Here is a 55,302-nt window from a genome sequence, read left to right as displayed (position 1 = left end):
CATCGCCAACGACGGCGCCGCCGCCTACAGCTTCGCGGCGCCGAACGTGAAGCAGATCTTTCCGACCGTCGACACCTTCATGAACATGGTGACGAACGGCTACGCGCCGGTGCGAAAGCCTCAATCCTATTCCTTCGGCAAGGTCGAGCAGACCGGGCCTGGTTCGATCGTCCAGCAGGTGCTGATCGTCGGGCCCGACGGCAAGGACTATGAGGCGGTCTATACGCTGCAGCAGCAATCCGACGGCAGTTTCAAGATCACCGGCTGCAGCCTGCGCGCCTCGACCTCGGTCAGTGCCTGAGGCGTCACAGCGCCGGAATATCGCCCCGCGCCCAGCCTTCTGAAATCTCCGCAGCCCGCGCCTCAAATGCCTGAGCCTCGATGGCCGCCCGGATGTCCTGCATCAGCTTCTGATAGTAGGACAGGTTGTTCCAGGTCAGCAGCATGGCGCCGAGCGATTCCTGCGATCGCACCAGATGATGCAGATAGGCGCGTGAATAGTCGCGTGCGGCCGGGCAATCGCTTTCCTCGTCGAGCGGCCTCGGATCGTCGGCATGGCGGGCGTTTCTGAGATTGACTTTGCCTCGGCGCGTATAGGCCAGGCCGTGGCGGCCGGCGCGGGTCGGCATCACGCAGTCGAACATGTCGATGCCGCGCGCCACCGATTTCAATATATCGTCGGGCGTGCCGACGCCCATCAGGTAGCGCGGTCTGTCGGCCGGCAGTTCCGGGCAGGTGATGTCGAGCATCTCCAGCATCACCGATTGCGGCTCGCCGACCGCCAGCCCACCGACGGCATAGCCTTTAAGCTCCATCGCCTTCAGCGCCTGCGCCGAACGCACACGCAAGGCCGCGCTGTCGCCGCCCTGGACGATGCCGAACATCGCCTTACCCGGCTGGTCGCCGAACGCCACCTTGCAGCGCTCAGCCCAGCGCAGCGACAATTCCATCGCCCGCTCGATCTCCGTGGGCTTGGCCGGAAGCGCGGTGCATTCGTCGAGCTGCATCTGGATGTCGGAATCGAGCAGCCCCTGGATCTCGATCGACCGCTCCGGCGACATTTCGTAAGCCGCGCCGTCGATATGCGAGCGGAAGGTGACGCCCTTTTCGGTGAGCTTCCTCAGCTTCGACAGCGACATCACCTGGAAGCCGCCGCTGTCGGTCAGGACCGGGAATGGCCAGCGCGCGAATTCATGCAGGCCACCAAGCTTCGCGACGCGCTCGGCGCCCGGCCGCAGCATCAAATGATAGGTGTTGCCGAGGATGATGTCGGCGCCGACGCCACGCACCTGGTCCATATACATGGCCTTGACGGTGCCGCCGGTGCCGACCGGCATGAAGGCCGGCGTGCGGATCTCGCCGCGCGGCATCGAGACAAGGCCGCGCCGCGCCTTGCCGTCGGTGGCGAGCAGCTTGAAGGAGAAAATTTCAGCCATCGAATTCCTTGTCGTGCACCGGCGCGCCGGGCGCCTGCTCGTCGAGCGACTGCCGGTAGCGGATGCAGCCGCGCATGAATTTCGGCCAGGGCGGCACCGCGATCGCCGGCTCGGTCTTTTCCGGCAGCAGGTCCCAGAGATCCGGGTGATGCCAGCACAGATCGTGGCCGGTCGCATCGCGGTGCGCGCGGATACCGGCGCGCAGCTTCTTCACTTCCGCGATCAGGGTATCGCGGTCCATGCCGTCGAGATCATCGTCCATCGCTCGTCTCCGCTCGGAAAAGCAGGCTGGCGTCCCCATAGGAGTAGAACCTGTAGCGGCTCTCGACGGCATGCGCATAGGCCGAACGCATCGTCTCCAGACCGCTGAAGGCCGAGACCAGCATGAACAACGTCGAGCGCGGCAGATGGAAATTGGTCATCAGCATATCGGCTGTTCGAAAACGATAGCCGGGCGTGATGAAGATATCGGTCGGCCCGGACCAGGGCTCGATGCCGCCGTCTTCGCGCGCCGCGCTCTCAAGCAGGCGCAGCGATGTGGTGCCGACGGCGATGATCCGCCCTCCCCGCGCCTTGGCCGCGTTGAGCGCCTCCGCCGTGTCCGGGCTCACCGAGCCGGTCTCGGCATGCATCTTGTGATCGGCCGTGTCGTCGGCCTTCACCGGCAGGAAGGTGCCGGCGCCGACATGCAGCGTGACGAAACGGCGCTCGATCCCCTTGGCGTCGAGCGCGGCAAAGAGCTCCGGCGTGAAATGCAGGCCGGCGGTGGGTGCAGCGACCGCACCCTCTTCCTTGGCATAGATTGTCTGGTAGTCTGCGCGGTCGCGATCGTCGTCATCACGCTTCGAGGCGATATAGGGCGGCAGCGGGATATGGCCGACAGCATGCAGCGCTTCGTCGAGAAATGGCCCGGAGAGATCGAAGCCGAGCAGCGCCTCGCCCGCTTCGCCTTTCTCGATCACCGTGGCGTCAAGCTGGCCGAGGAAACAGGAATTGCCGTCATGGCCGAAATGGATGCGGTCGCCGGCGGCAATGCGCTTGCCCGGCCGCATGAAGGCCCGCCAGCGGTCGGGCGCCACGCGCATATGCAGTGTCGCGTCGACCTGCGCCACGGCTTCGCCACGCCTGCGAAGGCCCTTCAGCTGTGCCGGGATGACCTTGGTATCGTTGAAAACCAGCACGTCGCCTTCGCGAAGCAGCGACGGCAATTCGCTGACGGTGCGGTCCTGCGGCGTTTCGCCCGGTTTGACGACCAATAGCCTGGCGCTGTCGCGCGGCTCCGCCGGGCGAAGCGCTATGCGCTCTTCCGGCAGGTCGAAGTCGAACAGGTCGACGCGCATCAGTAGAGCCGGATGAGCAGCGCCCCGGCAAGCAGCAGCACGGCGCCGGCGACGCGGCCAAGCGAGATTTCGCGCACCGCCACGCCAAGGAATCCGGCGCGATCGATCAGCATGCCGGCAATCAGCTGGCCGGCGACCAGGAAGGCCATCAGCGCCGCCGCGCCGATACGCGGTGTGAGGATCGTCGACAGCGTCACGTAGAAGCCGCCGAGCATGCCGCCCGCGATGAACAGCCAGGGCGCCGGCGCCTTCCAGTCGAGCGAAATGCCCTGCAGCTTCACCACCGAGATGGAGATGATGCCGAGGACGATGGCGCCGGACAGGAAGGAGAACGCTGCGGCCGCCACGGGAAGGCCGAGGCCCTTCGCCAATTGCGAATTGATCGGCGCCTGGATGGCGATGAAGGCGCCGGACAGGATGCCGAGCAGGGACCAGACTGCGCCCATCATCGTTTGCCTTTACTTGACGTCTGCCGCGACTTTCAGCGACACGATCTTGTCGGGGTCCTGCACCGGCTCGCCGCGCTTGATCTTGTCGACGTTCTCCATGCCTTCGACGACCTGGCCCCACACCGTGTACTGGCGGTTGAGGAAGGCAGCCTCGTCGAAGCAGATGAAGAACTGCGAGTTCGCCGAGTTCGGGTTCTGGGAGCGCGCCATCGAGCAGGCGCCACGGCCGTGATTGGCGTTGGAGAACTCGGCCTTCAGGTCCGGCTTGTCGGAGCCACCCATACCCGCGCGCGACGGCGCGAAGGTCGGCTTCGAGGAATTGCCAAACTTGACGTCGCCGGTCTGCGCCATGAAGCCGTCGATAACGCGGTGGAACACCACGCCGTCATAGGCGCCTTCACGCGCCAGCTCCTTGATGCGGGCGACGTGACCCGGCGCAAGCTCGGGATACATCTCGATGACGACCTGGCCCTTGGTCGTTTCCATGATGAGCGCGTTCTCGCGGTCCTTGATCTCAGCCATGTCAGAAAATCCTTTGAGAATTGAGGGAGTTATTTGCCGTCGGCCGCGATGCGAACCTTGATCATGCGGTCCGGGTCGGCGACCGTGCCGTTGTCGGCCTCGTCGCCTTTCTTGATCTTGTCGACCAGATCCATGCCGCTGACCACCTTGCCGACGATGGTGTACTGGCCATCGAGGTTCGGCGCCGGCGCGAACATGATGAAGAACTGCGAGTTGGCCGAGTTCGGATCCTGCGAACGAGCCATGCCGATCGCGCCGCGCGTGAATTTCTCGGTCTGCGAGAACTCGGCAGGCAGGTCGGGCAGATCGGAACCGCCGGTGCCGACGGCTTGCGGGTTGAAACCCTTCTTCATGTTGCCGAATTTGACGTCGCCGGTCTGCGCCATGAAGCCGTCGATGACGCGGTGGAAGGCGACATTGTCATAGGCGCCGTCACGCACCAGCTTCTTGATCTGCGCGACATGCTTGGGCGCCAGATCGGGGCGCAGCGCGATGGTCACGTCGCCGTCCTTCAGCGTCACGATCATGGTGTTTTCGTTGTCGGCGGCGACGACCGGCCCGGATGCCGAGAAAAGGGATGCCGCGAAAAGGCCGACAAGCACGACAAGGAACGAAGCGAGCTTCTTCAGCTGCATGGGGATCTCCGGGAAAGCCTATTTGGTGAACTTGGCGGTGAGCGCGCCGGCAACGGCCTGCGGCACGAATGGGCGGATGTCGCCGCCCATGGATGCAATCTGGCGCACAAGTGTGGCGGTAATGGTGCGCACCGAAGGGCTCGCCGGCAGAAAAACCGTCTGCAATTCCGGCGCCATCGTCTCGTTCATGCCCGCCATCTGCATTTCGTAATCGAGATCGGTGCCGTCACGCAGGCCCCGGATCATGATCGAGGCGCCGTGCTTGCGGGCGGCGTCGATGACCAGCCCGTCGAAGGAAACGACCCTGATGCGACCGCTGTCGCGGCCGAACTCCGCCTTGGTGGCTGCTTCGATCAGCTCCACGCGTTCCTCGAAGGAAAACAGTGGCTTCTTGCCCGGATGAATGCCGATGGCCGCGTAGACGGTGTCGGCCACCGCCAGCGACGCCTTGAGCACGTCGAGGTGGCCGTTGGTCAGCGGGTCGAAGGAGCCGGCGTAAAGGGCGGTGCGTTCGGTCATGGCAGGCTTCTAGCGAGCCTCTCAAACAAAGGCAAATCCCATCGATTGCCTAGAGCAATTCCAGGAAAGTGTGAGCGGTTAAGTTCGGCGTCTTCGCCGTAACCTTCCATTCGGAATTGCGCCAAAACAAAGAGATAGAGCGGTTCGCCGTTTCCTATGAACCGGCGAACCGCTCTAGCCGTGAACCTTTTTGCGCCGATGAACGACAGATGAATGCGACAATCACGAATGCTTCACGCAGCGTTCACTAGGTTGCCGCTTCAAGGGATGAAACCAAATCCCCATCTTACCGTTGTAAGTGCAGGAGAACACGCAAATGCTGATCTACATGCTTGCCACTGCAATGACCGTCGTCATGCTGATCGCGACTGCGTTCGGGTTGCACCAGGAAGCAGCGCGAGTGCGCGTCAAGGCCAACACCAAGCGGCTCGATGGTTTCGCCCGGCGCAACGTCTACCGTCGCTACTAGTCCCACCATGATGGCACCGGCCAAAAGGCCGGTGACGCTTACAGACCTATTCGCTCTCGCCCGTACTATCGGTGCCCGCCTCGCCAGACGGCGTTTCTTCGACTTCCTCGTCAGCCTGCGGCTCCGAAATCCGCTCTACCGAGACAACCTTCTCGCCTTCGGCCGTGTTGAAGATCGTCACACCCTTGGTGGCGCGGCTGGCGAAACGTATGCCGTTGACCGGCACGCGAATGACGGTACCGCCGTCCGAAACCAGCATGATCTGATCGTCATTGCCGATCGGGAAGGTCGCGACCAGCCGGCCGATCTCGGCGACTTTCGACACGTCGGTCGCGCGGATGCCCTTGCCGCCGCGGCCGGTCAGGCGGAAGTCATAGGACGACGAGCGCTTGCCGTAGCCATACTCCGTCACTGTCAGCACAAGCTGTTCATGCGCCTTGAGGAACTCGTAGCGTTCGTCGGACAGCTCCGCTTCCTCGCCAATCTCCTCATTGGTCAGCGCGATCTCTTCCTCCTCGCCCGCCGCGCCGGAGGCTAGGCGGCGTTCCGCCGCCGCGCGTTTCAGATAAGCGGCGCGCTCGGCGGGTGACGCATCGACATTCTCAATCACCGACATGGAGATGATGCGATCCGTCTCGGCCATGGTTATGCCGCGCACGCCGACGGAATTGCGGCTCTGGAAGACGCGCACGTCGGACACCCGGAAACGGATGCACTGGCCGGAATTTGCCGTCAGCAGCACGTCGTCATTGTCGGTGCAGGTCTCGACGCCGAGGATCTCGTCGCCTTCTTCCTCCAGCTTCATGGCGATCTTGCCGTTGCGGTTGACCTGGACGAAGTCGGACAGCTTGTTGCGGCGCACGGTACCGCGCGTGGTGGCGAACATCACGTCGAGCTCGCCCCAGCTGGTTTCGTCCTCCGGCAGCGGCATGATCGTGGTGATGCGCTCGCCCTGTTCGAGCGGCAGCATATTGATCAGCGCCTTGCCGCGCGATTGCGGGTTGCCGATCGGCAACCGCCAGACCTTTTCCTTGTAGACGATGCCGCGCGAGGAGAAGAACAGCACCGGCGTATGCGTGTTGGCGACGAACAGCCGGGTGACGAAATCCTCTTCCTTGGTCGACATGCCCGAGCGGCCCTTGCCGCCGCGGCGCTGCGCCCGGTAGAGCGACAGCGGCACGCGCTTGATGTAGCCGGTGTGGCTGACGGTGACGACCATGTCCTCGCGCTGGATCAGGTCCTCGTCTTCCATGTCCGAACCGCCGTCGCTCAGCTCGGTACGGCGCGGCGTGCCGAACTCGTCGCGGACCGCGATCAACTCGTCCTTGACGATCTGCTGAATGCGAGCACGCGACGACAAAATATCAAGGAAATCAATGATTTCAGCGCCAATCTGGTTCAACTCGTCGGCGATCTCGTCGCGGCCAAGCGCGGTCAGGCGCTGCAGGCGGAGTTCAAGGATGGCGCGCGCCTGTTCCTCGGAGAGGTTGTAGGTGCCGTCCTCATTGATGCGGTGCCGCGGGTCGTCGATCAGCTGGATCAGCGGGGCGACATCGTGCGACGGCCAACGCCGTTCCATCAACTGCTCGCGCGCCGTCTGCGGGTCGGGCGCTGTGCGGATGAGCTTGATCACCTCGTCGATATTGGCGACGGCGATCGCCAGACCGACCAACACATGCGCTCGGTCACGAGCCTTGCGCAGCAGGTACTTCGTGCGGCGGCTGACGACCTCCTCGCGGAAACCGGCAAAGGCCTTCAGCATGTCGATCAGCGTCATCACTTCCGGCTTGCCGCCGTTGAGCGCCACCATATTGGCGCCGAACGACGTTTGCAGCGGCGTGAAGCGATAGAGCTGGTTGAGCACGACGTCGGCCACGGCATCGCGCTTCAACTCGATGACGACGCGGTAGCCCTGGCGGTCGCTCTCGTCGCGGATGTCGGAAATGCCCTCGATGCGCTTGTCGCGCACCAGCTCGGCCATCTTCTCGATCATCGAGGCCTTGTTCACCTGGTAGGGAATCTCGCTGACGATGATGGATTCGCGGTCATTGCCGCGCTGCTCGATCTCGACGCGACCACGCATGACGATCGAGCCGCGGCCCGTCGAATAGGCGTTGTAGATGCCGGAACGGCCAAGCACGATGCCGCCGGTCGGGAAGTCCGGGCCGGGCACGATCTCCATCAGCGCGGTCAGGTCGATCGCCGGATTGTCGATGATGGCGATGGCGCCGTTGCAGACTTCGGTGAGGTTGTGCGGCGGGATGTTGGTCGCCATGCCGACGGCGATGCCGCCGGAGCCGTTGACCAGAAGGTTCGGGAAACGGGCCGGCAGCACCTTGGGCTCACTGCCCGAGGCGTCGTAAGTATCCTGGAAATCGACGGTTTCCTTGTCGATGTCCTCCAGGAGCTCATGCGCGACCTTGGTCAGCCTGGATTCGGTGTAGCGCATCGCCGCCGGCGGATCGCCGTCGATCGAGCCGAAATTGCCCTGACCGTCGATCAGCGGCACGCGCAGCGACCAGTCCTGCGCCATGCGCACCAAGGCATCATAGATCGAGGCGTCGCCATGCGGATGGTATTTACCCATCACGTCGGCGACCGGGCGCGCTGACTTCACATATTTGCGGTTCCAGTGGTAGCCGCTCTCATGCGAGGCATAGAGGATGCGGCGATGCACGGGCTTCAGGCCGTCGCGCACATCGGGCAGCGCGCGGCTGACGATCACGCTCATGGCGTAATCGAGATAGGAGCGCTGCATCTCCTCGATGATCGAAATCGGCTCGATGCCGGTGGGGCCGCCGTCGCTGCCGCGCGGTGTCTTCTGGTCGGTCAAATCAGGTCACAATCCAGTCGGGAATCACTGCACGCTTATATAGGAAGCCTTGCCGAAACTCCAATGTTCGCCGGACTTTTCCAGAGACAATTTTGACGGTAATTTCAAATGGATACCGCTGATTGCGACGATATGGCCACAGTCGTTTTCCGCTCCGGCCGACCTCAGCGCTGCCCGGTTCGTCTGGCGCGATAGGCGCCGGGCGTTTTTCCCATCTCGCGCCGGAACCGGCGGTTGAAGGTCGACAGGTCGTTGAAGCCGGCATCGAAGGCGATCGTCGAGATCGCCGTGTTAGAGCTGCGCAGCCGCACCGCGGCGCGGTGGAGCCTGGTCCTCAGCAGGAATTGATAGGGCGTCATGCCGGCAACGTGCCGGAAGGTGCGCAGGAAATGAAACGGGCTGGTCGCCGTGCCGTCGGCGAGCTCTGCCAGCGACAATGATCGATCGGCATTGAGCTCGACCAGGCGCACCGCCTCTGCGACGCGTTTCTGGTCGCGGCGGCTGGGTGCCGGCGCGTCCCTGGAAGAGCCGGTCGCAGCCGCGATCACAGCGCCGGCAATGCGCAGGCCGAGTTCCTCGAACGCGTCGCCGTCGCCTGTTTCCCGTGCCGCCTCGGCCTCGGCCAGCAAGGGCGCCAGCGCCGGCAAGGGCGGCAGGCGCGGATCGGCAAAGCCGAGCCGCTTCGCGCCCGGCAATTCGGCCGCCACGCGCTCCAGATAGGTCGGTGAAAAATGGAAGGAGAGACAACGGTCACCTGCGCCGTGCTCATGGCCGCATTCGTAGCAGGCGCCGGGATTACCGAGCAGAATGGCGCCCGGCGCAAGCACCGCCGTACCTTGGCGCGTGCGATAGCGGAACGTGCCGCGGGTCACCGCTGCGACGCAAAAGCTGCGATGCTCTTCTTCGAACGGCTTGTCGCCGGCGGCTGCGGTGCAGATCACGTCGGACACTTGCCAGCCCGTTCCCGCAGCAAGGTTTTTCTCAGTCGTCGCCATCACAGAAAAATAGCAATTTTTCCCAAGCGCAGAACCCCGCCATGCCCCTATTGCTTGCCATCTCCTGACAAACGAGGCAGCAACAATGACCGATCCCTTTGCCGAGGCCCTGCACAGCGACGGTCCCAATCCGGACCTCGCCGAAAAACTGAAGCTCTATGGCCGCTTTATCGGCGCCTGGACATTCGACGCAACCCGCATCCTCGAGGATGGAACCACGCTCACGGGGCGCGGCGAGGTGCATTTCGGCTGGGTTCTCGAAGGCAAGGCCGTGCAGGATGTCTGGATCCTACCCGCGCGCGACGCGGGCCCCTCGCCTTCGCTCGGACCGTGGACATTCTACGGCACGACATTGCGCGTCTACGATCCCGGAACGGACGCCTGGCACATCTTCTGGAGCGATCCGCGCAACCAGTACTACAGCCGGCAGCTCGGCCGAGCCGAGGGCGACACGATCGTCCAGATCGGCGCCGACGGCACCGGCGCGTCGGTACGCTGGAGCTTTTCGCGCATCACCGGGAATTCGTTCCGCTGGCTCGGCGAGCGTTCGCATGACGGCGGCGCGACCTGGCGCATGGAGGTGGAGTTCCTGGCGCGGCGGATGGGTAAAAGTTGATGACCACCGATTATCGTGGCGAGATGAAACGAGAGCCGCAGCGTTCCTTCGCGCCCCCCTCTACCCTGCCGGGCATATCCCCACCAGTGGGGAGATTGGCGGCTTTGGCGACAGCGCCCTTCCTGCAATGCCGGCGATTAGCGAAAGCAGTGGCGACATCTGATCTGCCCCTCGCGGGGGAGATGGCCGGCAGGCCAGAGGGGGGCGCTGTCCCGCCAGCTTGCACGAGGTTCGCGAAACCATCTTCCGCAGCCTGTTCCCACCGCCCGGGCTTTGCTCTACCAATTGCGAAGCCTGGGCTTCGGCCAGCGGGAGGGGACCAGCGATGCCGAGCTTCGACAGCCTGTTCAACGCCTTCGTCACCATCCTGGTGACCATCGACCCTCCAGGGTTGGCGCCGCTCTTTCTCGCCGTGACGCGTGGCATGAACCGCGAGGAGCGTCAGCAGGTCTCGGTGCGCGCGTCGGTGATCGGCTTCCTGGTGATGGCGCTTTTTGCGGTTGCCGGCGCCTCGATCCTGTCGGTGTTCGGCATCACGCTGCCGGCCTTCCGCGTCGCCGGCGGCTTCCTTTTGTTCTTCATCGCTTTCGAAATGGTGTTCGAGCGCCGCCAGGACCGCAAGGAGAAGATCGGTGACGTCGCCATCACCAAGGACATGATCCACAACATCGCCGCCTTCCCGCTGGCGATCCCGCTGATCGCCGGCCCCGGCGCGATTTCGGCGACGGTGCTGCTGTCGGGTTCCTTCCAGGGATTTGCCGCTCAAGCCGCCCTGGTCGGCATCATCTTTCTTTGCCTCGCCATCACCTATCTGGTGTTCGTGCTGTCGGAACGCATCGACCGCATCCTCGGCCAGACCGGCCGCTCGATCCTGACGCGATTGCTCGGCGTGATCCTGGCGGCGCTGGCGGTGCAGTTCGTTGCGGACGGCGTCCGGGCGCTGATGGCCGCTTGAGCAACACCCTACTGCCCTACTGCCCTACTGCCCTACTGCCCTACTTGGCCGCCGTATCGACCACTTCAAAGTCATGCGTGACCGTCGCCGTCTTGGCCATCATCGCTGTGGCCGAGCAGTATTTTTCGATCGATAGGTCGATCGCCCGTTTCACCTTGTCGCGTGACAGCGCACGCCCTTTGACGATGAAATGCATGTGAATGCGGGTGAAGACGCGCGGCTCAGTCTCTGCCCGGTCGGCGTCAAGCTCGACCACGCAATCCTCGACCGCCTCGCGGCCTTTCTCGAGGATGTGGACGACGTCATAGGCCGAGCATCCGCCGGTGCCGATCAGCACCAGCTCCATCGGGCTCGGCCCCGGCGTCCGGCCTTCCGGCCCATGCGCCGTGCCCAGCACCACCTTGTGGCCGCTGCCGGATTCGCCGACAAAGGTGCGTTCCTCAACCCATTTGACGCGTGCCTTCACGTTGATCTTCCTTACGAGGTTTCTGCCGCCTTACTGGCCGAACACAACGGCGTGCATGATCCGGCCGGGCAGCAGCGTGAAGATGCCGGCGCCGACCAGCGCGAACAAATAGAGCTTGATCATGGCGCCGCGATGCGCGGCCACCTTGTGGGTGTGCGCATACCACACAGCCAGCGGCACGGTGAGCAGCACCAGGATCGATAGCAGGTGGATCGGGCTGAAGGGGCCGATCAGCCGGATCTGCTGGATCCAGAAGCTCGATACGGCAATGACCAGCATCAGCGCCACCCAGGCGTAGCCAAGCACGCGGTGACGCGTCGTGCCCTTCGGCAGCGCCAGCTGGAGGCCGCCGACCGCAAGCGCCGCAAAGGCGGCGAATGCATGCCACGGAATGGGAGGCGGCGCCGACACCAGCGGTCCGAGCGACATCGCCCCTTCCCTCAAACGGCCATGTCGAGGCGCTTAGAACGGTATCTCGTCGTCGAGTTCGCGCGACGAACCGCCGCCACCCTTGGAACCGCCACCGCCGCCACGGCTGAAACCTTCATTCGGACCGGACTGGCCGAAATCCGAGCCACGGCTGCTGCCGCCGCCGGAATAGTTGCCGACCTGGCCGCCTTCGCCCTGGCCGCGCGCATCGAGCATCTGCAGCTCGCCGCGGAATTTCTGCAGCACGACTTCGGTCGTGTATTTGTCGGCGCCGGTCTGGTCCTGCCATTTGCGCGTCTGCAGCTGGCCCTCGACATAAACCTTCATGCCCTTCTTCAGATACTGCTCGGCCACCTTGGCGAGCTGGTCATTGAAGATGACGACATTGTGCCACTCGGTCTTTTCCTTGCGCTCACCCGAATTCTTGTCGCGCCAGCTTTCCGATGTGGCGATGCGGATGTTGACGACCGGATCGCCGGAATTCAGGCGGCGGATTTCAGGGTCCGCCCCGAGATTGCCGACCAGAATGACCTTGTTGACGCTACCCGCCATCTTACTTCTCCGCGCTCATCCGAAACAAATTTTAAGTCGCTCACCTTACAGCCTATGGGTCGTCCATGCCCGAAAAGGCTGGCTTTTCCCACAAGGTTTTTGTTCTCTTTTCGTTCTAGTCGTGATCGCCACCTCTGTCAAGGAATGTCAGCAAGAGGTAGTGTCCAGCGTGGGAAACAAAAGGGGAGCAAGCAGATGAATATCGTTGCGCACGAGGATCAGCCGCGAGAGTTGTGGCGGGCCGGGGTGGAAACCCGCATGCAAATTGCCGCCGCCAACGGCGCGGCCGAGCTTTGCATATTCGAACAGTGGGTCGAACCGGCAACCGGGGCGCCGACGCATTCGCATCCGGTGGAGGAAGTGCTGATGGTGATTGCCGGCGAAGCCGAAATGTGGATCGAAGACAAGCGAGCAGTACTGACTGCCGCGCAGTCGCTGATCATCCCGGCGCATTGCAGGCATGGCTTTCGCAACATTGGCTCAGGCGTGCTTCACATCCATGCCGTGCTCGCATCGCCGATCTTCGAGGCAAGCTTCGACGGAACTGCGGAGCCGGTAAGACGCTGGGCATCTTAAAACAGCGCTTGCCAAACAGATAAGTATCGACTTATGCTTTATCCATGATCGAAGCAGAGATTTTCCGCGCCCTGGCCGACCCGACGCGACGCGCCGTCTATGAGCGGCTGACCGCCAGCGAGATGACCGTGACCGAGCTGCGCGCCGGCATGAGCGTGTCGCAGCCCGCGGTCTCGCAGCACCTTGCCGTGCTGCGCGGCGCCGGTCTGGTGGTCGAGCGGCGGGCCGGCCGCAACGCCTACTACCGCGCCGATCCGCAAGGGCTCGATCCACTGCTCGGCTGGGTCGAACGCTACCGCGCCTTCTGGCCGGAACGCATCGAGAAGTTGAAGACGGTTCTGAAGGGAATGGACCAATGACGGCAATCGAACACCCGACGACTGAGGCCGAGCCTCGGCTCAGCTTCGAATGCGACCTTGCCGATCCGCCTGAAAAAGTCTGGCGGGCGCTGACCGAGCCGCATCTGGTCGCCGCCTGGTTGATGCCGAACGACATGAAGGCGCAAGCCGGCAGCCGCTTCGCCTTTGCCGGACCCGACGCGCCGGTCGAATGCGAGGTGCTCGAAGCCGAGCCCGGCAGGCTGCTTCGCTATTCCTGGCGCGAGCAGCCAAATGCCGAAGATGCCGACAATCTGCCGGCATTTGACAGCGTCGTCACCTTCACGCTCGACCGCACGGTTTCCGGCGGCACGCATCTCAGCATCGTCCATGACGGCTTCGTGCCAGCCGCGCAGCCTGTCGTCGCCGTTTCCGGCGCCGGCTGCGGGCTTTCGCTCGACGCGCGCAAGAACCCAACCGCCGCCAATGCGCCCTGCATGATGCTGCGCGCGGCCTGATCGAAGAAAATCGAGGAAACCGTCATGAGCATTGCCAACCTGGTACCGATGGTGATCGAGCAATCGAGCCGCGGCGAACGCTCCTTCGATATCTTTTCGCGGTTGCTGCGCGAGCGCATCGTCTTCATCAACGGCGAGATCAACGACAATGTCTCGGCGCTGGTCTGCGCGCAGCTTCTGTCGCTGGAATCGGACAATCCCGACAAGGAGATCTCGCTCTACATCAACTCGCCGGGCGGCATGGTGACCAGCGGCTTCGCCATCTACGACACGATGCAGTACATCTCCTGCTCGGTATCGACGGTGTGCATGGGTTTTGCCGCCTCGATGGGTTCCTTCCTGTTGATGGCCGGCGCGCCGGGACGGCGCATCGCGCTGCCCAACACCCGCATCGTGCTGCATCAGCCGCTTGGCGGCTTCCAGGGCCAGGCCTCCGACATCCAGCGCCACGCCGAGGACATCCTTCGCACCAAGCGGCACATGACCGAGCTCTACGCCAAGCATTGCGGCCGCAGCTACGAGGAGGTCGAACGCACGCTCGACCGCGACTATTTCATGAGCGCCGCGGAAGCCAAGACCTGGGGCCTCGTCGACCACGTCTACGACACGCGCAAGAAGGCGGCCTGACCTTTCAACGCAATGTCGCCCAGAAGTGTGCTGCGGTTCTGGGACAACGACATACGTCAAAACAAAGATTTAAAGCGCGTCGCCTGAACCCGTTTCAGCGTGGCGCGCTTTGAGCCAGACGCGCGGCAAATTGATCGCCGCGTGTCTGGCATCGCAGCGGGCCCGCCCCTATGGTTCGCACATGACCAAGCTGCTGCAATCCAGATATTTACGCATTGCCCTTGCCGGGCTGGCCGGCGGGCTGATGGCTGGCCCCGCCTTTGCCGACGACAGCTCGGCGCAGAAATTGCCAGGCGTCAGCGGCGACTACCGCATCGCCAAACCGGCGCCGCAGCCGGAACCGGACGACGCGCTGCCGGCCGGCAGCGACGGCACGTTCAAGATCGGCAATACCAATGTCAGGATCGGCGGCAGCATAACCGTCGACACAGCGACGGGTGGCGCACGGATTCCGAACCATTGATTTGGCAGCGATCGACCGAAGCGCGTTTTCGTCATTCTAGGGCGAAGCAAGGAGCGAAGCGACGCGCGCAGACCCTAGAATCCATGCCGTGATTTCAATGCGCCGCCACGGTGCAGAATTCTGCTCCGCTGTATTCCTCGGCTGAGGTAACGGAATGGATCCTTGGGTCTTCGCTCCGCTTCGCATCGCTATGCCCAAGGATGACGAAGTTGGGGGAGTCTCAGGCCAACTGCGAACCTGGCAAGACGCAAAATGTAAGCCCCGCCACTGCTTCCGCAGGTGGACGGGGCTTTCATGGATCTAAAATCCAATTTTAGCCGGGAGTGGACTGCCGGCGTTCTGTTTCGGATGCAACGCGGCGTTCAGCCGACGATCCGACTATTGTCTCTGATTGTAGCAATCGGCAGGTCACGGTTTGTCGGGCTGGCGTTTCAAGTCTGCCCTGGCACTTATGCCCGCCGCGGCTCCATCCTGGTGTGGAGCCTCAAGGGACTGTCCGGTGGCGTCATGCTCCGCTCCTTCGTCCGTTGCGACCATTGTCTTACGAAGCTCTAATCGCAAATGCCTGCGGCGTCTCGCAGGCCACCTTTGGGTGGCGAGGCCATCGAAAGACGGCCGGCTTCGTTGACGCCCAGAGACTGCTCCCACGGGTCGCCGGCGTCAACCGTTCAATAGCCGATTACCGAAAAATGTGATCGCCAGGAGGTTACGTGCGGGTAAGTCGAGCGAATATCTGCGGCATCCGTTTCGACAACGCTGTAGCGATAGTTTCCACAACGCTTTGTCAGGAGCGTGTTCGGCCTTTGTTCTTTCCACTTGCCCCCTCGCGCGAAAGACGGTTAAAGGCTTCTGTCGAGATTTGTGGCGTCACTCGACTTGGCGGGCAAACCACCTACATAAGGGATGGCCGGGACGAACCCGCCCAATCCAGCAAATTCCAGATCTGAGGCGGCGACCGGCGATGGCCGACCATAAATACCTTTCCATTCGCGGGGCGCGCGAACACAATCTCAAGAACGTCGATCTCGACCTGCCGCGCGACAGCCTGATCGTGATGACCGGCCTGTCGGGATCCGGCAAGTCGTCGCTCGCCTTCGACACCATCTATGCCGAGGGCCAGCGCCGCTATGTCGAGAGCCTGTCGGCCTATGCTCGCCAGTTCCTGGAGATGATGCAGAAGCCGGACGTCGACCAGATCGACGGCCTGTCGCCCGCCATCTCGATCGAGCAGAAGACCACGTCGAAGAACCCGCGCTCGACGGTCGGCACCGTCACCGAGATCTACGACTACATGCGCCTGCTTTTCGCGCGTGTCGGCATTCCCTATTCGCCGGCTACCGGCCTGCCGATCGAGAGCCAGACGGTCAGCCAGATGGTCGATCGCGTGCTGGCGCTGGAAGAAGGCACCCGCCTGTTCCTGCTGGCGCCGATCGTGCGCGGCCGCAAGGGCGAGTACCGAAAGGAATTGCTCGAGCTGCAGAAGAAAGGCTTCCAGCGCGTCAAGGTCGACGGCGTCTTCTATGAGATCGCCGACGTGCCGGCACTGGACAAGAAGTACAAGCATGACATCGACGTGGTCGTGGACCGTATCGTCGTGCGCGGCGATCTGGCGACGCGCCTAGCGGATTCGATGGAGACCGCGCTGAAGCTCGCCGAAGGCCTTGCCGTGGCCGAGTTCGCCGACCGGCCGCTCGACGCCAGCCAGACCGGTGAGGACTCGGTCAACAAATCGAAGAACGAGACGCATGAGCGCATCATGTTCTCGGAGAAATTCGCCTGCCCGGTGTCCGGCTTCACCATTCCCGAGATCGAGCCCAGGCTGTTTTCCTTCAACAACCCGTTCGGCGCCTGCCCGACCTGCGACGGCCTCGGCAGCCAGCGCGCCATCGACGCCAACCTCGTGGTGCCGGACGAGAACCTGTCGCTGCGCGACGGCGCCATCAGCCCGTGGGCGAAGTCGACCTCGCCCTATTACGCGCAGACGTTGGAAGCGCTCGGCAAGGCCTATGGCTTCAAGCTCGGCGACAAGTTCAAGGACCTGAGCGCCGAGGCGCAGCAAGCCGTGCTGCAAGGCACCGGTGAGCGCGAGATCACCTTCCAGTATGACGACGGCCTGCGCTCCTATAAAACCACCAAGACCTTCGAGGGCGTCATCCCCAACCTCGACCGGCGCTGGAAGGAAACGGAATCGGCCTGGATGCGCGAGGAGATCGAGCGCTTCATGTCGGCCACGCCCTGCCCCGCCTGCAACGGCTACCGGCTGAAGCCCGAGGCGCTGGCGGTGAAGATCGGCGGAAAACACATCGGCGAAGTCACCGAGCTTTCGATCCGCAAGGCCGACCAGTGGTTCACCGACCTGCCGGCGCAGCTCAACGACAAGCAGAACGAGATCGCGGTCCGCGTGCTGAAGGAAATCCGCGAGCGGCTGCGCTTCCTGAACGATGTCGGCCTCGACTATCTGACGCTGTCGCGCAATTCCGGCACGCTCTCGGGCGGCGAGAGCCAGCGCATCCGGCTTGCTTCCCAGATCGGCTCGGGCCTAACCGGGGTGCTTTATGTGCTGGACGAGCCGTCGATCGGGCTGCACCAGCGCGACAACGCGCGCCTGCTCGATACGCTCAAGCACCTGCGCGACATCGGCAACACGGTGATCGTGGTCGAGCATGACGAGGACGCTATCCTGCATGCCGATTATGTCGTCGACATCGGCCCTGCGGCCGGCATCCATGGCGGCCACGTCATCGCGCAAGGCACGCCGCAGCAGATCATGGCGACGCCCGCCTCGATCACCGGCAAATATCTGTCGGGCGAGCTAGAGGTGGCCACACCAGCGGTCCGCCGCGAAGCGAAAAAGAACCGGCGCATCAAGGTGGTCGGCGCGCGCGGCAACAATCTGAAGAACGTCACCGCGGAGATCCCGCTCGGCACCTTCACCGCGGTCACCGGCGTCTCCGGCGGCGGCAAGTCGACATTCCTGATCGAGACGCTGTTCAAGGCGGCCTCGCGCCGCATCATGGGTTCGCGCGAGCATCCGGCCGATCACGACCGCATCGAGGGGCTCGAATTTCTCGACAAGGTCATCGACATCGACCAGTCGCCGATCGGCCGCACGCCGCGCTCCAACCCCGCCACCTACACAGGCGCCTTCACGCCGATACGCGACTGGTTCGCCGGCCTGCCTGAAGCGAAGGCGCGCGGCTACCAGCCCGGCCGCTTCTCCTTCAACGTCAAGGGCGGCCGCTGCGAGGCCTGCCAGGGCGACGGCGTCATCAAGATCGAGATGCACTTCCTGCCCGACGTCTACGTCACCTGCGACGTCTGCCACGGCAAGCGCTACAACCGCGAGACGCTGGACGTCCTGTTCAAGGGCAAGTCGATCGCCGACGTGCTTGACATGACGGTCGAGGAAGGCGTCGACTTCTTCTCGGCGGTGCCCGGCGTGCGCGACAAGCTGGAGACGCTGAAGCAGGTCGGCCTCGGCTACATCCATATCGGCCAGCAGGCGACGACGCTGTCGGGCGGCGAGGCGCAGCGCATCAAGCTCGCCAAGGAACTGTCGCGCAAGGCGACCGGCAAGACGCTCTACATCCTCGACGAGCCTACCACCGGCCTGCACTTCCACGATGTGGCCAAGCTCTTGGAAGTGCTGCACGAGCTGGTCGACCAGGGCAACACCGTGGTGGTCATCGAGCACAATCTCGAGGTCATCAAGACCGCCGACTGGATACTCGATCTCGGCCCCGAGGGCGGTGACGGCGGAGGCGAGCTGGTCGCCTCCGGCACCCCGGAAGCGATCGTGCGCGAGAAGCGCAGCTACACCGGCCAGTTCCTGAAGGAGCTTCTGGAGCGCCGCCCCGGAGGCAAGCGCGAAGCGGCTGAGTGATGGTGGGGACCGGTCGATGCGCGGGGAGCGTTTGAATGACATTCAGAACTGCGCTTGCCGGTGATCTGAAAGCCATCGTCTCTCTGACCACGGCCGCCTACGCCCCCTACACCGCACTCTTCGGTGCGCCGCCGATCCCGGTGACCGAGGACTATGCGCCCCGTATCGAGCGTGGCGAAATCTGGCTGCTGGAGAGCGTCGCAGAGCTTGCCGGGCTTATTGTTCTCGAACGCCACCCCCGATCATGCGATGATCTTCAGCGTCGCCGTCGCGCCAGCCTTCCAGGGCAGGAAGCTCGGCATCAAGCTGCTCAACTTCGCTGACCAGCAGGCGCGGTCGTGGCACGTGGCGGAGGTGCGGCTCTACACCAACTCGCGCATGGAGCAGAACATCGCGCTCTACACAGCCTATGGCTATCGCGAAACCGGTCGCCGGCCCAATCCGTACCGGCCGGGATGGACCGTGGTCGACATGACCAAACCCGTCGACAAAGCTGCCTGATCGCAATTTGAAACTGGGAGGACAATAATGGCCAGCCATGGAACAATCCGCGCCGGCATGGGCGGCTGGACTTTTGAGCCCTGGGACACCTCCTTCTATCCGGAGAAGCTCGCCAAGGCCAAGCAGTTGCACTATGCCAGCCGCCAGGTGCCGAGCATCGAGGTCAACGGCACCTATTATTCCAGCTTCAAGGAGCCGACCTTCGTGAAGTGGGCCAACGACGCGCCGGAGGGCTTCGTCTTCTCGCTCAAGGGCAACCGCTTCGTCACCAACCGCCGCGTGCTCGGCGAAGCCGGTGAATCCATGATGCGCTTCCTCGGCTCCGGCGTTGCCGCATTGGGCGAAAAACTCGGGCCGATCCTCTGGCAGTTCGCGCCGACCAAGAAATTCGACGCCGACGATTTCGAGGCTTTCCTCAAACTTCTGCCGGAAAAGCAGGACGGCGTACCGTTGCGCCACGCGCTTGAGGTACGGAACGACAGTTTTGTTGTGCCGGAATTCCCTGCGCTTGCGCGCAAATATAACGCCGCGATCGTCTATGCCGATCACGCGAAATATCCGGCGATCGCCGACGTCACCGGCGATTTCATCTATGCGCGACTGCAGACCGGCAGCGACGACAACCCCGACTGCTACACGCCGAAAGGCCTGGACGAATGGGCCGCGAAAGTAAAGACGTGGGCGGAGGGCAAGCAGCCGGCCGACCTGCCGCGCGCCGATGTCCAGACCGATGCGCCGGTCAAGCCGCGCGACGTGTTCGTCTACTTCATCACCGAGGGCAAGGTGCGCGCGCCCTTCGGCGCCATGGCGCTGATGAAACGCGTAACCGTTTAAGGCGTCCTGAGATTCAAGTTGGGCCGAGCCGGAAATGTTGATTTCCGAGAACCGGCCTATGCCGGCCGTAGCCTTCATAGAGCGGAGACACTTATGAGGGCTTCGGCCGGCGAAGCCGGATACACTTTGCGTGGGCCCGTCGGAACTTGCCGGGCATCTCGATCGTTTGCCTATCTCGCCAGCGGTAGGTTTCATGGCGGTTGGGCATTGCAGGACGCTGGCTAATGCATGTCGCCCAGAAGTGTGCAGCGGTTCTGGGACAACGACATGCATAAAAACAAAGACTTAAAGCGCGTCGCCTGAATCCGTTTCAGCGCGACGCGCTTTAGGGCTGCGGTATCGGGAGAACCCGAAGATATGGCTGTCATCCTCATCGGGGCGTTGCTTGCTGTCGCAGGGATTGTGTACATGGCGGGTGCGGTTCTCTGGCGCGGGCGACTTAGCGATCCGGCACCTACTGCCTCAGATCGCCCGAAGCCATATCTCGCAACGCCTGGTCCGACGCTCGAGCCACGCCGGCGTGGCCTCCGTTTCCTCGGCCTTTCACAGAATTGGCCAGGTCTGCTGATGATGGCGATCGGCCTTATCCTGCTATTGTCGGCAGCGATCCTATAACGCAGGAATTCCGGCATCTTCATCGCTATCGTAACGTAATCGATACCTCCTTGCGGCACTAAATGCACCTACGTCCGGTTGCAGAGGCGCCGGCAAGGACGCGTGCATGCTGCTCGACTATAACTCGCTGCTTCTGGCCGTCGGCTTCTCCGCCGCCTGCCTCAGCCTTACGTTGCTCGGAACCTGGCTGACCGCCCGTTCCGACAGGTTCCTGCTGACCTGGGCGATCAGCGTACTGGTCGTGGTGCTCGAAGTCTTTGTCTATGACACCTATATCGACAGGCCCGGAGCAGCCCTTGGCGTGCTGACGCTGGCGCTGCTGCTGCTCGGCTTCTCGGTCATGCTGGGCGCCGCCAACCAATTCAGGACAAGACGCTCGCCCTTGCCGCTTATCGCGCTCGGCGCCGGCCTTTCCTTTGCTCTGGCGCTGCCGCCGATGGCGCTCGGCTATGACGGCCTGGGCTTCATGCTGGAGAACGCTCTGGCCGCGCTGCTCCTGTTCGGCACTGCATACGAATATTGGCGTGGCCGCGCGGAGGCGCCCGTCCATCTCATCGGCGTGGCGCTGCTCTATTCGCTGACCGCGGCGTCCTTCGTGCTGTGCGCGGCCGCGCTTGCATGGGACGGCAGACTGGTTCTCGGCCACGCGCCGAGCAATTGGGCGGAGGATCTGAGCCTTGTCATCGTCATTGCCTCCATGACCGGTATCGGCGCATTGTCGCTGGCGCTCAACCAGGGGCGGCTCGCCCGCCATCATCAGCGCGAAGCGCAGACCGATGCCCTGACCGGCCTTCTCAACCGCCGCGCCTTGTTCGACCTGCACGGCAAGACACCCGTCAACGCCTTCACGGCGGTGGTGGTGTTCGACCTCGACGGTTTCAAGGCGGTCAACGACCAGTTCGGCCATGCTGCCGGCGACGAGGTGCTGAAGGTCTTTGCCGAAGTGCTCTGCGGCAGTCTGCGCCCGAACGACTCCGTCGCCCGAATGGGCGGAGAGGAATTCGCCATGGTGTTGAGGCGCACTTTGCCCGAGACGGCCGAAGCGGCTGCCGAACGTATCAGGGCCGAGTTCGCCGCGAGGACGGTTGAAACCGAGACCGGCCCGCTGTGCTGCACGGTCAGCGCCGGCTTCGCCTGCGGCAGCCCGGATGGCATGAGTTTCGACAAAGTGCTCAGCGCCGCCGACAAGGCGCTCTACGCCGCAAAGCGCGGTGGCCGCAACCGCGTCCTGGATTTCCGCCGCGCCGGGTGACTTTTGCCGCGTGTTTGGACTCTCAGTGGTGGGCAATCACGTCGTTGAAGGCGTCCAGGTCGACGTAGAACACCTTGGTGATCTCATCCAAGAGATCGTCCTCGTCATAGCCTTGCGACATCAGGATGTTGATCGCGGTCATGATATCGACCCGCTCCGTGAGGCGCCGCTTCTGATAGTCCTCGACAAAACGTTCCATCGCCGTCCCCTGGCAAGAATCTTCTTGGACGCATTGACCGACAATCACTGCGGGGAAAGCTAGGCGGGCTTGCTTGCGTGGAACTTGCGGCGAAGCCAGCGTCTTCCCCTTCATTCGCGACTGGTACGGAAAGCGGCCGACTCACCAAGGCCAGGAAAAGACTAGCACGCGGTATTGAGCGCGCCAGAGCCGTCGAACACTTCGTCATCCTTGGGCGCAGCGAAGCGAAGCGGAGCGAAGACCCAAGGATCCGTGCCGTTACTTCGAGGCCTCACTAACGGCTCAGAATTTAGGATGGCAGGAGCGAGATTGAACGGCTTTTATTCTGCACCGCCGCATCATTCAGCGTCAGGAATGGCATTGGGTCTGCGCGGCGTCGCTGCGCTCCTTGCTTCGCCCAAGGACGGCCGGCGCTACACTGTCAGGAACTTCCGCACGTCCGCCCGGTCGAGATCCGCCGCCGGCCCTGTATGCACGATCTGGCCGCGATCCATGATGTTGACCTCGTCGGCAAGCTCACGGCAGAAGTCGAGATATTGCTCGACCAGAAGCACGGCGATCCCCGCCTGGTCGCGCAGATAGCGGATGGCGCGGCCGATATCCTTGATGATCGAAGGCTGGATGCCTTCGGTCGGCTCGTCGAGCACCAGGAGCTTCGGCCGCATCACCAGCGCGCGGCCGATGGCGAGTTGCTGCTGCTGGCCGCCGGAAAGGTCGCCGCCGCGGCGCGACAGCATCTGTTTCAGCACCGGGAACAGCTCGAAGACATAGGCTGGAACATTGCGGTCGGCGCGCCGCAGCGGCGCAAAGCCGGATTCCAGGTTTTCGCGCACCGTCAGCAGCGGGAAGACCTCCCTACCCTGCGGCACGAATGCGATGCCCGACCGGGCGCGATCATACGCCGCGCTCCGGTCGAGCGCCTTCCCCTCGAAGGCAACGCTTCCGCTCGTCAGCCGGTGGTGGCCGACGATCGATCTCATCAAACTGGTCTTGCCGACGCCGTTGCGGCCGAGCACGCAGGTGATCTTGCCGGCACCGGCTTTCAGCGAGACGCCGCGCAACGCCTGGGCGGCGCCGTAGTGCAGTGTGGCATTGGAGACTTCCAGCATGCTCAGCCCCTTCTCCAGCGCTTCAGGAAGGCGAAATCGAACCGGTAGAACGGAACCCGCCAGACCATGCTTCACCGCCCCAGATAGACTTCGACGACACGTTCGTCGGCCGAAACGAAATCGAGCGTGCCTTCCGACAGCACCGAGCCCTCATGCAGGCAGGTGACCTTGACGCCAAGCTCGCGGACAAAATGCATGTCGTGTTCCACGACGATGACCGAATGGTCGCGAGCGATGTCCTTGAGCAGGCGCGCGGTCTCTTCTGTCTCCGCGTCGGTCATGCCGGCGACCGGCTCGTCGACGAGCAAAAGCTTCGGGTCCTGCGCCAAGAGCATGCCGATCTCCAGCCACTGCTTCTGGCCGTGGCTGAGATTGGCCGCCAGCTCGCTGCGCTTGTCCCCGAGCCGGATGATGCCGAGAATGTCGTCGATCTGCCGTGCTTCCGGCGCAGAGCGACGGTGGAACAGCGCCGGAAAGATCGAGCGCGGCCCCTTCAGCGCCAGCATCAGATTGTCCTCGACGCTGTGGCTCTCAAAGACGGTCGGCTTCTGGAATTTGCGGCCGATTCCCATCATGGCGATCTCGGCCTCGTCATGGCGGGTGAGATCCACCTGGCCGTCGAAGAAAACCTCGCCCTCGTCAGGCCGCGTCTTGCCGGTGACGATGTCCATCATCGTCGTCTTGCCGGCGCCGTTCGGACCGATGATCGCGCGCATCTCGCCCTTGTCGAGCACCAGCGACAAATTGTTGATGGCGCGAAAACCGTCGAAGGAGACCGAGACGCCGTCGAGATAGAGGATGGTGTTCGACTTCGACATCGCTCTACTCCGCCGGCTGCGGTTCGGGGCCTGACGCGGACCAGGCGCCGGGCGTTGTCGCTGCGGAGCGAACGATCTTCGGTGTCGGCGGTACATCAGGATCGACGCCGGCTTCCTCCGCGATCGCGGCTGCGCGCATCGCCCGCGCATTGCCGCGCCAACTGTCCCACATGCCGACGATGCCCTTGGGCAGCAGCAACGTGACGGCGACGAACAGCCCGCCCAGCGCGAACAGCCAGAATTCCGGCAGCACGCCGGTGAACCAGGATTTGCCGGCGTTGACCAGCAGCGCGCCGATGATCGGGCCGACGATGGTTCCGCGCCCGCCGACAGCGGTCCAGATCACCACCTCGATCGAATTGGACGGTTCGAACTCGCCGGGATTGATGATGCCGACCTGCGGCACGTAGAGCGCGCCGGCGATGCCGGCCATGACGGCCGACACGGTGAAGGCGAACAGCTTGACGTTCTCCGCCCGCCAGCCGAGGAAGCGGGTGCGGCTCTCGGCGTCGCGCACGGCCATCAGCAGCTTGCCGTATTTTGAGACGACGATCGCCCACGTGATGAAGACAGCGAGCGCAAGCGTGACGGCGCTGGCCGCGAACAACGCCGAGCGCGTCGCATCGGCCTGCACGTTGAAGCCCAGAATATCCTTGAAATCGGTCAGACCGTTGTTGCCGCCGAACCCCATGTCGTTGCGGAAGAAGGCGAGCAGCAGCGCATAGGTCATCGCCTGGGTGATGATCGACAGATAGACGCCGGTGACGCGGCTGCGGAACGCGAACCAGCCGAAGACGAAGGCAAGCAGGCCGGGCACGGCGAGCACCATCAGCGCCGCGAACCAGAAATGGTTGAAGCCAAGCCAGAACCAGGGCAGTTCCTTATAGTTCAGGAACACCATGAAGTCCGGCAGGATCGGATTGCCATAGACGCCGCGCGAGCCGATCTGGCGCATCAGATACATGCCCATCGCATAGCCGCCGAGCGCGAAGAAGGCGCCATGGCCGAGCGAAAGGATGCCGCAATAACCCCAGACCAGGTCGAGCGCGAGCGCCAGCAGCGCGTAGCAGAGATATTTGCCCGTCAGCGCCACCATATATGACGGGATGTAGAGGGCGCTCGTAGGTGAAACCGCCAGGTTGAGCACCGGCACGATGATGGCGGCGGCCAGCAGGACGAGGATAGTAACGGCGATGCGCCGGTCGGCGCCGAAGAAGCGTTGCGCGATCATGCCTCCACCGCCCTGCCCTTCAGCGCGAACAGGCCGCGCGGGCGCTTCTGGATGAACAGGATGATCAGCACGAGCACGACGATCTTGCCGAGCACGGCGCCGGCATAGGGTTCCAAGAACTTGTTGACGATGCCGAGCGAGAAGGCGCCGACCAGCGTGCCCCAGAGGTTGCCGACGCCACCGAAGACCACGACCATGAAGCTGTCGATGATGTAGCCGCGGCCGAGATTGGGCGAGACGTTGTCGATCTGGCTGAGCGCCACGCCGGCTATGCCGGCGATGCCGGACCCAAGCGCGAAGGTCAGCGCGTCGACCCACGGCGTCCTGATGCCCATCGAGGCGGCCATGCGCCGGTTGGCGGTGACGGCGCGCATCTGCAGCCCCCACGACGTCCGCTTCATGACGTAAAGGAGCACTGCGAAGACGGCCAGCGCGAACACCAGGATCCACAGCCGGTTCCAGGTGATGGCGAGTTGGCCGATATCGAAGGAGCCGGACATCCAGGACGGATTGCCCACCTCCTGGTTGGTCGGCCCGAAGATGCTGCGCACCGCCTGCTGCAGGATCAGCGAAACGCCCCAGGTGGCCAAGAGCGTTTCCAGCGGCCGGCCATAGAGGAAGCGGATGATACCGCGCTCGATGGCCAGGCCGACCAGCGCGGCGACGAGGAAGGCCAGCGGCAGCGCTATCACCAGCGACCAGTCGAACAGGCCCGGGAACGAGGTGCGGATGACCTGCTGGACGACGAAGGTGGTGTAGGCGCCAAGCATCACCATCTCGCCATGCGCCATGTTGATGACGCCCATGACGCCGAAGGTGATGGCGAGCCCGATCGCGGCCAGCAGCAGCACCGACCCGAGCGAGACGCCGTACCAGATGTTCTGGCCGGCATCCCACAACGCTAGCGTGGAATTGATGCTGGCGATTGCCGCTGTCGCCGCGTCCTTGACTGCGCCTTGCGAACTGGCCTCGACCGAAGTGAGCAGGGAGAGCGCGTCGCGGTCACCGCGCGCGCCGATCAGGGCGATGGCCGCAAGCTTGTCGGCCTCGGGCTTGTCGGAAACGAGGACAGACGCGGCGCGCGCCTGTTCGAACAGCGCCTTGACGTTGGCGTCGGTTTCAGCGGCGATTGCCGCATCCAGCGGCTCGATGTTGGCGGCATCGGGCGTCTTGAACATGGTGTCGGCGGCGGCGATGCGGACAGCCGGATCCTTGGCCCGCAGCGTCAGCGTGCCCAGCGCATCGCGGATGACGCGGCGCAGCGTGTTGTTGACCTTGATCTTGGTGAGGTCGGCCTTGGCCGCTTCGCCGGACTTTTCGCCGCTCAGCGGGTCGAGCAGCTCGACATTGTCGCTGCTTTCCTTGCCGACGAAGATCGCGGAATCGGCCTTGCGGATATAGAGATTGCCGTCGGCGAGCGCGGACAGCGGACGCTCGACGGAAGGATCGCCGCTGGCGGCAAGTTCACGCACAACGGTCTCGGTGGCCGAGAAACCGGTGGCTGCAGCGAACTTGGCGATCGTCGCGCGAAGCTCGGCTTCGGCGGCCTTCGACGGCAACAGACTTGCCATCATCAGCAAAAGCGTCAGACCAATCGCGCGCAACAGCAGCATCGTCGTCTTCAAGCGGCTTTCTTGGTTTCCGGGGCGTCTTGCCCGGGCGGGTCGAGGAACCTGCCCGGGCAGCGGTCTTGGATCGTGGGGCCACTCCGCGATCCGACGGACCTGGAGGTCATAGGCCAAGGTCCGGACCGGTATCAGTTGGTGCCCTTGCCGCCGCACTTGCCGGTGGCGACGTTGAAGTTGCCGCAGGACAGAGGCGCACGCCAATCGGAGATCAGGTCCTTTGAGTCAGGCAGGTAGTCGGACCATTCGTCGCCCATTACCAGCCCGGGCGTCTGCGAGACGGTCTCGAACTGGCCGTCGGCCTGGATTTCACCGATCAGCACCGGCTTGGTGATGTGGTGGTTGGGCATCATCGTCGAATAGCCGCCGGTCAGGTTCGGCACCGACACGCCGACCATGGCGTCGATGACCTTGTCCGGATCGGTGGTGCCGGCCTTCTCGACCGCCTTCACCCACATGTTGAAGCCGATATAATGGGCTTCCATCGGGTCGTTGGTGGTGCGCTTGTCGTTCTTGATGAACTTGTGCCAGTTATCGATGAACTTCTTGTTCTCGGGCGTGTCGATGCTCTCGAAATAGTTCCAGGCGGCGAGGTGGCCGACCAGCGGCCCGGTGTCGAGGCCGGCAAGCTCTTCTTCGCCGACCGAGAAGGCCATGACCGGGATGTCCTCGGCCTTGATGCCCTGGTTGCCCAGCTCCTTGTAGAACGGCACGTTGGCGTCGCCGTTGACGGTCGACACGACCGCCGTCTTCTTGCCGGCCGAGCCGAATTTCTTGATCGCCGAAACCTCGGTCTGCCAGTCGGCGAAGCCGAACGGTGTGTAGTTGACCATGATGTCGTCGGCCGGAACGCCCTTCGCCTTCAGATAGGCCTCGAGGATCTTGTTGGTGGTGCGCGGGTAGACATAATCGGTGCCTTCGAGCACCCAGCGCTTCACCGAGCCGCCGTCGGCGCTCATCAGATAGTCGACGGCAGGAATCGCCTGCTGGTTCGGCGCGGCGCCCGTGTAGAATACGTTGCGCTCGCTCTCCTCGCCCTCATACTGGACAGGATAGAAGAGAATGTTGTCGAGTTCGGAGAACACCGGCAGCACCGATTTGCGCGACACCGAGGTCCAGCAGCCGAAAACGGCCGCGACCTTGTCCTTCGAGATCAGCTCGCGCGCCTTCTCCGCGAACAGCGGCCAGTTGGACGCCGGGTCGACGACCACGGCTTCCAGTTTCTTGCCGAGCAGGCCGCCCTTGGCGTTTTGCTCGTCGATAAGCATCAGCATGACGTCTTTCAGCGTCGTCTCCGAGATCGCCATCGTCCCCGACAGCGAATGGAGGATGCCGACCTTGATCGTGTCCTCGGCCGCCTTGGCGGAAGCCGACGCCAGCAGGCCGGCGGCGACGACGCCTGCCGACAAGATTTTTGTTATTTTTGCGAAGTTACCCCTCATATGACCACACTCCCAAGCTGGTTGTTTGCATCGCAACATTAGCTGTGCAAGCGACGTGCCAGACGATGGCGCTCGGACCAAAAATCCAGGATAACAAAGCATTTACAACGCGTTATCGTGTAGTCGCCGAACTTTCCCAGTCGCCGCGCCGCGACAAAGCTGAGAAAAGTTTACGCAACACTGCCTATATTTTGCCCAAAAGGTAAATATGCCTAAATTTTCACCTGCTGCGACGGCGGTACACCAGGCGCCCTGTTGCGGGCACACGGCAAAATGGGGCAAGGTCGCGCACAAACGAGCGACGTCATGGCCCTGCGAACGATCCTGAGTTTCCTGCTTATTGTGTCCGCCGCCGGTGGCGCTCGCGCCGACTTCGCCGACGGCAAGCTCCCCGACGGAACTTATCATTGCGAGGTCTACCTGCTCGGCCTGTTCCTCAATCTCGGCGACATCACCATCAAGGGCAATGTCTATAGCGGCCCGGTGACCTTTGGCACTTCGGGAACCTACAACTACCAGATGAACGCCAATGGCGAGATCACCTGGCTTGGTCCGCTCGGCGGCTACACCAGCGGCGGCAATTCGATCTCGATGACCCAGGCGACGCTGGATGACCCAAGCGGCCCTTCCTTCGACATCATCATGAAGCAGCCGGACGGCGCCTTCACGGCCTCGACCTGCACCAGGAGATAGCCGTCATAAAAAAGGCGCGGAACCCTCGCGGGTCCCGCGCCAGCAGGCAGTCGGGAGGTCAAATAGTCTTGGCCGACATCTGCGCGGCGATGTAGTCGGCCTGGCGGATCGCCAGCGTCACGATGGTCAGTGTCGGGTTCTCCGCCGCGCCGCTGGTGAACTGGCTGCCGTCGGAGACGAACAGGTTCTTGATGTCGTGCGACTGGCCGTGCTTGTTGACGACGCCGTCCTCCGGCTTCTCGCTCATCCGGCTGGTGCCGAGATTGTGGGTGGACGGATAGGGCGGCGTCGGGAAGGTCCGCGTCGCGCCGACCGCGGCATAAAGCGCCTGGCCTTGGCTGTAGGCATGGTCGCGCATGGCCGTGTCGTTGGGATGGTCGTCGAAATGGACGTCGGCGATCGGCATGCCGTGCTCGTCCTTCTCGTCCTTGTGCAGCGCGATGCGGTTCTCCTCGCGCGGCATGTCCTCGCCGACGATCCACAGGCCGGCCATATGGTCATAGTGGTCGAGCGCCGTGGTGAAGGAGCGGCCCCAGCCGCCGGGGTTGAGGAACGCCGCCATGAACGGCAGGCCAAGCGACAGCGTCTCCATCTCATAGCCGCCGACGAAGCCACGTGAGGGATCATGGCGCGCCTCGTCGCGGATGATGCCGGCCATGGTGGTGCCGCGATACATGTGCACCGGCTTGTCGAAGATGGCGTAGACCGAGCCGGTCGTGTGTCGCATGTAGTTCTTGCCCACCTGGCCGGACGAGTTGGCAAGCCCGTGCGGGAACTTGGACGACTCCGAATTGAGCAACAGGCGCGGGCTCTCGATCGAATTGCCGGCGACCGCGACGACGCGGGCCTTCTGTTCCTGCAGCTTGCCGTCCTTGTCGGCATAGACGACGCCGGTCACCTTGCCTGAAGCGTCATGGTTGATCTTGATCGCCATCGCGTTTGGCCGGACTTCCAGGTGCCCGGTCGCTTCGCCCTTCGGGATTTCGGTGTAGAGCGTCGACCATTTGGCGCCCCATTTGCAGCCCTGGAAGCAGAAGCCGGTCTGCTGGCAGGAATTGCGGTCGTCGCGCTCCACCGAATTGATGGCCATGTTGCCGGTGTGGCATTCCTTGTAGCCAAGCTTGTCGGCGCCGGCCTTGAGCACCTTGAAGTTGTTGTTGCCCGGCAGCCGCGGCCAGTTGTTGGTGCCCGTGACGCCCATCTTGGCCTCGGCCTTGGCGTAATAGGGTTCCATTTCGGCCAGCGTCACCGGCCAATCGAGAAGGTTCGCGCCCTTGACCTTGCCGTAGGTCGTGGCCGCCTTGAATTCATGCTCCTGGATGCGCAGCGAGGCGCCAGCCCAATGCGTCGTCGATCCGCCGACCGACTTGACGATCCAGGCCGGCAGGTTCGGGAAATCCCTGGCCACCCGCCAGTCGCCCGAAGTGGTGCGCTTGTCCTTCCAGGCAAGCTGCGCAAAGGAATCCCACTCGTCGTTGACGAAGTCCTCATATTCGTTGCGGGCGCCCGCCTCGAGGATGACGACGTCGATGCCCTTCTGCGCCAGTTCGTTGCCGAGCGTGCCGCCGCCGGCGCCGGAGCCGATGATGACGACCACGCCGTCGTTCTTGAGATCAAATGATGCTGCCATGGTTTCCTCCCATGAAATCTATCGAAAAGCGGTTCGGGACAGAGCGGCTTACAGCCACTCGATGTCGTTGAAGCCGCGCGCGATGTAGCCGCCCTTGGAGAAGGACTCGCCCTCGTAGCCGAAGATCGGCCACACCTCCTTCTGGTTGTAGAGGCTGACGACGAGGCCGCCGCGCACCGCCTGGAAGAATGGCGTCTTCTCGATGCCGGTGAGCAGCGCGACCCTCTCCTCTTCCCAGCCGAGCCCGCGATAGCCGCCCTTGCCGGCCTTCTTGTCGAGTTCGGCAATGCCCTTCTCGATCAGCTCCTTATGGGCCGGGTCCTTGGCGGCGGCCTCGTCATGGCCCTTGACGGCAATGGCGTAATATTTGTCCGGCACCTGGTCGTGCGGATAGATGTCGCGCGCCATCTGGATCAGCGTCGCCATCGTCTCGGGCTTCAGCGCCGAGGTTTCCAGCCCCCAGGCATGCTCGGGGCTGATGACGGCGCTGCCGGAGATGATGAGCAGCGCGCCCACGCCGCCGCGCTTGAGAAGCTCACGCCGCGAAAGGCCCGGCTTCTTCTCGTAAATTGTGACCATGATTTCCTCCCTGCTTGCTGTTCGCATCCGAAGATGCCGTTGCTGGCGCCGCGCCACGCCGCGCGGCCGGTGTCCCTATTGGAAGCGCCCTCCCCGCTGCAGGACCTCGATCTTGTAGCCGTCGGGATCCTCGATGAAGAAGAAGCGGGCGATCAGCGCCCCGTCGTGGTTGAACTCGACGATCCTCTTCGGATTGAGGCCGAGCGCGCCGATCCGGTCGTGCTCGCTGTCGAGATCGGCGACCGAGACGGCAAGATGGCCGTAGCCGTCGCCCAGCGCATAGGGCTCGGTGCGCCCCTTGTTCACGGTCAGCTCCACCTCGAACGGCGAATTGGCATTGCTGAGATAGATGAGCGTGAAGGTCTCGAAATCGAGCCGCTGCGCCACCTCGAGGCCGAAGGCCTTGTTGTAGAAATCGACGGACCGTGCCTCGTCGAGAACCCTGATCATGGAATGGATCGCCTTCGCCAAATCGGACTCCGCAGCTTTGGTGCTTACGGAATCGATTATGCGCGTCGGCGAAAAAAGGTGGTGGCAGCCGATTACCACGCATGCGGCATGAAAACGGATAGTGTCCCCGCGCGTGGCAGGACGCGCGCGTAAGGACGAAAGTCCGATTGCCGTTGCCGGCCATCGGATCGAAGATGACAAGCGCAGGCAGTGTTCAAAAAAGGCGCCAGCCGACCCAATCGGCGCCCAAGATAAACAACAACGGGAGGTACCGATGTGCAGAGTCTTTGCCGGGCAGGACCCGGAAGGCTACCGGCAGATCAACAGGTCGATCCGCATCGACGGCCATTCGACCAGCATCCAGCTCGAGGCGACATTCTGGGGTCTGCTTGACGAGATCGCCGACAGTCAGGGACTGACGACCCCGAAATTCATCTCGAAACTCTATGACGAGGCGATCGAGATCAACGGCGAGATCCCGAACTTCGCTTCCATGCTGCGCACGACCTGCGCGCTCTATCTGCGCGGCCACCGGCCAGCGGTACAAGAGCAGGCGGCACTCAAGCGCGAAGCCGCTTAATGCGTGTCCCCCAGAAGTGTGCTGCGGTTCTGGGACAACGACATGCATCAAAACAAAGACTTAAAAGCACGTCGCTTGAATCCGTTTCAGCGCGACGCGCTTTAAGCGTTCGCAGTGATTTCGAGCGCCAGCCGCGTCATATCGGCGAAAAGCGCCTGGCGTTCGCAATAGTCGGTCTGCTCGTCGGTGACGACATGGTCGACCACAGTGAGCAGAGACAAGGCCCGCGCGCCGAAATGCGCCGAGATGCGATAGAGCGCGCTGGTCTCCATATCTACCGCCAGCGCTCCGAGCGCCCTCGGCTCGTCGAACCGCGCGCGGCCGTCGGGATGGTGGAACACGTCGCTGCAAACCGTCAGTCCCGTGCTGCAGGCGATGCCGAGATCGGCCGCTCGTTGCAGCGCCAGCGCGTGGAGCGCCTGGTCCGGCCCCGCCGGCTGGTAAAGTCCGAACACCTGTCCGCTGATTGCCCCTTCGGCGCGCACGGCGCCGGAGATAACGACGCTGCGCAGCGCCACGTCTTCAGCCAGCGCGCCGCAAGTGCCGGTGCGGATCAGCGTCTTGACTCCATGATAGTCGAGCAGTTCGTGGGCATAGATCAGGAACGACGAAACGCCGATGCCGGTCGCCTGGATACTGACCGGCGTGCCACGGAACCGGCCGGTGAACCCCAGCGCCCCTCGTCGGCGGTTGACGCAGCGCGGCGCCTCGAGAAAGGTTTCCGCCATCCATTGGGCGCGCTCGGGGTCGCCCGGCAACAGCACCGTTTGGGCATAGTCGCCCCTATCCGCCTCGATATGCGGCGTCACGCGCTACCACCCCCATGATAGACCCATCCGACAGCCATCATGGCAGGGCTGCCGCAATGTGCAAGCGGTAGCTGTTTTAGAAGCAAACCCAGGAAAAGTTTAAGCCGGCCAGGTTCGGCGCCTAGCGCATGTCGCCCAGAAGTGCGCAGCGGTTCCGGGACAACGACATGCACCAAAACAAAGAACTCTAAAGCGCGTCGCCTGAATCCGTTTCAGCGCGACGCGCCTAGGATTCCAGCACGTCCTTGACGATCGTCGCCAGTTGCTTGAGCGAGAAGGGTTTCGGCAGGAAGCCGAAATGCGCATCGGCCGGCAGGTTCTTCGCAAAAGCGTCCTCGGCATAGCCCGAAACGAACACGAACTTGATGTCCGGCTGGCGTTTGCGCAGCTCGCCGAGCAATGTCGGCCCGTCCATCTCCGGCATCACCACGTCGGACACCACGATATCGACCTTGCCGCCGAGCGCTTCGAACACTTCCAGCGCCTCGACCCCGGATGACGCCTCGTGAACGGTGTAGCCGCGCGAAATCAGCGCCCTGACGCCGCCCATGCGCACGGCGTCTTCGTCCTCGACCAGAAGCACCGTGGCCGAGCCGGAAAGATCCTTCGCGGTGTCGGTGGTCTTGGCCGGGACCGTCGCCGCTGTCGCCGGCGCCTCGCCAGGCTCGGCCTGCTTCTTCACCTCGGCGATGTGGCGCGGCAGGAAGATGCGGAACACCGTGCCTTTCCCGACTTCGGAATCGCAGAAGATGAAGCCGCCGGTCTGCTTGATGATACCGTAGACCATCGACAGGCCAAGGCCGGTGCCCTTGCCCACTTCCTTGGTCGTGAAGAACGGCTCGAAGATCTTTTTCAGCACGTCGGGCGCGATGCCGCTGCCGGTGTCCTCGACCTCGACGACCACATAGTCGGCCTGCGTCAGTTCACGATAGGCGAAGGATTTGCACTCGTCGGCTGTGACGTTGCGGGTGCGCACGGTGAGATCGCCGCCGCTTGGCATGGCGTCGCGCGCATTGACGGCAAGATTGACCACCACCTGCTCGAACTGGCCGATATCGACCTTGACCGGCCACAGGTCGCGGCCGTGATCGATCTTCAGCTTGATGTCGTTGCCGACCAGGCGGGCGAGCAGCATCCTGAGGTCGGCCAGAACATCGGTCAGGTTGAGCACTTCCGGCCGCAGGGTCTGCTTGCGCGAGAAGGCCAGCAATTGCCGCACGAGCGAAGCGGCCCGGTTGGCGTTCTGCTTGATGTTCATGATGTCGGGGAAGGAAGGATCCGACGGCCGGTGATTGGTCAAGAGAAGGTCGGACGCCATGATGATGGCGGTGAGCACATTGTTGAAGTCATGCGCGATACCGCCGGCGAGCTGACCGACCGCCTGCATCTTCTGGCTCTGCGCCATCTGGCCCTCGAGCGCCTTCTGCTCGGTGGTCTCGACCGCATAGACGATCGCCGCTTCCTCGGCGCCTTCGCTGCCGGCGCTGTCGGCGACGGCGTTGACGTAGAAGCGGATGTGGCGCTCCTCATTGCCCGGCAGCACGGAGTCGATCGGCTCGATATTGGCCTGCCGCTGCCTAGCCTTCTCGAAGGCTGCGGCGAAGCCCGGCCGGTCGCGTTCATGGACGATGGTCTCGAAGCGCACGCGCCGGTCGACGGCGTCGCGATCGACAACGGACGAAAACAGCTGCAGGAACGGCGCGTTGGTGCGCAGGATGCGCCCGCTCGCATCGACCCCGGCAATCGCCATCGGCGTCGAGTTGAAGAAGCGGGTGAAGCGAACCTCGGAGGCCCTGAGTTCGGCGGAGGCGTCCTCGCCCTGGGTGCGGTTGAGCACGATCGTGCGGGTCGGGCCATTCAGGCCTTCGCGGCTGGCGGAAACCCGGTGCATGAAACGCACCGGCAGCGCCTGGCCGCTCATGGTGGTGAGGTCGAGGTCGATGACGGCGTTGCGGGTGGTACCCGGGTCGGCCTTGACCGAGCGGACCAGCGCCATGCCGTCGCCGGCGATGATTTCCGGCAGCGTGATGGCGCCCGGCGTGAAGGAGGCAAGGTCGATGCCGAGCCATTCGGCGAGCGTGGCGTTGATATAGGTGACGCGGCCTTCCTGATCGGCCGAAAAGAAGCCGGCCGGCGCATGGTCGAGATGGTCGATGGCTTTCTGCAGGTCGAGGAAGAAACGCTCCTGCTCCGCCCGTTCCTGCGAAATGTCGGCGAGCTGCCAGGCCAGCATCGGCAGCCTTTGCCCGGGCATGCTGAAGGCGCGGGCACGGGCGCGATACCAGCACGCGCCGGGTTCGGCACCCGGCTTGATCGACTGCGCCAGCCGGAACTCGCCATCACCCGCCTGGCCGTCGCGCAGGCCCGACGCCAGCCGGTAGATTGTCATCGAGGCCTCGGGAACATCCGACAGCAGCCCTTCGACCGTCTTGAGATCGGCGGCCGAGGCAGCACCCGTCATGTCGGCATAGGCGCGGTTGGCATAGACGACGCGGCCCTTGGTGTCGGTGACCAGCAGGCCTTGCGACATCGAGTCGACAAAGGCTTTCGACAATTCGTCACCGGTCGAACGCGGCGCGATCTGCACGAAGCCGATCGCGGTCGCGAACAGGAAGCCGACGCCGATCATGGCGAGCACGCCGAGCATGCCGAGCAGGAAAGGATCGCCGAGGCGCTCGCGGAAAAGCCCGAAGACGATCGCAGCGCCGGTCAGGACGACGATGAAGACGATGAGCCTGGTCACGGCACCCGGACGCGTGTTCTGGTCGACGATCGGTACCGGATAGAAATCGCCGCGCGCTTCCTTGGCCATGTTCCCCCTGCTCGTGATTCCGGTGTCCGACGGGCGCGGACGGTCGGTTGAATCACATTCTCCTGTAGCGGAAAAGGCCCCGGCGGCAAATGTCCGATAAAATCAACGATTCATGTTTCAAACTGTTCACGATGGGTGATGTGAACTTGCGGCGGGCCGCCACCGCGGTCTAGTGTCGCCTACCTCAAAAGGCGATTGGGTGCACCGATGCTGCAATGGCTGGATAGCGTGGCTGGTCCGGGTTATGTCGCTGCAATCCTGTGGACGTTCGCGGCGCTCATTTTGCTCGTCGTCGTCCTGCTCGTCATCAAGGTGGTACGCAACCTGACCTTCGGCACCTTCGTGGCCGGCGGCAGGAACCGCAAGACGCGCCTTGCGGTCATGGACGCCACCGCCGTCGACAGCCATCGCCGGCTTGTGCTGGTGCGTCGCGACGACATCGAGCACCTGATCCTGATCGGCGGGCCGACCGATGTCGTGGTCGAGCGCGATATCAGGCTGGCGGCGCCGCGCCGCCCGGCGCTGACCGGCGACAGCGGCCAGCAGCAGGCATCCGCCGCCCCACGCCCGCGCACGCCGCAACCGGCACCTCCGCCGGCACCCGCGCCCGTCAGGCAGGCGCCGCCTGCCGCCCAGCCAGCCGCCGGACGCCAGCCCGCGCCCGCTCCCACGCCGCCCAAGTCGGCGGCGCCGAGCCAGCCGACGGCGAAGGTCATGCCGTTGCCGGGCTACGGGACGACAAACGGCAGCGCCAGATACACGCCGCCCTCAAACGACTCCATCGACGACACTTTGATGCACGAGCTCGAGACCTCTTTCGACGAGACGCACTCCCAGCCGGCGGCAGCAAGCAAACCCGCGCCCAAGCCCTCGCTCGATGACGAGATGACCAAACTGCTTGGCGAACTGGGCAACCATAAGCGCTGACCTTACGGCAGCTTGCCGGTACAGGCGGGCCTTTCCGCGCCCTGAGCACCGGAAACGAAAATGGCCGGAAATCCGGCCATTTTCTACGTTTTCTTGCCTATTCGGTTCTCGTCAGTCGTCGCGATAGACCTTCTCGCGGCGCTCGTGACGCTCCTGCGCCTCGATCGACAGCGTGGCGATCGGGCGTGCGTCAAGCCGCTTCAGCGCGATCGGCTCCCCGGTTTCCTCGCAATAGCCATAGGTGCCTTCATCGATGCGCTGCAGCGCGGAGTCGATTTTGGAGATGAGCTTGCGTTGGCGATCGCGGGCGCGCAATTCGATGGCGCGGTCGGTTTCGGAGGAGGCGCGATCGGCTAGGTCCGGGTGGTTGGCGTTTTCCTGCTGCAGGATTTCGAGGGTTTCGCGTGCTTCGCGGAGAATGTCGCTCTTCCAAGTGATAAGCTTTTGACGGAAGTACGATTTCTGCCGTTCATTCATGAACGGCTCGTCTTCGGAGGGTACGTAATCGGCGGTAACGATGTCGTTCATTCGACTCACCCAACAACCCCAAATTTTGCGCCTATATATTCGGGGAAAAGAGGCTGCACAAGCGCTATTGGCGACCGTTTCACGCAAATGTTAGTCTCGCATCGGCGGGCCCTCTCGCGACGTTGTTTCAATGGCAGCAAACGAATTCGCACGTGATTCGTTGCAGTTGCCGGTGCCGGCCATTGTGCACGGCCTGGTTCTGGTGACTAATCGCGCTTTGCCGGAAAGGCGGCGCTATCGGGGGTCCGGTTGAGCAGACTTTATCTGTTGCGGCATGCCAAAGCCGGCTGGGCGCTGCCCGGCGTGCGCGACTTCGATCGCCCGCTCGACGCATCGGGCATGGCCGATGCCGAAGCGATCGGGGACGCCATGCGGGCCCGCAACTACGTGCCGGATGTCACCCTTTGCTCCAATGCGAGGCGGGCCCGGCAGACGCTGGAAGGCCTCGCGGGGCGCGCCGACACCGGCCGGGTCCTGTTCTTCGACACGCTCTACAGCGAGGATGCGGCCGGCTATCTCGACATCATCCGCAGGAATGGCGGCGCCGACCAGCTTCTGGTGATCGGCCACAACCCCATGACCGAGGATCTGGCGATGGCGCTGTCCGGCGACGGCGAGGAGGCAGCGCGCAGGATGATGAACCACGGTTTTCCAACCTCAGGCCTCGCCGTGGTGCGCTTTCCCGGCAATCTTGCCGAAGCGGCGCAGGGCAACGGCTATCTCGAAGCCTTTCTCACGCCCGCCGGCCTCTGAGGCCATTTCAAACGCTCGGCGCAAGGCCTATATCGGGCGCTGACGCGCAACCAGAGGCCTGATTTGGCATCATCGCTGACCAGCTTTACCGACGAGGCAAGGATTGCGCTTGACACCTTGTCGGGCCGCGCCGCCGGGCTCTTCTCTCCGTCATTGCGTCTTGGCGTCACCGGCCTGTCCCGCGCCGGCAAGACGGTGTTCATCTCCGCCCTCGTCCACAATCTCATCCATGGCGGACGCCTGCCGCTTTTCGAGGCACAGAAATCCGGCCGCATCGCCCGCGCCTTCCTGGAGGAGCAGCCGGACGATGCCGTTCCGCGCTTTCAGTATGAAGACCATGTCGCGGCTTTGGTGAACGACCGTGCCTGGCCGGACTCCACGCGCGCCATCTCCGAACTCAGGCTCACCATCGAATATGAGTCGGCCTCCGGCTGGAACCGGCTGTTTTCGGCTGGAAAACTATCCGTCGACATCGTCGATTACCCCGGCGAATGGCTGCTCGACCTGCCGCTGCTCGGCAAATCCTTCGCCGACTTTTCGCGCGAGGCGGTCGAGTTGGCTGCCCTGCCCGTCCGCTGCGACCTGTCGCAGGCCTGGCGCGAACTGGCCTCGACCGTCGATCCCGATGCCGACGCCGACGAGATGACGGCGCGGCGACTGGCCGAGAGCTTTGCCGCCTACCTCAAGGCCTGCAAGCTCGACGAGCGGGCGCTGTCGACGCTGCCGCCCGGCCGGTTCCTGATGCCGGGCGACCTCGAAGGCTCGCCGGCGCTGACCTTCGCGCCGCTGACGACGCTGTCGCAAGGCCGGGCGCGCTCCGGATCGCTGCAGGCGATGATGGAGCGCCGCTACGAGGCCTACAAGACGCATGTCGTCAAACCGTTCTTTCGCGAGCACATCGCCCGCCTTGACCGGCAGATCGTGCTGATCGACGCCATGCAGGCGCTCAATGCCGGCCCGGCCGCCATGGCCGATCTGGAACGCGCCGTCACCGAGATCCTGTCGTGTTTCCGGCCCGGACGGGGCAATTTCCTGACCGACTTCTTCGCACGCCGCATCGACCGCATTCTGGTGGCCGCGACCAAGGCGGACCATTTGCACCACGAAAGCCATGACCGGCTGCAGGCGATCGTGCGCCGGCTGACCGACCGTGCCGTGGCGCGGGCGAATTTCAGCGGCGCCGCCGTCGACGTCGTCGCCATGGCCGCGGTTCGCTCGACCCGCGAGGGCACGGTGAAGCAAGGCCGCGAGACGCTGCCGGTCATCATCGGCACCCCGCTGAAGGGCGAGAAGATCAACGGCGAGACGTTCGACGGCAAGACCGAAACCGCGATATTTCCGGGTGATTTGCCGGAAAAGGTCGATGCGGTGTTCGACGCTTCCGGATCGCCGTCAGATAGCAACGAACCGGCGATCCGCTTCGTGCGTTTCCGCCCGCCGAAACTCGAACGCACAGCCGAAGGCGTGACGCTGTCCTTGCCGCATATAAGGCTCGACCGCGCATTGCAGTTCCTGATCGGAGATCACCTGGCATGACCGCGCCCCGCAAACCGGCGGCCTTCCGCATCGAGCCCGAGGCAAAGCCGGGGCCGCAAGCGCCGCGGAGCCATACCGCCGAGGAACAGCCGGCGCGCCGGCCACGTGCAGCAAGGGCCGATGCGGCGGTCGTGATCCCGTCGGAAGTCGACGTCTTCGGCGAGCCGGATATCGAGGCAGCGGCTCCGCCGCCGGCGACGGCGCCGAGAAAGCGTTCGCTGCTTGCCCGGCTGTTCCTCGGCGCTCTCGGCGTGCTCGTCTCGCTGGCGGTCGGCCTGTGGGCGGACCAGCTGATCCGCGACCTGTTTGCGCGGGCCGAGTGGCTTGGCTGGCTGGCGGCCGGAATGGCGGCGATCGCGCTGCTGTCGCTGCTCGTCATCCTTATCCGCGAATTCCTCGCCATCGCCCGCCTTGCCGAAGTCGAAAAGATGCAGAAGCGGGCCCTGGATGCGGTGGCGCGCGACGATCCCAAGGCAGCGCGCGCCTTGGTCGACGAGCTCTCGGCTTTCGTCGCGGCAAAGCCCGAGACCGCCGCCGGTCGCCGGTCGCTTGCCGGATTGCGTGGCGAGATCATCGACGGCGCCAATCTGGTGCGGCTCGCCGAGACCGAGATCCTGTCGCCTCTCGATGCGCGCGCCAAAATCATGATCCTCGAGGCCGCCAAGCGCGTGTCCCTGATAACGGCGGTCAGCCCCCGTGCGCTGGTCGACATCGCCTATGTCGTGTTCGAGGCCGGGCGTCTGATCCGGCGCCTGTCCGAGCTTTACGGCGGCCGTCCGGGCACGCTCGGCTTCTTCCGGCTGGCGCGCGGCGTGCTCGCGCATCTGGCGGTGACCGGCTCGATCGCGGTCGGCGACAGTTTCGTGCAGCAGATCGTCGGCCACGGGCTGGCCGCGAAACTTTCCGCGAAGCTCGGCGAAGGCGTGGTCAACGGCATGATGACGGCGCGCATCGGCATCGCGGCGATGGAAACGGCGCGCCCCTTGCCGTTCATCGCCGTAAAGCGCCCCGGCCTTGGCGATTTCCTCTCGGCGCTGACGTCGTTCGCGGCAAAAAAAGGCGGTCAGCCGGAGCGATAGGGTAAACGCCAAAACCGTCGCCAGTCACGAAGCATTAACCAATCTTCTCCATGGTCAGCCAGGTCCCAAGATAAGACTCTTTCGTGCCGGGTGTCGTCGATGAGAAGCGTAATCCTGTCCTGCGTGCTGCCTGCCACCGTTGCGATCGCCGCGCCGCTCGGCCTCGTCGAAAAGGCCTTTGGAGCAGAACCGGACAAGCAGTTTTTCCGCTCCGTCGAAGGCAGATGGGTTGGCCCCGGCGAGATCATCGCCGGCAAGTACAAGGGCACGAAATTCACCTGCGATTTCAATGGCTCGACACCCGACAGCAAGCTCGGCATGACGCTCGACGGCAACTGCCGGGTCGGCGTGTTCACGCAAAAGATGTCGGCAAGCGTCGAGCGCAAGGGCCGCGATGGTTACCGGGGCAGCTTCATGGGCGGCTCGACCGGCAACGGAATGGATATTGTCGGCGGCAATGTCGTCGATGCCCAGAAGGTCGTGTTCACCATCAACCGCAAGCAATTGAACGGCGTCATGCAGGCCCGCGTGCCTGACGACAATTCGATGACCGTGACGGTGGCCGTGCGTGTCGACAAGCAGCTGGTGCCGGTGATCGGCATGACCCTGAAGCGGGTCGATTCGGTCGAAGTCGGCGCCATCGCCAAGAACTGACCCCAGCGCTCCACTCAACAAACAAAAAGGCGGCGGCGGCCTGGCCACCGCCTTCGCATTTGTCGACGGCCAGCTCAACCCTTGATGGTGGCCGTCAGCTCGTCATAGGCCTTGCAGGCTTCATCGAGCGTCGTCGCGCCCTGATACTTCGTCGTCACGGCCTGCACCTTAGCGGTCAGGTCGGCCGCCTTGGCCGGGTCCTTGGTAATGGCTGCCTGGAGCGCGGCTGCCATGTCCTGCGCCTTCTTGGCGGCTATCTCCTGCGTGCATTCCGGCCCCTTGGAGCAAGCCGAACCGGCCAACGCCGCAACACCCACGGCAACGAGCAAAAACTTCTTCATCTCAATCATCTCCTCAAAAAAGGCAGCCGCCCATCGCCGCTGCCTCCACTGGCCGAAGCCGAACGTGCCATAACCGCTGATTGTGGCGGCACGCAACAACCGGGCCGCGTAAACTTGTGTAACGGAGTTGCAACAGGCGGCGTTCCGGATTCAGCCCGCCTGTATCAGCTAGAGCAAAGTTCACCCGCGAGGCTGTAGCAGCGCCAGCATGACTGTCGATGCGGCAAGGACGACGGTAAGGGTCAAGGGCCCCGTTGCGCCATAAGTGTCCACGACATAGCCGCCGACAACCGCGCCGATGGTGATGGCAACCTGGAAAGAGACGACCATCAAGCTGCCCGCTGCTTCCAGCGCATCAGGTGCCGCGCGGGATAGATTGGTCGGCAGCACCACGGGCCCCATGCCGAAGGCCAAGCCCCAAAGCGTGACGAACCCGAAGGCAACGCCGATGTGCACGCCCCAAAGCACCAATGCCAGCGCCGCAAACGCCATCAACGCGGCTGTGACCACGAGAGCGACGCGGATATTGGCGTCGGCCATGCGGCCACCGGCAATGTTGCCGATCACTGCGGCGATGCCAAATCCGAGCAGAGCCAACGCAATTGGCCCGGTTGCAAGCAGCGTCACGTGTTCGAGGAAGGGGCGAACATAGACAGAGCCGGCAAAATGCCCCGTCATCAGCAAAAGAATGGCCAGCATGCCGAGTTGAATGCCACGCCGCCGTGTCAGCCGAAATACGTCCGCAAGACTATTGCTGGCTGTTGCAGGCAAGGTCGGCAAGCTAAGCAACTGCAGCAGCATGGCAATCACTGCCAGCCCTGCTGTCAAGGCCATGGCGCTGCGCCATCCCAGCCAGTCGCTGATCAACGCACCCACCGACGGTGCGGCAATGGTGGCGAGCGAGACGCCGAGGGTGACGATAGCCATGCCCCGACCTGTCGCATTTGCGCCTACCAGCCTGGCCACGACGGCAACCGAAAGTGCCCAGAAGGCGCTGATAGCGATTCCAAGCCCGGCCCGGCCTAGCAGCAACAGCCAGAAATTGGGCGCCAGCGCTGCAAGGATATTGGAACCGACCGCCAAGGCACAGAGGCCAACCAGCACCGTCTTGCGGTTCAATCGGCCGATGAGAACATTGCTCAACATCGCCGTCACGGCGCCGATGGAAGCCGTGGCGGTGACGACCTGTCCGGCCGTTCCTTCGCTGATGCCAAGGTCGCGCGCCATTGGCGTCAACAGACCTGCCGGCAGGAATTCCGCCGACACCAGGGCAAAGCTGGTGGCCGCCAATGAAATGACCGCGAACCAGATGGCCGCGCTCCACGCGGCTGGCGCACCGGCATCGAGGTCTATCGTCGCGTCTTCAAGCTGTAATGTTGTGTCTGTCACTGCAAGATCTCCAAGGTTTGGAGGTCTTCATAGACGAGTCTCTTCGGATGATATGTATCTTAAAATCCGAAATCCATGTCCATTCGTCCGGGAATTGTGCGACGCACAACGCCTGGCGAGACACTGGTGATGCGCTTGAACGCACGCGCGAAGGATGCTTCGGAATCATAGCCCAAGCGGGTGGCGACCTCGGCAACCGACAAGCCGTTCTGCCCCAACAACTCGCGGGCAAGCTGCATACGCAAACGGGCGAGATAGCGTGCCGCGCCTTCCCCCAATACAGCGCTGAAGCGCTCGGCGAAAATCGAGCGCGATTGGCCTGCCAGGCTGGCAAGGCTTTCCAAGGTCCAGTTATGGCCGGGGTCTCGGTGCATGGCTGCCAGCGCGCGGCCGATATGGGGGTCGCGGATAGCGGCGAGCCAACCGGTGGTCGAGGCTCCAGTGCAATTGACCCAGCAGCGGATGAGCCGGGCGGTCAGCAGGTCCGCCATACGCGACAAGATGGTGGCGCTGCCCATCTGCGGTTGCGCGGCCTCCGCCGTCATAGCCGCCAGCAAAGGACCAACGACCGGGTCATTGCCGGCTACGTCGCACCCTTTGATGATAGGCGGCATCAACGTGATCAATGGGTTAAGCGCATAGGCACCCAAGGCCATGGAGCCGCAGAAAAGGGTGCTTGTCGCGCCCGTCCCTTCCCGCACCACTTCGCAGACATTGCTCCCCAACTTGGTCACCTGGCAACCCTCGAGCGAGTCGCCAACAACGTCCGGCGCACTGGCCAGCCGATGGGCGATGCCTTGCGGCAGCAGCACCAGATCGCCATCGCGCAACTCCTGCCAGCCCTCCGCCTCGGTATAAATCCAGCATGGACCCTGGCCGACAAAGTGAAAGCGAAGCAGCGGTTGTTGCGAAAAGGCGATGCTCCAAGGATGTCGGAGTTCACAGCGGCCATAGTTGACACCACTCAAGCGAAAGTCTTGGAGGACTTCGCTAAGCGCATCCATCGGGATATGAGGCGCCGAAGACGATCGGGACGAATAGTCAGGCATTCGCTTGATATAGATGCCGAACGTCCGGCAGGCAAGCGGAGGCCGCTTCAACGGCACCTACTCTTCCTGGCAGGCCTTCCGCCCTTGCCTCTCGCTCCCGGTGCATGCAAGGAGTGCTGCAAGACACAGGGGACAAGAGGCATGGCAGCTGAAGCGTCGAGCAGCGATCTGGTGCAGGTGGTGGCGCTGCTCGCCGCGGGCGTCGTCGCCGTGCCGATCTTCAAGCGCATGGGGCTGGGCTCGATCCTCGGCTACCTCGCCGCGGGCGTGGTCATCGGACCGTTCGGCCTGCGCATCTTTTCGGAATCGGAATCGATCCTCCACGTCGCCGAGCTCGGCGTCGTCATGTTCCTGTTCATCATCGGCTTGGAAATGCAGCCGTCGCGGCTCTGGGGGCTGCGCCGTGAGATTTTCGGCCTCGGCGCCCTGCAGGCCGGCGTCTGCGCGGTGCTTTTGACCCTGGTCGGCTTGGCCGGAGGCTTTCCCATCGCGCAGTCCTTCGTCGCCGGCGCCGGCTTCGTGCTGACCTCCACGGCGATCGTCATGCAGTTGCTCGAGGAACGCGGCGAGATCGCCACGCCAAAAGGCCAGCGCATCGTCTCCATCCTGTTGCTCGAAGATCTGATGATCGTGCCGCTCCTGGCGCTGATCGCGTTCCTCGCGCCCGGCGGCGCGGAGACCAGCCTTTCGGAGCGGCTGACCGAAGTCGGCATCGGCATCGCGGCGATCGTCGGGCTGGTCGTGGCCGGCCGATACCTGCTCAATCCGCTCTTCCGCATCCTGGCGGACGCCCGCGCCCGCGAAGTCATGACCGCGGCGGCGCTGCTGGTGGTGCTGGGATCGGCCCTGGCCATGCAGCTCTCCGGCCTGTCGATGGCGATGGGCGCCTTCCTCGCCGGCGTGCTTTTGTCGGAATCGACCTTCCGCCACCAGCTCGAAGCCGATATCGAGCCGTTCCGCGGCATCCTGCTCGGCCTGTTCTTCCTCGCCGTCGGCATGTCGCTCGACCTTGGCGTCGTCGCCCATAACTGGCGGCTCGTCGCCGTCTATGTCGTCGCCTATATGGTCATGAAGGCGCTCGGCATCTATGCCGTCGCGCGCATTCTGAAGAGCGGCCACCGCGAGGCGCTCGAGCGCGCCGTCTTCATGGCCCAGGGCGGCGAGTTCGCCTTTGTGCTTTATTCCTCCGCCGCCGCGGTCGGCATCATCGACGGCCAGGCCAACGCCACGCTGACCGCCATCGTCATCATCTCCATGGTGCTGACGCCCTTGGCGATCGTGGCGCTGCGCTACCTGACCCCGCGCGACGAGCAGTCGCTCGACGGCGTCGACATCGCCGACGGCCTGACCGGCAGCGCGCTGATCATCGGTTTTGGCCGTTTCGGCCAGATCGCCAGCCAGCCGCTCCTGCTGCGCGGGCTGGACATCTCGATCATCGACAATGAGGTGGAGATGATCCAGGCGGCGGCCGATTTCGGCTTCAAGGTCTATTACGGCGACGGCACGAGGCTGGACATCCTGCATGCGGCCGGCGCCGGGCGGGCCCGCGCGGTGCTGATCTGCGTCGACAAGCCGGACGCCGCCGTGCGCATCGCGCAGCTGGTCAAGGCGGAATTCCCGCTGGTCACCATCCTGGCGCGCGCCTTCGATCGCGGCACGGCGCTGCAGCTGGTGCGCGCCGGTGTCGACTATCAGCTGCGCGAGACCTTCGAATCGGCGCTGGTCTTCGGCGGCTCCGCGCTTGAGGCGCTTGGCGTCGATCCGGAAGAGGTCGCCGAGGTCATCGAGGATGTCCGGCGCCGCGACGAAGCGCGCTTCGAGACGCAATTGGCCGAGGGTGTGCGCGCCGGCCAGCGTTTCCTCAAGGGCAATATCGGCACGCCGATCCCGACGCCGCTGACACAGCCGCGTCGCGCCGGCCGGGCGCTGAACCAGGAAACCGCCGTCGTCCTGAACCAGGCAGAGACCAAGAACTGAGGGGCAACGCATGGCAGAGCTCGATCCGCGAGCGCTTTCCATCACCAAATTCTGGCGCGATGCCGGCGAGGACGCCTGGTTCGAGAAGAACGATGCCTTCGACACGGATTTCCGCCGCCGCTTTCTGGAGCTGCATTACGCCGCCGCGCGGCGCGAATGCGACGACTGGAGCGCGCATGCCGAAGGATCGCTGGCGCTGGTGATCCTGCTCGATCAATTCCCGCGCAACTGCTTCCGCGGCACCGGTCACATGTACGCGACCGATCCGCTGGCCAGATACTTCGCCGACAACGCAATCGCGGCCGGGCATGACCTGGAACTGGAAGAACTGGTTCGCGTCTTTCTCTATCTGCCCTTCGAGCATTCCGAATTGCTGGCGGACCAGGAGCGATCCGTGGGGCTTACGGCCGCCAAGGCAGCCGAATATCTGAAATACGCCGAAGAGCACCTGGAGATCATCCGGCGCTTCGGCCGCTTCCCGCATCGCAACCGGATGCTCGGCCGCGTGACGACGGCCGAGGAGCAGACATTTTTGGACGGCGGCGGTTTTTCCGGCTGACCAGCCGGCTTTATCCCAGCCACCACTCCGGGCCGCCCGAAGACAGCCGCTCGATCCCCGAAGTATCGACAGCGCCGAGCCGCTCCGACACGCTCCTGCCGCTAACGACGAGATCAGGCGCGATCTCGGCCAGAGGCGCCAGCACGAAGGCGCGCTCCAGCATGCGCGGATGTGGCACTTCGAGCCCGGTCTCGTGGATCACCCGGTCGCCGAACACCAGGATGTCGATGTCGATCAGGCGCGGGCCCCAGCGCTCCTCGCGCACGCGTTTCAACTGCCTCTCGACGTCGAGGCAAAGGTCGAGCAGCGCGCGCGGCGAAAGCGTCGTCTCGATCGCTGCGGCGGCGTTGAGGAAATCGGGTTGGTCGAGCTTGCCCCAGGGCGGCGTGCGGTAGAGCGACGACACGGCGGTGACGCGCGTCCCGTCGTCGCCGTCCAGTATGCGCAACGCCGCGCCCATGGACTTCGCCGGGTCGCCGAGATTGCCGCCGAGGCTGAGGTAGACGGCGCTATTCTGGCCAGACAACGCTCACCTCGACATAATCGAGCACGCCGGGCACCGGGGCGTTCGGCTTGCGCACGGTGATCTCGGCCTTCCTGATTTGCGAAAACCGTGCCGTCAGCGCTTTCGCGACCTCCAGCGCCAACGCCTCGATCAGGAAGCGGCGATGTCCAGTCACGATCTTCTCGATGACCGCGAAGGCGACGCCATAATTGACGGTATCTTCAATGGAATCCTCCGTCAGAGGGCGGCTGGGTTCGACGGTCAACTCGGCATCGACATAGAAACGCTGGCCGAGCGTCTCCTCCTCGTCAAGCACGCCGTGGCGGGCGAAGAAGGCGCAATTCTTCATGCGGATGACGTACATGATCAGTGTCCGGGAGGAAGCTCGGTTTCGCGTGCAAGCATAGCATCGGTCAGCGCCAGCGCATCCACGTTGATTGCGACATCGTGGACGCGAAACAGGTCGGCTCCTTTCAAGCGCAAGATGACGCTGGTGGCCGCAGTGCCCGCTGCCCGCTCGCCAGGCTCGCGTCCGGTGGCGGTGCCGATGAAGCGTTTTCGCGATGTCCCTGCCATCAGCGGGTAGCCGAGCGCCTGAAGCTCGGAAAACCGCGCCATCAGGTCGAGGTTTTCCTCGGCCGTTTCCTTGGCGAAGCCGAAGCCGGCGTCGAGCACTATCTGATTGTCGGCGACATTGCCGGCGTGCGCGATCTCGAGGGATTTGCGCAAGAAAAGGAATTGGTCCTCGATCACGTCAGGCAATTTCCGCCGTTCGCGCCCGGTATGCATGATCACGAGCCCGGCGCCGGTGTCGGCGGCAACGCGCGCTATCCCCGGCTCGCGCTGAAGCCCCCAGACGTCGTTGACGATATGGGCGCCGGCGGCGACCGCCCGTCGCGCCGTATCCTCGCGATAGGTATCGACCGAGATCAGCGCCTCGCCGGAAGCGGCAAGCGCCGCGATGACCGGCAGCACGCGCGCCTGTTCTTCTTCTGATGTGATCGGGGCAAAACCCGGCCGTGTCGATTCCCCGCCGACGTCTATGACGGCGGCGCCCTCCTCCACCATGCGGCGCGCCTGTTCCAGCGCCTTCTCCGGTGCGATGAACAAACCGCCGTCGGAAAAACTGTCCGGCGTCACGTTGAGGATGCCGACGACGACCGCCTTCGGACCGAGGTCGAGATAGCGCCCATGCGCCAGCTGCCATCGCCTTGTCGTCATTGTCCATCAACCATGCGTGATCCGCGCGAAATCAATTCCGTTGCGCTGGCGACGGCCCTAAAGCAAGGTGCGTGAAGAGGCAATACGATGAACCGATCCCTGCTCTGCGCCCTGACGCTCGCCCTCACCGCTATGCCGGCGGGCGCGGCCAGCTTGGTGAAGACCTACAGCTATTTCAGCGTCGGCGGCCGCACGCTCGACGATATCCAGAACCAGCTCTCGAAAAACGGCCCCGAGGTGAAGAGCACCGGCTCGCGGCATCCGGGCGCCACGCAGATGGCCTTTACGACCCGCATCAGCTACGCGCAGAGCGCCCAGTCCTGCCGCATCGCCGACGCGGCCGTCACCTTGAAGGTCAAGGTGATCCTTCCCGAATGGCGGCGCCCGCGTAAATCCGATCCCGACGTCAGGCTATTCTGGGACACGCTCTCGGCGGACATCAAGCGGCACGAGGAGCGCCATGTCGAGATCGCCAAGAACCATGCGCGCCTGCTCGAGGATGCGCTGAAGGCCGCCCCTCCGCAACAGACTTGCGAGCAGGCAAAGGCGAAGGCCGCGGCGATCCAGGCGGCCGAGCTCGCCAGGCACGATCAGGACCAGGTGCGCTTCGACCGCGTCGAGAGCGTCAATTTCGAAAGCCGCATCCTCCGGCTGATGCGCTACCGGATGCTGCGCGTTGAAGCCGGCCAGCTGCCGCCGCCGTGACCTTAGGCAGGCGCCGCCCGAGGCCAATTTCGTCCAAGCATGGTGCCAGACCGGAAAAACTTTCGAGCGGCAGTCGAAATCGGCCTATATCGAACGACATATAGCGGGTTCGAAACACCCCGAACCCCTATCCAAGATGAGAAATGACAGGTGCGACCGGCCAAAGCCGTCTTGGCGCCTTGGGCATTAGCCATTGAAAGAATGACGCATGGACCAGACCGTCGAGACGATGGCGGCGAAAGCTCCGCCGATGAGCGAGAGCGAGAAGAACGCCATCATCGGCGGCGTGCTCTTGTCGATGCTGCTGGCGGCCCTTGACCAGACCATTGTCGCGCCGGCCCTGCCGACGATTGCGCATGCGCTCGGCCATGCCGAATATCTGCCGTGGATCGTCACCGGCTATCTTTTGACCGCGACCGCGATGGCGCCGCTCTACGGCAAGATTTCCGATGTCTATGGTCGCCGTCCCGTCATCTACGCCGCCATCCTCGTCTTTCTGCTCGGGTCGCTGGTCAGCGCGCTCGCCCCCAACATGCTGGTGCTGGTCATCGGCCGCGCCATCCAGGGCGCCGGTGGCGGCGGTCTCTTCGCGCTGGCCCAGACGGTCATCGGCGATCTCGTGCCGCCGCGCGAGCGCGCCCGCTATGCGGCCTGGATCTCCGGCACCTGGGCGGTTGCCAGCGTCGCCGGCCCGCTGCTCGGCGGCGTGTTTGCCGAGCACCTGCACTGGTCGCTGATCTTCTGGATCAACCTGCCGATCGGCATCCTGGCCATGGCCATCATCAACAACCCGCTGAGGAAGCTGCCAATCGCGGCCAAGCATCACCGCATCGACGGCTTGGGGGCCGTGCTTCTGGTCATCGCCACCACGCTGCTGCTTCTGGCGCTGAGCTGGGGCGGCAGCACCTATCCCTGGTTCTCCCGCGAAATCCTGGGACTGGTGGCCTGCTCGGCCGTGTTCTGGGCCTTTTTCGCGCTGAGGCTGCTAAGGGCGGCGGAGCCTTTGATCTCGCTCGAAGTGTTGGGCAACCCGATCGTGCTCACCGGCACAATGTCGATGTTTCTGCTGCAGGCCGCGAACATCGGCGCCTCCGTCTATCTGCCGGTCTACCTGCAGTCGGTCGTCGGGCTTTCGGTGAGCGAATCCGGCACGGCCATGCTGGGCCTCCTGCTTGGCACGGTTGCCGGCGCCACCTTCAGCGGCCGCATGATCCCGCGCTTCGTCCACTACAAGCGCATCGCCATGGTCGGCGTCGGCCTGGCTATCGTCTGCATTGGCGTGCTCAGTGCCATTGCGGGACACGCCTCGCTGCTCGAGGTAGAGATCCTGACCACCCTGATCGGCCTGGGCAGTGGCACGACATTCCCGGTCGCCACCGTCTCTGTCCAGAACGCCGTCGATCGCGCGCATCTCGGCGTCGCGACCGGCGTTCTGACCTTCCTGCGCACGCTGGGAGGCGCGCTCGGTGTCGCCATGCTCGGCGCGGTCGCGCTCGGCTACGGCCTGCCGCTCTCCGCTGAGGGCTCGCAGACGCATGTCCAGCTGACATCGGCGTTGCCGTTCGTGATGATCTTCGTCGCCGCAGGCATAACGCTCGTTCTGGCGCTTATCGTGCTCTTCCTGATGCCGGAAAAGCAACTGCGCGGCCGCGACGAGCATGCTACGCCCGTGCTTGCCGAATAATCCCCTCAGTCGTGCACGCCGAGCTTCTTCTGCAAGCTGGTCGACGAGGTCGTGTACTGGAAGACGATGCGCTCGCCCGGGCTGACGATGCGCTTGGCGGCCTGCGCCATCAGCGCCACCTCGTGGAAGCCTGACAGGATCAGCTTGAGCTTGCCGGGGTACCAGTTGATGTCGCCGACGGCAAAGATCCCCGGGATCGACGTCTGAAACTTCTCGGTATCCACCGGGATCAGGTTCTCGTGCAGGTTAAGGCCCCATTCGGCGATCGGCCCGAGCTTCATGGTGAGGCCGAAGAACGGCAGCATGCGGGTGCACGGCACCTCGACGTCGCCGTCAGGGCCGCCTTTGATGGTCGCCGAAGACAGCTGGCCGTCGGCGCCGGCAAGGCCGCTCACCTGGCCGACCAGGAATTCGAGCTGCTTCATCTCCTGCATGGCATACATCTTGTTGACGCTGTCGGGCGCGGCCCGGAATTCCGGCCGGCGATGGACCAGCGTCACGCTTTTGGCGATCGGCTGCAGGTTGAGCGTCCAGTCGAGCGCCGAATCGCCACCGCCGACAATGACGAGATCGTGGCCGCGGAATTCCTCCATCCGCCGGACGGAATAAAAGACGCTCTTGCCCTCGTAGTTCTCGATGCCCGGAATCGGCGGGCGCTTGGGCTGGAACGAACCGCCGCCGGCGGCGATCAGCACCACCTTGGCCTCGAACAGCTCGCCCTCGTCGGTCGCGACACGGAAACTGCCGTCCTCCAGCTTTTCAAGGCTCGAGACCATGCGGTTGAAGGTGAAGTCCGGCTTGAACGGATGGATCTGCTCCATCAGCTTGTCGACAAGGCCCTGGGCCGAGATCGTAGGCCAGCCCGGAATGTCGTAGATCGGCTTTTCCGGGTACAGCTCGGCGCACTGGCCGCCAGGACGGTCGAGAATGTCGATGAGATGGCACTTCATGTCCAGCAGGCCAAGCTCGAACACGGCGAATAGGCCGATCGGCCCCGCCCCGACAATGAGAACGTCCGTCTTGATGGTCTCGCTCATGCGCTGCGCCCCATTGGGAAATGGTGCGACACTGCATGAGCTGTCGGCTGCTGCCAAGCAGCCAGCGTGAAAGAAATTGGAAAGTCGGCTTTAGCCCTGGCGTTCGGGGACGCGGACGACCAGGCCGTCGAGCGCGTCGCGGACCTTGATCTGGCAGGAGAGGCGCGAATTCGGCCGCACTTCATAGGCGAAGTCCAGCATGTCCTCCTCCATCGCCTCCGGCTCGCCGACCTCGGCCGTCCAGGCCTCGTCGACATAGACATGGCACGTCGCGCAGGCACAGGCGCCGCCGCATTCGGCTTCGATGCCGGGAACCGCGTTGCGGATCGCGTTCTCCATGACCGTCGAGCCGTTTTCGGCCTCCACGTCAAATCGGGTCCCGTCATGGGCGATGTAAGTCAGCTTGGTCATTAAGTCACCTGAGGAGTCGCAGCCGAGATAATCACTCCACCGGACAAGTCAACTGCGGCGCGAAAGCGCCACGAAATGACGTTTTTCAAAAAGGTGGGATGCTAGCGGCTGATGCCGGCGATGAAGTCGCGCACTTCCTCGATCAGCGTGCTGAGCGTCTTGAGCGCGCGAACGTCTTCCGGCTGCTTTTCGATGATCGCCGCGCATTCAGCGACCGCAAAGGCGCCGATGCCGCGGGCCGAGCCCTTCAAGCCATGTGCCAGGAGCACTCTTTGCTTGGCGTCAGCGTCCGCGATCTGATCGCGAACGGTGAGCGACTGGTGCACGAACAGCGCCAGCACTTCCCGTTCGAGGTCGCGATCACCCATGGTCTGACGTGCCAGATGGCCGAGATCCACAGGTCGGGCTCGGGCCGTTCCGGAGGCGTCACCCCCCGGCATGGAAAACGCAATACCACTTTCGCCACGCATACGCACTGCAACTCCATCAAGCGGGCAGACGAGCCCAGGAAAATAGGCGATTCCAGTCGCCAACCGGTTAACGATTGCAAAGGAAAAATGTTGTCACAGAGGCAACCGGATCACGCTTGCGTTAACCTTATATTTAAAGTTTTACGTATCGCCCGGAATGCATGTTTTCTTTACCCCAGTGTGTCATTACGATACGAAGGTCCATTTTTCAGCCTCCTGCCCGGATCGACAAGCCAGAATCAGGCCAAAATCATAAGTCCCGCGGCAGCTAGTACAGGGTAGCGAAGGCATGGCTAAGAAACCAACGACGACGAAGTCTCTCGAGAATGACGTGGCCGCGGAGCTGGAAAAGGCGCTTGACCTTGACCTTAACGGCGACGACGGCGGCCTCGACATGGCGGCGTCGATGGAGGATCTTGAAGCGCAGATCTCGGCGGCGGCCGACGAGCTGGCGCGCGAGGGCCGTAGCCAAAGGACGGAGCCGGCAAACAACGCTCAGGCACCCGCGGCCAAGCCGGCCGAATTGCGTCCTATCGAGTCGCGCAATGCCCAGCAGCCGGCCGGCTTCACGCCCGCTGCCGGCTTCACGCCCGCCAATGACGACCGCCAGAAAGACTACAAGACGCTGTTGCACAGCCTCAACCGCCGCGCATCGAGCACCGTCTACTGGGTGATAGCCTTTGTCTCGCTGGCCTGGATCGCCGGCGCCGGCGGACTGGCCAACGTCCTGTTCGGCCCGGGCATCTGGAATATCCGCACCTTCGACCAGTTCTTCGCCCGTCCCGAACTGATCGGCCTGGCAGTTGCCGCGATCGTTCCGGTGATCCTGTTCTGGGCGTTCGCCGCCATGATCCGGCGCGCGCAGGAAATGCGCATCGCCGCGCAGTCCATGACCGAGGTCGCCTTCCGCCTGGCTGAGCCCGAAAACCTCGCCCAGGATCGCGTCATGATGATCGGCCAGGCCGTTCGCCGCGAGGTGGCGGCCATGGGCGAAGGCATCGAGCGGACCTTGGCCCGCGCGGTTGAGCTCGAAACGCTCGTCCACGGCGAAGTCAGCCAGATCGAACGCTCCTATTCCGAAAACGAGGCCCGTATCCGTTCGCTGGTCGACGGTCTCGGCAGCGAGCGCGAAGCGGTCGTCACGCATGCCGAGCGCGTGCGCGCCTCCATCGCGAGCGCTCACGAGACGCTGCGCGACGAGATCGGCTCGGCCAGCGACATCATCCGCGACTCCATCCTCAACGCGTCGACCAAGCTGTCGATGACGATCAACAATTCCGGCGATACGCTGATCGATCGCATCAATGAAAGCTCGACGTCGATCTTCGATTCCGTCGAATCGCGCCTGGACAACATCACCGACCGGCTTTCGACCTCCGGCGAGGCTTTCGCCAGCCTGCTCGACACCCGTATCGCCAAGCTGACCGACACCACGGACGGCCTTACCCGCTCGCTGACCGACCTGCTCGACGACCGCACCAACGGCATGGTCTCGCTGCTCGGCGGCGCAGCGCGCACCTTGAGCTCCGAATTCGAGACGAGCCTCGACGGCATCGAACGGACGCTGGCCGAACGCGGTCAGGCGCTGATCAGCGAATTCCAGACCCGCGCCGAGGCGCTCGACACCGGTACGCAGAAGCTCAACGCCGCCCTCGAAGCGCGTGCCCGCCAGATCAACGAGACGCTGGTCGAGCGCGCCCGCGAGATCGCGCACACCTTCGCCGAAAGCAAGGACCAGCTGTCGTCGATGATCGACCAGGGCAAGACGCAGATCGGCGCCGATATGGCGGACATCATCTCGTCGACCTCCTCCATGCTCGAGGCCCGGGCCACCGACTTCGCCGGGCGCATGGAAGCGGCTCGGCATGTTGTGTCGCGCTCGTTCGATTCCGATATCCAGCGGCTGGCCGATGCCCGTGTCGGCATCGAGGAAGCCGTCGAGAACCACAGCCGCAAGCTTTCGGAAAGCAGCGAACGTATGGCAGCCGCCATGCAGGCGGACCTGGCGAAATTCGCCGAGGGCCGCGTGGCGATCGATGCCGCCGTCACCGACCAGGTGCAGAAGCTGACGGAAGGCCGCGGCCTGATCTCGCGCGCGCTGGAAGAAGACCTGCGCAAGGTGAACGAGTCGCGCGCCGCCATCGATGCTTCGCTGGGCAGCCATCTGGAGCAGCTCGAAGAAGGCCGCAACCGTCTGTCCCAGGCCTTGAACGAAGACTCCGGCAGACTTGTCCAAGCCCGTACAATGATTGACGAAATGGTCGCTGGCCATGTCGGGAAGTTGGCCGAAGGCCGCAACATTCTGGCGCGCGCCCTGGAAGCCGACCTCGGCAAGCTGGCCGACAGCCGCGCCGAGGTCGATAGCCTTGTCGCCGGTCAGGTCGAGAAGATCGCCGAAGGCCGCGCCGTGCTTGCCAAGGCGCTCGAAACCGATATCGTCGGCATCAGGAACCTGGTCGAGACACACTCGACCAAGCTCGCCGAGGACCGCGGCGAACTCAGCCGCGCGCTCGAGAGCGATCTGAGCGGCATCCGCGGCCTGATCGACAGCCATGCCGACAAGCTCGCCGAGGACCGCAGCCTGCTGTCGCAGACGCTGGAAGCCGACCTCGCCAAGCTCGCCGACAGCCGAGCCTCGATCGACGGGCTGGTCGCCGGCCAGGTGGAGAAGCTCGCCGAGGGCCGCGATATCCTCAAG

At 63.7% G+C, this 55,302-nt stretch carries 57 protein-coding genes and 1 pseudogene (2 of these 58 cut by a window edge); 25 read left to right on the top strand and 33 right to left on the bottom strand.

From position 1 onward, the window contains the following. Window positions 1-301, top strand: partial view of a DUF4864 domain-containing protein gene (locus AC0L2L_RS06035; RefSeq protein ID WP_473576852.1) — the 3' portion only. 119 nt of this gene lie to the left of the window's left edge; 301 of the gene's 420 nt are visible here — the last part of the coding sequence; its start codon lies off the left edge, out of view; its stop codon occupies window positions 299-301. Window positions 302-305: 4 nt separating this feature from the next. Here the strand turns inward: AC0L2L_RS06035 and tgt are convergent, their stop codons facing one another. The 7 genes from tgt to coaD all read right to left on the bottom strand — a co-directional run bounded on the left by tgt (window position 306) and on the right by coaD (window position 4,901). Next, window positions 306-1,436, bottom strand: coding sequence for a tRNA guanosine(34) transglycosylase Tgt (tgt, locus tag AC0L2L_RS06030; protein WP_473576851.1), 1,131 nt, complete (start codon window positions 1,434-1,436; stop codon window positions 306-308). Next, complete coding sequence (locus AC0L2L_RS06025; protein WP_473576850.1) at window positions 1,429-1,698, bottom strand: hypothetical protein; 270 nt, start codon at window positions 1,696-1,698, stop codon at window positions 1,429-1,431. The genes tgt and AC0L2L_RS06025 overlap by 8 nt, the downstream gene beginning before the upstream one ends. Beyond that, window positions 1,688-2,776: a tRNA preQ1(34) S-adenosylmethionine ribosyltransferase-isomerase QueA gene (gene queA / locus AC0L2L_RS06020; protein WP_473576849.1), complete on the bottom strand. Its 1,089-nt coding sequence runs from the start codon at window positions 2,774-2,776 to the stop codon at window positions 1,688-1,690. Before queA ends, AC0L2L_RS06025 begins: the two co-directional genes overlap by 11 nt. Further along, window positions 2,776-3,225 carry a DMT family transporter gene (locus AC0L2L_RS06015; RefSeq protein ID WP_027166292.1) on the bottom strand — a complete coding sequence of 150 codons (450 nt, stop codon included), beginning with the start codon at window positions 3,223-3,225 and terminating at the stop codon, window positions 2,776-2,778. The genes queA and AC0L2L_RS06015 overlap by 1 nt, the downstream gene beginning before the upstream one ends. 9 nt (window positions 3,226-3,234) lie before the next feature. After that, window positions 3,235-3,747, bottom strand: coding sequence for a peptidylprolyl isomerase (locus tag AC0L2L_RS06010; protein ID WP_473576848.1), 513 nt, complete (start codon window positions 3,745-3,747; stop codon window positions 3,235-3,237). A gap of 29 nt (window positions 3,748-3,776) precedes the next feature. Continuing rightward, window positions 3,777-4,274 (bottom strand): peptidylprolyl isomerase, encoded by a 498-nt coding sequence (locus AC0L2L_RS06005; RefSeq protein WP_473577109.1) that lies wholly within the window; start codon window positions 4,272-4,274, stop codon window positions 3,777-3,779. A 126-nt stretch (window positions 4,275-4,400) separates the two neighbouring features. After that, window positions 4,401-4,901, bottom strand: a complete 501-nt coding sequence (gene coaD, locus AC0L2L_RS06000) for a pantetheine-phosphate adenylyltransferase (RefSeq protein WP_473576846.1) — start codon at window positions 4,899-4,901, stop codon at window positions 4,401-4,403. Window positions 4,902-5,217: 316 nt separating this feature from the next. Here coaD and AC0L2L_RS05995 point away from each other — a divergent pair, with 316 nt between their 5' ends. Next, complete coding sequence (locus AC0L2L_RS05995) at window positions 5,218-5,370, top strand: hypothetical protein (RefSeq protein WP_473576845.1); 153 nt, start codon at window positions 5,218-5,220, stop codon at window positions 5,368-5,370. A 46-nt stretch (window positions 5,371-5,416) separates the two neighbouring features. On the opposite strand, the gene gyrA is transcribed toward AC0L2L_RS05995, so the two are convergent. Together gyrA and AC0L2L_RS05985 are read right to left on the bottom strand one after the other, a co-directional pair. After that, the gene (gene gyrA / locus AC0L2L_RS05990) at window positions 5,417-8,203 is read right to left on the bottom strand and encodes a DNA gyrase subunit A (protein ID WP_473576844.1); all 2,787 of its coding nucleotides are present in this window, start codon (window positions 8,201-8,203) and stop codon (window positions 5,417-5,419) included. Window positions 8,204-8,367: 164 nt separating this feature from the next. Beyond that, window positions 8,368-9,198, bottom strand: a complete 831-nt coding sequence (locus AC0L2L_RS05985) for a helix-turn-helix domain-containing protein (protein ID WP_473576843.1) — start codon at window positions 9,196-9,198, stop codon at window positions 8,368-8,370. Between the two features lie 85 nt (window positions 9,199-9,283). Between AC0L2L_RS05985 and AC0L2L_RS05980 the strand changes: the two genes are divergently transcribed. Together AC0L2L_RS05980 and AC0L2L_RS05975 are read left to right on the top strand one after the other, a co-directional pair. Beyond that, window positions 9,284-9,814: a hypothetical protein gene (locus AC0L2L_RS05980; RefSeq protein ID WP_473576842.1), complete on the top strand. Its 531-nt coding sequence runs from the start codon at window positions 9,284-9,286 to the stop codon at window positions 9,812-9,814. Between the two features lie 325 nt (window positions 9,815-10,139). Next, the gene (locus AC0L2L_RS05975) at window positions 10,140-10,769 is read left to right on the top strand and encodes a MarC family protein (RefSeq protein ID WP_027166299.1); all 630 of its coding nucleotides are present in this window, start codon (window positions 10,140-10,142) and stop codon (window positions 10,767-10,769) included. A gap of 40 nt (window positions 10,770-10,809) precedes the next feature. On the opposite strand, the gene AC0L2L_RS05970 is transcribed toward AC0L2L_RS05975, so the two are convergent. From AC0L2L_RS05970 to ssb, 3 genes are read right to left on the bottom strand one after another with little or no spacing between them, the layout of a single operon-like run. Beyond that, window positions 10,810-11,235 carry an OsmC family protein gene (locus AC0L2L_RS05970; protein WP_059185663.1) on the bottom strand — a complete coding sequence of 142 codons (426 nt, stop codon included), beginning with the start codon at window positions 11,233-11,235 and terminating at the stop codon, window positions 10,810-10,812. 30 nt (window positions 11,236-11,265) lie between these two features. Next, window positions 11,266-11,664: a DUF2306 domain-containing protein gene (locus tag AC0L2L_RS05965; RefSeq protein ID WP_473576841.1), complete on the bottom strand. Its 399-nt coding sequence runs from the start codon at window positions 11,662-11,664 to the stop codon at window positions 11,266-11,268. 33 nt (window positions 11,665-11,697) lie between these two features. Beyond that, window positions 11,698-12,216 carry a single-stranded DNA-binding protein gene (ssb, locus tag AC0L2L_RS05960; RefSeq protein WP_473576840.1) on the bottom strand — a complete coding sequence of 173 codons (519 nt, stop codon included), beginning with the start codon at window positions 12,214-12,216 and terminating at the stop codon, window positions 11,698-11,700. A 195-nt stretch (window positions 12,217-12,411) separates the two neighbouring features. Between ssb and AC0L2L_RS05955 the strand changes: the two genes are divergently transcribed. The 9 genes and pseudogenes from AC0L2L_RS05955 to AC0L2L_RS05915 all read left to right on the top strand — a co-directional run bounded on the left by AC0L2L_RS05955 (window position 12,412) and on the right by AC0L2L_RS05915 (window position 21,802). Further along, entirely contained in the window at window positions 12,412-12,792 is a 381-nt protein-coding gene (locus tag AC0L2L_RS05955) for a cupin domain-containing protein (RefSeq protein WP_473576839.1), read from the top strand. 44 nt (window positions 12,793-12,836) lie between these two features. After that, window positions 12,837-13,151 (top strand): ArsR/SmtB family transcription factor, encoded by a 315-nt coding sequence (locus AC0L2L_RS05950; RefSeq protein WP_127226196.1) that lies wholly within the window; start codon window positions 12,837-12,839, stop codon window positions 13,149-13,151. Next, window positions 13,148-13,627, top strand: a complete 480-nt coding sequence (locus AC0L2L_RS05945) for an SRPBCC family protein (RefSeq protein ID WP_473576838.1) — start codon at window positions 13,148-13,150, stop codon at window positions 13,625-13,627. The genes AC0L2L_RS05950 and AC0L2L_RS05945 overlap by 4 nt, the downstream gene beginning before the upstream one ends. Window positions 13,628-13,651: 24 nt before the next feature. Further along, a complete protein-coding gene (locus AC0L2L_RS05940) occupies window positions 13,652-14,254 on the top strand; it encodes an ATP-dependent Clp protease proteolytic subunit (protein WP_473576837.1) in 603 nt (200 codons plus the stop codon). A 181-nt stretch (window positions 14,255-14,435) separates the two neighbouring features. Then, window positions 14,436-14,717 (top strand): hypothetical protein, encoded by a 282-nt coding sequence (locus tag AC0L2L_RS05935; RefSeq protein ID WP_473576836.1) that lies wholly within the window; start codon window positions 14,436-14,438, stop codon window positions 14,715-14,717. A gap of 961 nt (window positions 14,718-15,678) precedes the next feature. After that, complete coding sequence (gene uvrA / locus AC0L2L_RS05930) at window positions 15,679-18,600, top strand: excinuclease ABC subunit UvrA (protein ID WP_473576834.1); 2,922 nt, start codon at window positions 15,679-15,681, stop codon at window positions 18,598-18,600. Window positions 18,601-18,635: 35 nt separating this feature from the next. After that, window positions 18,636-19,101, top strand: a pseudogene (locus tag AC0L2L_RS05925) (GNAT family N-acetyltransferase). Window positions 19,102-19,128: 27 nt separating this feature from the next. Next, window positions 19,129-19,935, top strand: coding sequence for a DUF72 domain-containing protein (locus tag AC0L2L_RS05920; protein ID WP_473576833.1), 807 nt, complete (start codon window positions 19,129-19,131; stop codon window positions 19,933-19,935). A 721-nt stretch (window positions 19,936-20,656) separates the two neighbouring features. Continuing rightward, window positions 20,657-21,802, top strand: coding sequence for a GGDEF domain-containing protein (locus tag AC0L2L_RS05915; RefSeq protein WP_473576832.1), 1,146 nt, complete (start codon window positions 20,657-20,659; stop codon window positions 21,800-21,802). 22 nt (window positions 21,803-21,824) lie between these two features. On the opposite strand, the gene AC0L2L_RS05910 is transcribed toward AC0L2L_RS05915, so the two are convergent. The 6 genes from AC0L2L_RS05910 to urtA form a co-directional block, all read right to left on the bottom strand. Then, a complete protein-coding gene (locus AC0L2L_RS05910) occupies window positions 21,825-22,001 on the bottom strand; it encodes a hypothetical protein (RefSeq protein WP_156913446.1) in 177 nt (58 codons plus the stop codon). Between the two features lie 413 nt (window positions 22,002-22,414). After that, the gene (gene urtE / locus AC0L2L_RS05905) at window positions 22,415-23,110 is read right to left on the bottom strand and encodes an urea ABC transporter ATP-binding subunit UrtE (protein WP_027166313.1); all 696 of its coding nucleotides are present in this window, start codon (window positions 23,108-23,110) and stop codon (window positions 22,415-22,417) included. Window positions 23,111-23,181: 71 nt separating this feature from the next. Continuing rightward, the gene (urtD, locus tag AC0L2L_RS05900) at window positions 23,182-23,928 is read right to left on the bottom strand and encodes an urea ABC transporter ATP-binding protein UrtD (protein ID WP_473576830.1); all 747 of its coding nucleotides are present in this window, start codon (window positions 23,926-23,928) and stop codon (window positions 23,182-23,184) included. 4 nt (window positions 23,929-23,932) lie between these two features. Then, window positions 23,933-25,159 carry an urea ABC transporter permease subunit UrtC gene (gene urtC / locus AC0L2L_RS05895; RefSeq protein WP_473576828.1) on the bottom strand — a complete coding sequence of 409 codons (1,227 nt, stop codon included), beginning with the start codon at window positions 25,157-25,159 and terminating at the stop codon, window positions 23,933-23,935. Beyond that, window positions 25,156-26,772, bottom strand: coding sequence for an urea ABC transporter permease subunit UrtB (gene urtB, locus AC0L2L_RS05890; RefSeq protein ID WP_473576827.1), 1,617 nt, complete (start codon window positions 26,770-26,772; stop codon window positions 25,156-25,158). Before urtB ends, urtC begins: the two co-directional genes overlap by 4 nt. Before the next feature lie 143 nt (window positions 26,773-26,915). Next, window positions 26,916-28,226 (bottom strand): urea ABC transporter substrate-binding protein, encoded by a 1,311-nt coding sequence (gene urtA / locus AC0L2L_RS05885; RefSeq protein WP_473576825.1) that lies wholly within the window; start codon window positions 28,224-28,226, stop codon window positions 26,916-26,918. A gap of 306 nt (window positions 28,227-28,532) precedes the next feature. Here urtA and AC0L2L_RS05880 point away from each other — a divergent pair, with 306 nt between their 5' ends. After that, entirely contained in the window at window positions 28,533-28,919 is a 387-nt protein-coding gene (locus AC0L2L_RS05880) for a hypothetical protein (RefSeq protein ID WP_473576824.1), read from the top strand. 58 nt (window positions 28,920-28,977) lie between these two features. On the opposite strand, the gene AC0L2L_RS05875 is transcribed toward AC0L2L_RS05880, so the two are convergent. From AC0L2L_RS05875 to AC0L2L_RS05865, 3 genes are all read right to left on the bottom strand, one after another. Beyond that, window positions 28,978-30,549, bottom strand: coding sequence for a GMC family oxidoreductase (locus tag AC0L2L_RS05875; protein ID WP_473576822.1), 1,572 nt, complete (start codon window positions 30,547-30,549; stop codon window positions 28,978-28,980). 48 nt (window positions 30,550-30,597) lie between these two features. Continuing rightward, a complete protein-coding gene (locus AC0L2L_RS05870) occupies window positions 30,598-31,128 on the bottom strand; it encodes a gluconate 2-dehydrogenase subunit 3 family protein (protein ID WP_473576821.1) in 531 nt (176 codons plus the stop codon). 75 nt (window positions 31,129-31,203) lie between these two features. Next, entirely contained in the window at window positions 31,204-31,599 is a 396-nt protein-coding gene (locus AC0L2L_RS05865) for a VOC family protein (protein WP_473576820.1), read from the bottom strand. A gap of 253 nt (window positions 31,600-31,852) precedes the next feature. Here AC0L2L_RS05865 and AC0L2L_RS05860 point away from each other — a divergent pair, with 253 nt between their 5' ends. After that, window positions 31,853-32,158: a ribbon-helix-helix domain-containing protein gene (locus AC0L2L_RS05860; protein WP_027166322.1), complete on the top strand. Its 306-nt coding sequence runs from the start codon at window positions 31,853-31,855 to the stop codon at window positions 32,156-32,158. A gap of 101 nt (window positions 32,159-32,259) precedes the next feature. Here AC0L2L_RS05860 and AC0L2L_RS05855 read toward each other — a convergent pair whose 3' ends face one another. Both AC0L2L_RS05855 and cckA read right to left on the bottom strand, forming a co-directional pair. Continuing rightward, window positions 32,260-32,967: a DeoD-type purine-nucleoside phosphorylase gene (locus tag AC0L2L_RS05855; protein WP_473576819.1), complete on the bottom strand. Its 708-nt coding sequence runs from the start codon at window positions 32,965-32,967 to the stop codon at window positions 32,260-32,262. Window positions 32,968-33,193: 226 nt separating this feature from the next. Next, window positions 33,194-35,779: a cell cycle histidine kinase CckA gene (gene cckA, locus AC0L2L_RS05850; RefSeq protein WP_473576818.1), complete on the bottom strand. Its 2,586-nt coding sequence runs from the start codon at window positions 35,777-35,779 to the stop codon at window positions 33,194-33,196. 207 nt (window positions 35,780-35,986) lie between these two features. On the opposite strand from cckA, the gene AC0L2L_RS05845 reads away from it, so the two are divergent. Further along, window positions 35,987-36,706 (top strand): hypothetical protein, encoded by a 720-nt coding sequence (locus AC0L2L_RS05845; RefSeq protein WP_473576817.1) that lies wholly within the window; start codon window positions 35,987-35,989, stop codon window positions 36,704-36,706. A 111-nt stretch (window positions 36,707-36,817) separates the two neighbouring features. Here AC0L2L_RS05845 and dksA read toward each other — a convergent pair whose 3' ends face one another. Then, the gene (dksA, locus tag AC0L2L_RS05840; RefSeq protein WP_027166326.1) at window positions 36,818-37,234 is read right to left on the bottom strand and encodes an RNA polymerase-binding protein DksA; all 417 of its coding nucleotides are present in this window, start codon (window positions 37,232-37,234) and stop codon (window positions 36,818-36,820) included. Window positions 37,235-37,483: 249 nt separating this feature from the next. Here dksA and AC0L2L_RS05835 point away from each other — a divergent pair, with 249 nt between their 5' ends. From AC0L2L_RS05835 to AC0L2L_RS05820, 4 genes are all read left to right on the top strand, one after another. Further along, window positions 37,484-37,987, top strand: a complete 504-nt coding sequence (locus AC0L2L_RS05835) for a SixA phosphatase family protein (protein ID WP_473576815.1) — start codon at window positions 37,484-37,486, stop codon at window positions 37,985-37,987. 63 nt (window positions 37,988-38,050) lie between these two features. Next, on the top strand, window positions 38,051-39,523 hold the full coding sequence (locus tag AC0L2L_RS05830) for a YcjX family GTP-binding protein (RefSeq protein ID WP_473576813.1): 1,473 nt from the start codon (window positions 38,051-38,053) through the stop codon (window positions 39,521-39,523). After that, the gene (locus AC0L2L_RS05825; protein ID WP_473576811.1) at window positions 39,520-40,602 is read left to right on the top strand and encodes a YcjF family protein; all 1,083 of its coding nucleotides are present in this window, start codon (window positions 39,520-39,522) and stop codon (window positions 40,600-40,602) included. The genes AC0L2L_RS05830 and AC0L2L_RS05825 overlap by 4 nt, the downstream gene beginning before the upstream one ends. A gap of 99 nt (window positions 40,603-40,701) precedes the next feature. Continuing rightward, on the top strand, window positions 40,702-41,256 hold the full coding sequence (locus tag AC0L2L_RS05820; RefSeq protein WP_473576810.1) for a hypothetical protein: 555 nt from the start codon (window positions 40,702-40,704) through the stop codon (window positions 41,254-41,256). 74 nt (window positions 41,257-41,330) lie between these two features. Here AC0L2L_RS05820 and AC0L2L_RS05815 read toward each other — a convergent pair whose 3' ends face one another. The 3 genes from AC0L2L_RS05815 to AC0L2L_RS05805 form a co-directional block, all read right to left on the bottom strand. After that, window positions 41,331-41,597 carry a hypothetical protein gene (locus tag AC0L2L_RS05815; RefSeq protein WP_027166331.1) on the bottom strand — a complete coding sequence of 89 codons (267 nt, stop codon included), beginning with the start codon at window positions 41,595-41,597 and terminating at the stop codon, window positions 41,331-41,333. Between the two features lie 180 nt (window positions 41,598-41,777). Further along, window positions 41,778-42,986: an MFS transporter gene (locus AC0L2L_RS05810; RefSeq protein ID WP_473576809.1), complete on the bottom strand. Its 1,209-nt coding sequence runs from the start codon at window positions 42,984-42,986 to the stop codon at window positions 41,778-41,780. Between the two features lie 59 nt (window positions 42,987-43,045). Continuing rightward, complete coding sequence (locus tag AC0L2L_RS05805; RefSeq protein ID WP_473577108.1) at window positions 43,046-44,035, bottom strand: AraC family transcriptional regulator; 990 nt, start codon at window positions 44,033-44,035, stop codon at window positions 43,046-43,048. A 141-nt stretch (window positions 44,036-44,176) separates the two neighbouring features. Here AC0L2L_RS05805 and AC0L2L_RS05800 point away from each other — a divergent pair, with 141 nt between their 5' ends. Further along, window positions 44,177-46,012, top strand: coding sequence for a monovalent cation:proton antiporter-2 (CPA2) family protein (locus AC0L2L_RS05800; RefSeq protein WP_473576808.1), 1,836 nt, complete (start codon window positions 44,177-44,179; stop codon window positions 46,010-46,012). A 10-nt stretch (window positions 46,013-46,022) separates the two neighbouring features. After that, complete coding sequence (locus AC0L2L_RS05795; RefSeq protein ID WP_473576807.1) at window positions 46,023-46,571, top strand: DUF924 family protein; 549 nt, start codon at window positions 46,023-46,025, stop codon at window positions 46,569-46,571. Between the two features lie 10 nt (window positions 46,572-46,581). Here the strand turns inward: AC0L2L_RS05795 and folK are convergent, their stop codons facing one another. The 3 genes from folK to folP are packed head-to-tail and all read right to left on the bottom strand — an operon-like array spanning window position 46,582 to window position 48,297. Further along, a complete protein-coding gene (folK, locus tag AC0L2L_RS05790) occupies window positions 46,582-47,097 on the bottom strand; it encodes a 2-amino-4-hydroxy-6-hydroxymethyldihydropteridine diphosphokinase (protein WP_473576806.1) in 516 nt (171 codons plus the stop codon). Continuing rightward, on the bottom strand, window positions 47,081-47,440 hold the full coding sequence (gene folB / locus AC0L2L_RS05785; protein ID WP_027166337.1) for a dihydroneopterin aldolase: 360 nt from the start codon (window positions 47,438-47,440) through the stop codon (window positions 47,081-47,083). Before folB ends, folK begins: the two co-directional genes overlap by 17 nt. A gap of 2 nt (window positions 47,441-47,442) precedes the next feature. Next, complete coding sequence (gene folP / locus AC0L2L_RS05780; protein ID WP_473576804.1) at window positions 47,443-48,297, bottom strand: dihydropteroate synthase; 855 nt, start codon at window positions 48,295-48,297, stop codon at window positions 47,443-47,445. 87 nt (window positions 48,298-48,384) lie between these two features. Between folP and AC0L2L_RS05775 the strand changes: the two genes are divergently transcribed. Both AC0L2L_RS05775 and AC0L2L_RS05770 read left to right on the top strand, forming a co-directional pair. Beyond that, window positions 48,385-49,002 carry a DUF922 domain-containing Zn-dependent protease gene (locus AC0L2L_RS05775; protein WP_473576802.1) on the top strand — a complete coding sequence of 206 codons (618 nt, stop codon included), beginning with the start codon at window positions 48,385-48,387 and terminating at the stop codon, window positions 49,000-49,002. Window positions 49,003-49,210: 208 nt separating this feature from the next. Then, window positions 49,211-50,686: an MDR family MFS transporter gene (locus AC0L2L_RS05770; RefSeq protein WP_473576801.1), complete on the top strand. Its 1,476-nt coding sequence runs from the start codon at window positions 49,211-49,213 to the stop codon at window positions 50,684-50,686. Between the two features lie 5 nt (window positions 50,687-50,691). Here AC0L2L_RS05770 and AC0L2L_RS05765 read toward each other — a convergent pair whose 3' ends face one another. The 3 genes from AC0L2L_RS05765 to AC0L2L_RS05755 form a co-directional block, all read right to left on the bottom strand. Continuing rightward, on the bottom strand, window positions 50,692-51,723 hold the full coding sequence (locus AC0L2L_RS05765) for an NAD(P)/FAD-dependent oxidoreductase (RefSeq protein ID WP_473576800.1): 1,032 nt from the start codon (window positions 51,721-51,723) through the stop codon (window positions 50,692-50,694). Between the two features lie 90 nt (window positions 51,724-51,813). Further along, window positions 51,814-52,134 carry a 2Fe-2S iron-sulfur cluster-binding protein gene (locus tag AC0L2L_RS05760; RefSeq protein WP_473576799.1) on the bottom strand — a complete coding sequence of 107 codons (321 nt, stop codon included), beginning with the start codon at window positions 52,132-52,134 and terminating at the stop codon, window positions 51,814-51,816. A 101-nt stretch (window positions 52,135-52,235) separates the two neighbouring features. After that, window positions 52,236-52,604 carry an Hpt domain-containing protein gene (locus AC0L2L_RS05755; protein ID WP_473576797.1) on the bottom strand — a complete coding sequence of 123 codons (369 nt, stop codon included), beginning with the start codon at window positions 52,602-52,604 and terminating at the stop codon, window positions 52,236-52,238. 289 nt (window positions 52,605-52,893) lie between these two features. Here AC0L2L_RS05755 and AC0L2L_RS05750 point away from each other — a divergent pair, with 289 nt between their 5' ends. Then, window positions 52,894-55,302: the 5' end (the start) of a kinesin gene (locus AC0L2L_RS05750; RefSeq protein WP_473576796.1), read on the top strand. Its footprint extends 3,684 nt past the window's final position; only the first 2,409 of its 6,093 coding nucleotides appear in the window; the start codon lies at window positions 52,894-52,896; the stop codon falls past the right edge of the window.

This window comes from Mesorhizobium sp. WSM4832, assembly GCF_055811115.1.
This window is presented reverse-complemented; position numbering and strand designations above follow the sequence as displayed.

Bases quoted from the DNA above. Each gene is read 5' to 3' on its own strand.
- AC0L2L_RS05955 (WP_473576839.1), top strand. From the start codon at position 12,412: ATGAATATCGTTGCGCACGAGGATCAGCCGCGAGAGTTGTGGCGGGCC.
- AC0L2L_RS05975 (WP_027166299.1), top strand. From the start codon at position 10,140: ATGCCGAGCTTCGACAGCCTGTTCAACGCCTTCGTCACCATCCTGGTG.
- AC0L2L_RS05815 (WP_027166331.1), bottom strand. From the start codon at position 41,597: ATGAAGAAGTTTTTGCTCGTTGCCGTGGGTGTTGCGGCGTTGGCCGGT.
- AC0L2L_RS05880 (WP_473576824.1), top strand. From the start codon at position 28,533: ATGGCCCTGCGAACGATCCTGAGTTTCCTGCTTATTGTGTCCGCCGCC.
- AC0L2L_RS05825 (WP_473576811.1), top strand. From the start codon at position 39,520: ATGACCGCGCCCCGCAAACCGGCGGCCTTCCGCATCGAGCCCGAGGCA.
- AC0L2L_RS05800 (WP_473576808.1), top strand. From the start codon at position 44,177: ATGGCAGCTGAAGCGTCGAGCAGCGATCTGGTGCAGGTGGTGGCGCTG.
- urtD (WP_473576830.1), bottom strand. From the start codon at position 23,928: ATGTCGAAGTCGAACACCATCCTCTATCTCGACGGCGTCTCGGTCTCC.
- AC0L2L_RS06010 (WP_473576848.1), bottom strand. From the start codon at position 3,747: ATGGCTGAGATCAAGGACCGCGAGAACGCGCTCATCATGGAAACGACC.
- AC0L2L_RS05875 (WP_473576822.1), bottom strand. From the start codon at position 30,549: ATGGCAGCATCATTTGATCTCAAGAACGACGGCGTGGTCGTCATCATC.
- AC0L2L_RS05765 (WP_473576800.1), bottom strand. From the start codon at position 51,723: ATGAGCGAGACCATCAAGACGGACGTTCTCATTGTCGGGGCGGGGCCG.
- folB (WP_027166337.1), bottom strand. From the start codon at position 47,440: ATGTACGTCATCCGCATGAAGAATTGCGCCTTCTTCGCCCGCCACGGC.
- AC0L2L_RS05870 (WP_473576821.1), bottom strand. From the start codon at position 31,128: ATGGTCACAATTTACGAGAAGAAGCCGGGCCTTTCGCGGCGTGAGCTT.
- AC0L2L_RS05920 (WP_473576833.1), top strand. From the start codon at position 19,129: ATGGCCAGCCATGGAACAATCCGCGCCGGCATGGGCGGCTGGACTTTT.
- urtC (WP_473576828.1), bottom strand. From the start codon at position 25,159: ATGATCGCGCAACGCTTCTTCGGCGCCGACCGGCGCATCGCCGTTACT.
- dksA (WP_027166326.1), bottom strand. From the start codon at position 37,234: ATGAACGACATCGTTACCGCCGATTACGTACCCTCCGAAGACGAGCCG.
- AC0L2L_RS05770 (WP_473576801.1), top strand. From the start codon at position 49,211: ATGGACCAGACCGTCGAGACGATGGCGGCGAAAGCTCCGCCGATGAGC.
- AC0L2L_RS06015 (WP_027166292.1), bottom strand. From the start codon at position 3,225: ATGATGGGCGCAGTCTGGTCCCTGCTCGGCATCCTGTCCGGCGCCTTC.
- urtB (WP_473576827.1), bottom strand. From the start codon at position 26,772: ATGCTGCTGTTGCGCGCGATTGGTCTGACGCTTTTGCTGATGATGGCA.
- AC0L2L_RS05935 (WP_473576836.1), top strand. From the start codon at position 14,436: ATGACCAAGCTGCTGCAATCCAGATATTTACGCATTGCCCTTGCCGGG.
- AC0L2L_RS05910 (WP_156913446.1), bottom strand. From the start codon at position 22,001: ATGGAACGTTTTGTCGAGGACTATCAGAAGCGGCGCCTCACGGAGCGG.
- AC0L2L_RS05795 (WP_473576807.1), top strand. From the start codon at position 46,023: ATGGCAGAGCTCGATCCGCGAGCGCTTTCCATCACCAAATTCTGGCGC.
- cckA (WP_473576818.1), bottom strand. From the start codon at position 35,779: ATGGCCAAGGAAGCGCGCGGCGATTTCTATCCGGTACCGATCGTCGAC.
- AC0L2L_RS05965 (WP_473576841.1), bottom strand. From the start codon at position 11,664: ATGTCGCTCGGACCGCTGGTGTCGGCGCCGCCTCCCATTCCGTGGCAT.
- uvrA (WP_473576834.1), top strand. From the start codon at position 15,679: ATGGCCGACCATAAATACCTTTCCATTCGCGGGGCGCGCGAACACAAT.
- AC0L2L_RS06005 (WP_473577109.1), bottom strand. From the start codon at position 4,274: ATGATCGTGACGCTGAAGGACGGCGACGTGACCATCGCGCTGCGCCCC.
- AC0L2L_RS05940 (WP_473576837.1), top strand. From the start codon at position 13,652: ATGAGCATTGCCAACCTGGTACCGATGGTGATCGAGCAATCGAGCCGC.
- AC0L2L_RS06025 (WP_473576850.1), bottom strand. From the start codon at position 1,698: ATGGACGATGATCTCGACGGCATGGACCGCGATACCCTGATCGCGGAA.
- AC0L2L_RS05995 (WP_473576845.1), top strand. From the start codon at position 5,218: ATGCTGATCTACATGCTTGCCACTGCAATGACCGTCGTCATGCTGATC.
- AC0L2L_RS05980 (WP_473576842.1), top strand. From the start codon at position 9,284: ATGACCGATCCCTTTGCCGAGGCCCTGCACAGCGACGGTCCCAATCCG.
- urtE (WP_027166313.1), bottom strand. From the start codon at position 23,110: ATGCTGGAAGTCTCCAATGCCACACTGCACTACGGCGCCGCCCAGGCG.
- AC0L2L_RS05950 (WP_127226196.1), top strand. From the start codon at position 12,837: ATGATCGAAGCAGAGATTTTCCGCGCCCTGGCCGACCCGACGCGACGC.
- coaD (WP_473576846.1), bottom strand. From the start codon at position 4,901: ATGACCGAACGCACCGCCCTTTACGCCGGCTCCTTCGACCCGCTGACC.
- AC0L2L_RS05915 (WP_473576832.1), top strand. From the start codon at position 20,657: ATGCTGCTCGACTATAACTCGCTGCTTCTGGCCGTCGGCTTCTCCGCC.
- AC0L2L_RS05805 (WP_473577108.1), bottom strand. From the start codon at position 44,035: ATGCCTGACTATTCGTCCCGATCGTCTTCGGCGCCTCATATCCCGATG.
- AC0L2L_RS05775 (WP_473576802.1), top strand. From the start codon at position 48,385: ATGAACCGATCCCTGCTCTGCGCCCTGACGCTCGCCCTCACCGCTATG.
- AC0L2L_RS05845 (WP_473576817.1), top strand. From the start codon at position 35,987: ATGCTGCAATGGCTGGATAGCGTGGCTGGTCCGGGTTATGTCGCTGCA.
- AC0L2L_RS05860 (WP_027166322.1), top strand. From the start codon at position 31,853: ATGTGCAGAGTCTTTGCCGGGCAGGACCCGGAAGGCTACCGGCAGATC.
- queA (WP_473576849.1), bottom strand. From the start codon at position 2,776: ATGCGCGTCGACCTGTTCGACTTCGACCTGCCGGAAGAGCGCATAGCG.
- ssb (WP_473576840.1), bottom strand. From the start codon at position 12,216: ATGGCGGGTAGCGTCAACAAGGTCATTCTGGTCGGCAATCTCGGGGCG.
- tgt (WP_473576851.1), bottom strand. From the start codon at position 1,436: ATGGCTGAAATTTTCTCCTTCAAGCTGCTCGCCACCGACGGCAAGGCG.
- AC0L2L_RS05945 (WP_473576838.1), top strand. From the start codon at position 13,148: ATGACGGCAATCGAACACCCGACGACTGAGGCCGAGCCTCGGCTCAGC.
- AC0L2L_RS05820 (WP_473576810.1), top strand. From the start codon at position 40,702: ATGAGAAGCGTAATCCTGTCCTGCGTGCTGCCTGCCACCGTTGCGATC.
- folP (WP_473576804.1), bottom strand. From the start codon at position 48,297: ATGACGACAAGGCGATGGCAGCTGGCGCATGGGCGCTATCTCGACCTC.
- urtA (WP_473576825.1), bottom strand. From the start codon at position 28,226: ATGAGGGGTAACTTCGCAAAAATAACAAAAATCTTGTCGGCAGGCGTC.
- AC0L2L_RS05760 (WP_473576799.1), bottom strand. From the start codon at position 52,134: ATGACCAAGCTGACTTACATCGCCCATGACGGGACCCGATTTGACGTG.
- AC0L2L_RS05985 (WP_473576843.1), bottom strand. From the start codon at position 9,198: ATGGCGACGACTGAGAAAAACCTTGCTGCGGGAACGGGCTGGCAAGTG.
- AC0L2L_RS05755 (WP_473576797.1), bottom strand. From the start codon at position 52,604: ATGCGTGGCGAAAGTGGTATTGCGTTTTCCATGCCGGGGGGTGACGCC.